General features: G+C 67.5%; 55 protein-coding genes, 1 tRNA gene and 1 pseudogene (2 of these 57 cut by a window edge). 32 read left to right on the top strand and 25 right to left on the bottom strand.

The features are described from left to right. The 7 genes from ACNKFW_RS00815 to rph form a co-directional block, all read right to left on the bottom strand. Positions 1-745, bottom strand: partial view of an S-(hydroxymethyl)glutathione dehydrogenase/class III alcohol dehydrogenase gene (locus tag ACNKFW_RS00815; RefSeq protein WP_024842836.1) — the 5' portion only. The gene continues 383 nt to the left of window position 1, outside the view; the window shows 745 of its 1,128 coding nt (coding positions 1-745); the start codon lies at positions 743-745; the stop codon falls past the left edge of the window. Between the two features lie 98 nt (positions 746-843). Further along, positions 844-1,428, bottom strand: a complete 585-nt coding sequence (gene gfa / locus ACNKFW_RS00810; protein WP_036747088.1) for an S-(hydroxymethyl)glutathione synthase — start codon at positions 1,426-1,428, stop codon at positions 844-846. A gap of 90 nt (positions 1,429-1,518) precedes the next feature. Further along, the gene (locus ACNKFW_RS00805) at positions 1,519-1,872 is read right to left on the bottom strand and encodes a YbaN family protein (RefSeq protein WP_024842834.1); all 354 of its coding nucleotides are present in this window, start codon (positions 1,870-1,872) and stop codon (positions 1,519-1,521) included. 1 nt (position 1,873) lies between these two features. Next, the gene (gene hemW, locus ACNKFW_RS00800; protein ID WP_024842833.1) at positions 1,874-3,067 is read right to left on the bottom strand and encodes a radical SAM family heme chaperone HemW; all 1,194 of its coding nucleotides are present in this window, start codon (positions 3,065-3,067) and stop codon (positions 1,874-1,876) included. Positions 3,068-3,075: 8 nt separating this feature from the next. Further along, complete coding sequence (locus ACNKFW_RS00795; RefSeq protein ID WP_024842832.1) at positions 3,076-3,450, bottom strand: RidA family protein; 375 nt, start codon at positions 3,448-3,450, stop codon at positions 3,076-3,078. Next, positions 3,443-4,048, bottom strand: a complete 606-nt coding sequence (gene rdgB, locus ACNKFW_RS00790) for an RdgB/HAM1 family non-canonical purine NTP pyrophosphatase (RefSeq protein WP_028709794.1) — start codon at positions 4,046-4,048, stop codon at positions 3,443-3,445. Before rdgB ends, ACNKFW_RS00795 begins: the two co-directional genes overlap by 8 nt. Next, on the bottom strand, positions 4,036-4,758 hold the full coding sequence (gene rph / locus ACNKFW_RS00785) for a ribonuclease PH (RefSeq protein WP_024842830.1): 723 nt from the start codon (positions 4,756-4,758) through the stop codon (positions 4,036-4,038). Before rph ends, rdgB begins: the two co-directional genes overlap by 13 nt. Positions 4,759-4,843: 85 nt before the next feature. Between rph and hrcA the strand changes: the two genes are divergently transcribed. Beyond that, positions 4,844-5,899 carry a heat-inducible transcriptional repressor HrcA gene (hrcA, locus tag ACNKFW_RS00780; RefSeq protein WP_024842829.1) on the top strand — a complete coding sequence of 352 codons (1,056 nt, stop codon included), beginning with the start codon at positions 4,844-4,846 and terminating at the stop codon, positions 5,897-5,899. Between the two features lie 7 nt (positions 5,900-5,906). Then, a complete protein-coding gene (locus tag ACNKFW_RS00775) occupies positions 5,907-6,449 on the top strand; it encodes a nucleotide exchange factor GrpE (protein WP_024842828.1) in 543 nt (180 codons plus the stop codon). A gap of 111 nt (positions 6,450-6,560) precedes the next feature. Here the strand turns inward: ACNKFW_RS00775 and ACNKFW_RS00770 are convergent, their stop codons facing one another. From ACNKFW_RS00770 to ACNKFW_RS00740, 7 genes are all read right to left on the bottom strand, one after another. Beyond that, positions 6,561-7,439: a ParB/RepB/Spo0J family partition protein gene (locus tag ACNKFW_RS00770; protein ID WP_147427444.1), complete on the bottom strand. Its 879-nt coding sequence runs from the start codon at positions 7,437-7,439 to the stop codon at positions 6,561-6,563. A gap of 9 nt (positions 7,440-7,448) precedes the next feature. Continuing rightward, positions 7,449-8,225, bottom strand: coding sequence for a ParA family protein (locus ACNKFW_RS00765; protein WP_024842826.1), 777 nt, complete (start codon positions 8,223-8,225; stop codon positions 7,449-7,451). Continuing rightward, positions 8,218-8,799 carry a 16S rRNA (guanine(527)-N(7))-methyltransferase RsmG gene (rsmG, locus tag ACNKFW_RS00760; protein WP_024842825.1) on the bottom strand — a complete coding sequence of 194 codons (582 nt, stop codon included), beginning with the start codon at positions 8,797-8,799 and terminating at the stop codon, positions 8,218-8,220. Before rsmG ends, ACNKFW_RS00765 begins: the two co-directional genes overlap by 8 nt. After that, on the bottom strand, positions 8,799-10,658 hold the full coding sequence (mnmG, locus tag ACNKFW_RS00755; protein ID WP_024842824.1) for a tRNA uridine-5-carboxymethylaminomethyl(34) synthesis enzyme MnmG: 1,860 nt from the start codon (positions 10,656-10,658) through the stop codon (positions 8,799-8,801). The genes rsmG and mnmG overlap by 1 nt, the downstream gene beginning before the upstream one ends. An 8-nt stretch (positions 10,659-10,666) precedes the next feature. Next, positions 10,667-11,926 carry a tRNA uridine-5-carboxymethylaminomethyl(34) synthesis GTPase MnmE gene (gene mnmE, locus ACNKFW_RS00750; protein WP_147427443.1) on the bottom strand — a complete coding sequence of 420 codons (1,260 nt, stop codon included), beginning with the start codon at positions 11,924-11,926 and terminating at the stop codon, positions 10,667-10,669. A gap of 16 nt (positions 11,927-11,942) precedes the next feature. After that, complete coding sequence (gene rho / locus ACNKFW_RS00745; protein ID WP_024842822.1) at positions 11,943-13,214, bottom strand: transcription termination factor Rho; 1,272 nt, start codon at positions 13,212-13,214, stop codon at positions 11,943-11,945. A 125-nt stretch (positions 13,215-13,339) separates the two neighbouring features. Continuing rightward, positions 13,340-13,786 (bottom strand): CopD family protein, encoded by a 447-nt coding sequence (locus ACNKFW_RS00740; protein ID WP_024842821.1) that lies wholly within the window; start codon positions 13,784-13,786, stop codon positions 13,340-13,342. A 587-nt stretch (positions 13,787-14,373) separates the two neighbouring features. Here ACNKFW_RS00740 and ACNKFW_RS00735 point away from each other — a divergent pair. The 10 genes and pseudogenes from ACNKFW_RS00735 to ACNKFW_RS00690 all read left to right on the top strand — a co-directional run bounded on the left by ACNKFW_RS00735 (position 14,374) and on the right by ACNKFW_RS00690 (position 26,718). Next, entirely contained in the window at positions 14,374-15,612 is a 1,239-nt protein-coding gene (locus ACNKFW_RS00735) for an aromatic ring-hydroxylating oxygenase subunit alpha (RefSeq protein ID WP_024842820.1), read from the top strand. Continuing rightward, positions 15,612-16,688: a hybrid-cluster NAD(P)-dependent oxidoreductase gene (locus ACNKFW_RS00730; RefSeq protein ID WP_147427441.1), complete on the top strand. Its 1,077-nt coding sequence runs from the start codon at positions 15,612-15,614 to the stop codon at positions 16,686-16,688. Before ACNKFW_RS00735 ends, ACNKFW_RS00730 begins: the two co-directional genes overlap by 1 nt. Before the next feature lie 159 nt (positions 16,689-16,847). Then, a complete protein-coding gene (gene fdnG, locus ACNKFW_RS00725) occupies positions 16,848-19,931 on the top strand; it encodes a formate dehydrogenase-N subunit alpha (protein WP_081750439.1) in 3,084 nt (1,027 codons plus the stop codon). Continuing rightward, on the top strand, positions 19,928-20,926 hold the full coding sequence (gene fdxH, locus ACNKFW_RS00720) for a formate dehydrogenase subunit beta (protein ID WP_024842816.1): 999 nt from the start codon (positions 19,928-19,930) through the stop codon (positions 20,924-20,926). The genes fdnG and fdxH overlap by 4 nt, the downstream gene beginning before the upstream one ends. Continuing rightward, the gene (locus ACNKFW_RS00715) at positions 20,926-21,612 is read left to right on the top strand and encodes a formate dehydrogenase subunit gamma (protein WP_024842815.1); all 687 of its coding nucleotides are present in this window, start codon (positions 20,926-20,928) and stop codon (positions 21,610-21,612) included. Before fdxH ends, ACNKFW_RS00715 begins: the two co-directional genes overlap by 1 nt. Before the next feature lie 24 nt (positions 21,613-21,636). Continuing rightward, positions 21,637-22,545, top strand: a complete 909-nt coding sequence (gene fdhE / locus ACNKFW_RS00710; RefSeq protein ID WP_024842814.1) for a formate dehydrogenase accessory protein FdhE — start codon at positions 21,637-21,639, stop codon at positions 22,543-22,545. Between the two features lie 19 nt (positions 22,546-22,564). After that, positions 22,565-24,382 (top strand): annotated as a pseudogene (gene selB, locus ACNKFW_RS00705) (selenocysteine-specific translation elongation factor); the annotation flags it as partial. Between the two features lie 114 nt (positions 24,383-24,496). Next, positions 24,497-24,592: transfer RNA gene (locus ACNKFW_RS00700), tRNA-Sec, on the top strand. Positions 24,593-24,612: 20 nt separating this feature from the next. Further along, positions 24,613-25,668 (top strand): aldo/keto reductase, encoded by a 1,056-nt coding sequence (locus ACNKFW_RS00695; protein ID WP_024842811.1) that lies wholly within the window; start codon positions 24,613-24,615, stop codon positions 25,666-25,668. 84 nt (positions 25,669-25,752) lie between these two features. After that, positions 25,753-26,718 (top strand): NAD(P)H-dependent flavin oxidoreductase, encoded by a 966-nt coding sequence (locus ACNKFW_RS00690; RefSeq protein WP_147427439.1) that lies wholly within the window; start codon positions 25,753-25,755, stop codon positions 26,716-26,718. Between the two features lie 121 nt (positions 26,719-26,839). On the opposite strand, the gene ACNKFW_RS00685 is transcribed toward ACNKFW_RS00690, so the two are convergent. Beyond that, positions 26,840-27,643 (bottom strand): response regulator, encoded by an 804-nt coding sequence (locus ACNKFW_RS00685; RefSeq protein WP_024842809.1) that lies wholly within the window; start codon positions 27,641-27,643, stop codon positions 26,840-26,842. A 93-nt stretch (positions 27,644-27,736) separates the two neighbouring features. Here ACNKFW_RS00685 and ACNKFW_RS00680 point away from each other — a divergent pair, with 93 nt between their 5' ends. The 3 genes from ACNKFW_RS00680 to ACNKFW_RS00670 are packed head-to-tail and all read left to right on the top strand — an operon-like array spanning position 27,737 to position 30,273. After that, positions 27,737-27,883: a NepR family anti-sigma factor gene (locus ACNKFW_RS00680; RefSeq protein WP_019352327.1), complete on the top strand. Its 147-nt coding sequence runs from the start codon at positions 27,737-27,739 to the stop codon at positions 27,881-27,883. 5 nt (positions 27,884-27,888) lie between these two features. Next, positions 27,889-28,482: an RNA polymerase sigma factor gene (locus ACNKFW_RS00675; RefSeq protein WP_024842808.1), complete on the top strand. Its 594-nt coding sequence runs from the start codon at positions 27,889-27,891 to the stop codon at positions 28,480-28,482. A gap of 9 nt (positions 28,483-28,491) precedes the next feature. Then, entirely contained in the window at positions 28,492-30,273 is a 1,782-nt protein-coding gene (locus ACNKFW_RS00670) for a sensor histidine kinase (protein ID WP_418024438.1), read from the top strand. A gap of 157 nt (positions 30,274-30,430) precedes the next feature. Here the strand turns inward: ACNKFW_RS00670 and ACNKFW_RS00665 are convergent, their stop codons facing one another. The 6 genes from ACNKFW_RS00665 to ACNKFW_RS00640 all read right to left on the bottom strand — a co-directional run bounded on the left by ACNKFW_RS00665 (position 30,431) and on the right by ACNKFW_RS00640 (position 34,569). Then, entirely contained in the window at positions 30,431-30,823 is a 393-nt protein-coding gene (locus tag ACNKFW_RS00665; protein ID WP_147427437.1) for a GFA family protein, read from the bottom strand. A 35-nt stretch (positions 30,824-30,858) separates the two neighbouring features. Further along, positions 30,859-31,737, bottom strand: a complete 879-nt coding sequence (locus tag ACNKFW_RS00660) for a YihY/virulence factor BrkB family protein (protein ID WP_147427436.1) — start codon at positions 31,735-31,737, stop codon at positions 30,859-30,861. A gap of 79 nt (positions 31,738-31,816) precedes the next feature. After that, entirely contained in the window at positions 31,817-32,536 is a 720-nt protein-coding gene (dnaQ, locus tag ACNKFW_RS00655) for a DNA polymerase III subunit epsilon (protein WP_147427435.1), read from the bottom strand. Next, positions 32,529-33,125 (bottom strand): dephospho-CoA kinase, encoded by a 597-nt coding sequence (gene coaE, locus ACNKFW_RS00650; protein WP_024842803.1) that lies wholly within the window; start codon positions 33,123-33,125, stop codon positions 32,529-32,531. The genes dnaQ and coaE overlap by 8 nt, the downstream gene beginning before the upstream one ends. Then, positions 33,122-33,970: a shikimate dehydrogenase gene (locus ACNKFW_RS00645; RefSeq protein WP_024842802.1), complete on the bottom strand. Its 849-nt coding sequence runs from the start codon at positions 33,968-33,970 to the stop codon at positions 33,122-33,124. Before ACNKFW_RS00645 ends, coaE begins: the two co-directional genes overlap by 4 nt. 152 nt (positions 33,971-34,122) lie before the next feature. Next, on the bottom strand, positions 34,123-34,569 hold the full coding sequence (locus ACNKFW_RS00640) for an RrF2 family transcriptional regulator (RefSeq protein WP_024842801.1): 447 nt from the start codon (positions 34,567-34,569) through the stop codon (positions 34,123-34,125). A 154-nt stretch (positions 34,570-34,723) separates the two neighbouring features. Between ACNKFW_RS00640 and ACNKFW_RS00635 the strand changes: the two genes are divergently transcribed. The 9 genes from ACNKFW_RS00635 to ACNKFW_RS00595 all read left to right on the top strand — a co-directional run bounded on the left by ACNKFW_RS00635 (position 34,724) and on the right by ACNKFW_RS00595 (position 41,928). Continuing rightward, a complete protein-coding gene (locus ACNKFW_RS00635) occupies positions 34,724-35,941 on the top strand; it encodes an NAD-dependent epimerase/dehydratase family protein (RefSeq protein WP_024842800.1) in 1,218 nt (405 codons plus the stop codon). Next, entirely contained in the window at positions 35,938-36,792 is an 855-nt protein-coding gene (locus ACNKFW_RS00630; protein ID WP_147427434.1) for a glycosyltransferase, read from the top strand. Before ACNKFW_RS00635 ends, ACNKFW_RS00630 begins: the two co-directional genes overlap by 4 nt. After that, the gene (locus tag ACNKFW_RS00625) at positions 36,789-37,610 is read left to right on the top strand and encodes an NAD-dependent epimerase/dehydratase family protein (RefSeq protein ID WP_147427433.1); all 822 of its coding nucleotides are present in this window, start codon (positions 36,789-36,791) and stop codon (positions 37,608-37,610) included. The genes ACNKFW_RS00630 and ACNKFW_RS00625 overlap by 4 nt, the downstream gene beginning before the upstream one ends. Positions 37,611-37,852: 242 nt before the next feature. Beyond that, a complete protein-coding gene (locus tag ACNKFW_RS00620; protein WP_024842797.1) occupies positions 37,853-38,305 on the top strand; it encodes a GAF domain-containing protein in 453 nt (150 codons plus the stop codon). After that, positions 38,283-38,678, top strand: a complete 396-nt coding sequence (locus tag ACNKFW_RS00615) for a GFA family protein (RefSeq protein ID WP_024842796.1) — start codon at positions 38,283-38,285, stop codon at positions 38,676-38,678. The genes ACNKFW_RS00620 and ACNKFW_RS00615 overlap by 23 nt, the downstream gene beginning before the upstream one ends. A gap of 49 nt (positions 38,679-38,727) precedes the next feature. Continuing rightward, positions 38,728-39,354: a LysE family translocator gene (locus tag ACNKFW_RS00610; RefSeq protein WP_024842795.1), complete on the top strand. Its 627-nt coding sequence runs from the start codon at positions 38,728-38,730 to the stop codon at positions 39,352-39,354. Further along, positions 39,351-39,998 (top strand): RluA family pseudouridine synthase, encoded by a 648-nt coding sequence (locus ACNKFW_RS00605; RefSeq protein ID WP_147427432.1) that lies wholly within the window; start codon positions 39,351-39,353, stop codon positions 39,996-39,998. The genes ACNKFW_RS00610 and ACNKFW_RS00605 overlap by 4 nt, the downstream gene beginning before the upstream one ends. A gap of 74 nt (positions 39,999-40,072) precedes the next feature. Next, on the top strand, positions 40,073-41,005 hold the full coding sequence (locus tag ACNKFW_RS00600; protein WP_147427431.1) for an MBL fold metallo-hydrolase: 933 nt from the start codon (positions 40,073-40,075) through the stop codon (positions 41,003-41,005). 86 nt (positions 41,006-41,091) lie between these two features. Next, positions 41,092-41,928, top strand: coding sequence for an isocitrate lyase/PEP mutase family protein (locus ACNKFW_RS00595; RefSeq protein WP_024842792.1), 837 nt, complete (start codon positions 41,092-41,094; stop codon positions 41,926-41,928). Here the strand turns inward: ACNKFW_RS00595 and truB are convergent. The 3 genes from truB to rbfA are packed head-to-tail and all read right to left on the bottom strand — an operon-like array spanning position 41,925 to position 43,984. Next, a complete protein-coding gene (gene truB / locus ACNKFW_RS00590) occupies positions 41,925-42,821 on the bottom strand; it encodes a tRNA pseudouridine(55) synthase TruB (RefSeq protein WP_147427430.1) in 897 nt (298 codons plus the stop codon). The two genes, ACNKFW_RS00595 and truB, sit on opposite strands and share 4 nt — an antisense overlap. Position 42,822: 1 nt before the next feature. Beyond that, positions 42,823-43,578 carry a phosphodiester glycosidase family protein gene (locus ACNKFW_RS00585; protein WP_147427429.1) on the bottom strand — a complete coding sequence of 252 codons (756 nt, stop codon included), beginning with the start codon at positions 43,576-43,578 and terminating at the stop codon, positions 42,823-42,825. Then, positions 43,568-43,984 (bottom strand): 30S ribosome-binding factor RbfA, encoded by a 417-nt coding sequence (gene rbfA / locus ACNKFW_RS00580; RefSeq protein WP_024842789.1) that lies wholly within the window; start codon positions 43,982-43,984, stop codon positions 43,568-43,570. The genes ACNKFW_RS00585 and rbfA overlap by 11 nt, the downstream gene beginning before the upstream one ends. A 69-nt stretch (positions 43,985-44,053) precedes the next feature. Between rbfA and dapB the strand changes: the two genes are divergently transcribed. The 6 genes from dapB to trxA are packed head-to-tail and all read left to right on the top strand — an operon-like array spanning position 44,054 to position 53,646. After that, positions 44,054-44,860 carry a 4-hydroxy-tetrahydrodipicolinate reductase gene (gene dapB, locus ACNKFW_RS00575; protein ID WP_147427428.1) on the top strand — a complete coding sequence of 269 codons (807 nt, stop codon included), beginning with the start codon at positions 44,054-44,056 and terminating at the stop codon, positions 44,858-44,860. Between the two features lie 24 nt (positions 44,861-44,884). Continuing rightward, the gene (gene tsaE, locus ACNKFW_RS00570) at positions 44,885-46,303 is read left to right on the top strand and encodes a tRNA (adenosine(37)-N6)-threonylcarbamoyltransferase complex ATPase subunit type 1 TsaE (RefSeq protein WP_418024432.1); all 1,419 of its coding nucleotides are present in this window, start codon (positions 44,885-44,887) and stop codon (positions 46,301-46,303) included. Continuing rightward, positions 46,300-46,971 (top strand): nucleotidyltransferase family protein, encoded by a 672-nt coding sequence (locus ACNKFW_RS00565; protein ID WP_147427426.1) that lies wholly within the window; start codon positions 46,300-46,302, stop codon positions 46,969-46,971. Before tsaE ends, ACNKFW_RS00565 begins: the two co-directional genes overlap by 4 nt. After that, complete coding sequence (addB, locus tag ACNKFW_RS00560; protein WP_147427425.1) at positions 46,964-49,906, top strand: double-strand break repair protein AddB; 2,943 nt, start codon at positions 46,964-46,966, stop codon at positions 49,904-49,906. Before ACNKFW_RS00565 ends, addB begins: the two co-directional genes overlap by 8 nt. Then, complete coding sequence (addA, locus tag ACNKFW_RS00555) at positions 49,896-53,270, top strand: double-strand break repair helicase AddA (RefSeq protein ID WP_147427424.1); 3,375 nt, start codon at positions 49,896-49,898, stop codon at positions 53,268-53,270. The genes addB and addA overlap by 11 nt, the downstream gene beginning before the upstream one ends. 52 nt (positions 53,271-53,322) lie before the next feature. Further along, entirely contained in the window at positions 53,323-53,646 is a 324-nt protein-coding gene (gene trxA, locus ACNKFW_RS00550) for a thioredoxin (RefSeq protein WP_011749068.1), read from the top strand. A gap of 3 nt (positions 53,647-53,649) precedes the next feature. On the opposite strand, the gene ACNKFW_RS00545 is transcribed toward trxA, so the two are convergent. Continuing rightward, entirely contained in the window at positions 53,650-54,570 is a 921-nt protein-coding gene (locus ACNKFW_RS00545) for a hypothetical protein (RefSeq protein ID WP_147427423.1), read from the bottom strand. A 102-nt stretch (positions 54,571-54,672) separates the two neighbouring features. Here ACNKFW_RS00545 and hslV point away from each other — a divergent pair, with 102 nt between their 5' ends. Both hslV and hslU read left to right on the top strand, forming a co-directional pair. After that, positions 54,673-55,227: an ATP-dependent protease subunit HslV gene (gene hslV / locus ACNKFW_RS00540; protein ID WP_024842782.1), complete on the top strand. Its 555-nt coding sequence runs from the start codon at positions 54,673-54,675 to the stop codon at positions 55,225-55,227. A 168-nt stretch (positions 55,228-55,395) separates the two neighbouring features. Next, positions 55,396-55,430: the 5' portion of an ATP-dependent protease ATPase subunit HslU gene (gene hslU, locus ACNKFW_RS00535; RefSeq protein ID WP_147427422.1), read on the top strand. The gene runs 1,270 nt beyond the window's last position; only the first 35 of its 1,305 coding nucleotides appear in the window; its start codon is at positions 55,396-55,398; its stop codon lies beyond the right edge, outside the window.

The raw sequence follows: 55,430 nt of genomic DNA, 5'->3' as shown, positions 1-55,430 counted from the left end.
TCTCCTGGACCACGTTCTCGCAATTCTTCGGGTTGATGAAATGCGTCATGCCGAAATGCTCGGCCATCGGCTTCTTGTCGTCGTTCAGGTCGACGCCGATGATCATGTCCGCGCCGGCCAGGCGCAGGCCCTGGAGCACATTGAGCCCGATGCCGCCCAGGCCGAAGACCACCGCCTTGGCGCCGATTTCCACCTTGGCGGTGTTGATCACCGCGCCGATGCCGGTGGTGACGCCGCAGCCGATATAGCAGATCTTGTCGAAGGGCGCGTCCTCGCGCACCTTGGCCACCGCGATTTCCGGCAGCACGGTGTAGTTCGAGAAGGTCGAGCAGCCCATGTAGTGATGGATCGGCGTGCCGTCGAGCATGCTGAACCGGGTGGTGCCGTCCGGCATCAGGCCCTGGCCCTGGGTGGCGCGGATCGCGGTGCAAAGGTTGGTCTTGCCCGACAGGCAGGACGCGCATTGCCGGCATTCGGGCGTGTAGAGCGGGATGACATGGTCGCCCGGCTTGACCGAGGTGACGCCCGGCCCGACCTCGACCACCACGCCCGCGCCCTCATGGCCCAGGATCGAGGGGAAGATGCCTTCCGGGTCGGCGCCCGAGAGCGTGAATTCGTCGGTGTGGCAGATGCCGGTGGCCTTGATCTCGACCATCACCTCGCCGGCCTTGGGGCCTTCCAGGTTGACCTCCATGACCTCCAGCGGCTTGCCGGCTTCCAGCGCGACGGCGGCACGGGTTCTCATGACTTCTTCTCCTTCGGTGACGGCCCTTGGCCTGCGTTTTCTCATGGTTTCGGGGGCCGGTAAACCGACCCCCGCAATTGTCGCGACCGATCCGGTGCTTAGGCCGCAAGCGCGCCGGACCGCTTGGCGATATGGGTGGCGATCGCATCCATCAGCGGCGGCGACAGCGCGTCATAGGGCTCCAGCCCCAATTCGCGCAGCCGGGCGCGGATCGCCTCCATACGGCCGGGATCGACCCCCGATTCGATGATCGAGCTGACGAAGGCGGCAAATTCCGGCGCCGACCAGCCGTCCTCGTCCGAAAGCTCGGTATGGACGAAATCCAGACCGTAAAAGGGATGGTCCCGATTCTCGATCCGGCCGTACATATGCACGCCGCATTCCCTGCAGCGATGGCGCTGGATCGGCGCGTCGGGATTGACGATCTCCAGCTTCTCGGCGCCCTCCAGCACCTCGAGCGCATCGCGGCCGACCACGGCCACCTGCGAGAAGATCGCGCCCTCGGGTTTCCAGCATTTGGTGCAGCCGCAGACATGGTTATGCGCGGTCTGCGCCCGGACCGCGACGCGGACCGGGTTGGTGCTGCACTTGCAATGCAGCGTGCCACCCGCAAATCCGGGCTGCGCGGGCTTGATGCCGTTATCGACTGCGGGGTGGATCTTCACCCCCGATGTGTCCGCCATGTTGCCGTTCCTCCCCTCAGAGCCATGCGCCGAGGTTCGCGCCATGGCGGGGCCGGGACAAGTGGGCAAAAGGTTGTAATCCCTGCCGGCTCAGGCTTCCGGCCGGGATACCAGCCAGGCGGCGATGGCGGTGCAGGCCAGAACCTGAAGGGCGATGAAGCGCATGTCCAGCCCCAGCCAGATCGCCCAGGCGATGCCGGCCGTCATGCCGGCCACCGCCCAGATCTTGGCGTTGCGCCCGATGACGCCGCGCTTGCGCCAGGCGCGGATCGGCGGGCCGAAGCGGGGATGGCGCATGATCCGGGCACCCAGCCGCGGCGAGGAACGCGCAAAGGCCCAGACCGAAAGCAGCAGGAAGGGCACCGTGGGCAGGACCGGCAGGAAGATCCCGATCGTTCCCAGCGTCAGGGTCAGCCAGCCCATCGAGAGCCACAGGTATCGCATCTTACTCCGCCAGTTCACGCAGGATCGCATTCAGCACCGGCCGACCCGCCGCCGTCGCCGCCAGACGGTCGCCCCGCAGCGAGATAAGTCCCAGTTCGGCCAGATTCATCAACCGGCCCTGCGGCAATTCGGCGCCATGGGCAAGATAGCGGGGAATCTCCAGCCCCTCGACCAGCCGCATGGCCATCAGCAGATATTCCAGCGCCCGGTCGGACAGGCCCAACAGGTCGCGCTGGCTGTCGCCGTTGCCGCGCGCCTCGACCGCCTCCAGCCATGCGCCCGGCGCCCGGTGCGCCTCGGTCGCCCAGCGGCCCGAGGGCAGCGTCAGGCGGCCATGCGCGCCCGGCCCCACCGCGGCCCAGTCGCCCTGCCGCCAATAGATCAGGTTGTGCCGGCTTTCCGCGCCCGGCCGGGCATGGTTCGAGATCTCATAGGCCGGCATCCCGGCCGCCGCGCAGATTTCCTGCGTGTCCAGATACATGTCGGCGGACAGATCGTCGTCGGGCAGGCCCGTGAGCCCGCCTTTGGCATGGCGGGCGCCGAAGGCGGTGCCGGGCTCGATGGTCAGCTGATAGGCCGAAAGGTGATCGACGGCCATGCCGAGCGCCTGGGTCAGCTCGCGCCGCCAATGCGCGCGGTCCTGGTCCTGGCGGGCATAGATCAGGTCGAAGCTGACCCGCGTGAAACAATCGCGGGCGATATCGAAGGCGGCACGGGCCTCGGCCGCCGAATGCATCCGTCCCAGCCGGCGCAGGTCGTCGTCGTTCAGCGCCTGCACCCCCATCGAGACGCGGTTGACGCCGGCATCGGCATAGGCGCGGAAGCGGCCGGTCTCGACGCTGGTCGGGTTGGCTTCCAGCGTGATCTCGATGTCATTGGCAAAAGGCCAGGCGGCGCGCGCGGCCTCGATCACCCCGGCCACGGTTTCGGGCGCCATCAGGCTGGGGGTGCCACCGCCGAAGAAGATGCTGTTCAGCACCCGGCCGGGCATCTCCTGCCCCAGCCGGGCAATCTCGGCACGATAGGCGGCCATCCAGCGGCCCTGGTCGATCGCGGAAGCGACATGGCTGTTGAAATCGCAATAGGGGCATTTCGCGGCGCAAAAAGGCCAGTGGACGTAAAGCCCGAAGCCGCCCGCCCGCCAATCCTCGGCAAGATCCTGGGCGGGCGCGGCGCTGGCGGCGAGGGCTGGCATGGGCTGGGTCACTCCCGAAAGGCGGTCACTTCGATCTCGACCTTCATTTCGGGCCTGATGAGCCCGGCGACAACCATGGTCGCGGCGGGTAACGCATCCTTCATCGCCTCGCCCAGGACCGGCGTGATCTCGTCGAGGACCGCCGGGTCGGCGATGGTGTATTGCACGCGCACGATATCGGCAGGTGCGAAACCGGCCTCGGCCAGGGTTGCGAAGATGGTGGCAAAGGCGTTCTGCGCCTGTTCGGCGGCGCTGTCGGGCATGGCCATGGCCGCGTAATCGTAACCGGTGGTGCCCGAGACGAAGCACCACGGCCCCTTCACGACCGCCCGGCTGTAGCCGAGCGCCGATTCGAAGGGCGATCCGGTCGAGATCCTATGCAAAGAGCGCCTCCAGCTTGCGGAAGGCGCGGGCGCGGTGGCTGATGGCATTCTTCTGCTCGGGCGGCATCTCGGCATAGGTCAGGTCATGGCCGTCGGGCACGAAGATCGGGTCGTAGCCGTGGCCCTGCTGGCCGCGCGGCGGCCAGACCAGCCGGCCGGGCGCGACGCCCTCAAAGATCTCCTCGTGCCCGTCGGGCCAGAGCAGGATCAGCGTGGCGCGGAACTGCGCGCTGCGCGGCTCGGCCACGCCACGCTCGTCCAGCTCGCGCCAGGTGCGGGTCATGGCCTGCATGAAATCGCGGCCCTGCGGGGTCTCGGCCCAGTCGGCGGTATAGACGCCGGGCGCGCCGTCCAGCCCGTCGACGGTGATGCCGCTGTCATCGGCCAGCACCGGCAGGCCGGTCGCCTGCATGGCGGCGCGGGCCTTGATACGGGCATTGCCGATGAAGCTCGACTCGGTCTCGGCCGGTTCGGGCAGGCCCATCTCGCCGGCCGAGGTCACCTCGATGCCATGCGGGGCCATCATGGCGCGGATCTCGTCCAGCTTGCCCCTGTTGTGGGTCGCGACCAGCAGCTTCTTCTCGGTCAGCTTGCGCATGCGACAGCCTCGTTCTGGGCACGGACCAGCTCGGCGATGCCGGATTCGGCCAGGTCGAGCAACTGGTTCATCTCGGGGCGCGAGAAGGTGGCGCCCTCGGCCGACATCTGCACCTCGATCAGCCGCCCGGCCCCGGTCATGATGAAATTGCCGTCGGTGCCGGCCTCGCTGTCCTCGGCATAGTCCAGGTCCAGGATCGCCTGCCCGGCATAGATGCCGCATGACACCGCGGCGACATGGTCCATGATCGGGTCGGCGGTGACGATGCCGGCCTTCAGGAGCCTGTTCACCGCCATCCGCAACGCCACCCAGCCGCCGGTGATCGCAGCGCAGCGGGTGCCGCCATCGGCCTGGATCACGTCGCAATCGATGACGATCTGCCGTTCCCCCAGCGCGCGGCGGTCCACCCCGGCGCGCAGGGCGCGGCCGATCAGGCGCTGGATCTCCTGCGTGCGGCCGGATTGCTTGCCGGCTGCCGCCTCGCGCCGGTTGCGGCTGTTCGTGGCCCGCGGCAGCATGCCGTATTCCGCCGTCACCCAGCCCTGGCCCGAACCCTTGAGAAAGGGCGGCGCCTTCTCCTCGATCGTGGCCGAGCAGAGCACGCGGGTGTCGCCGCAAGAGATCAGGCAGGAACCCTCGGCATGGCGCATGATGCCCGTTTCGATTGAAATCGGACGCATATCACTTAAATTCCGGCCAGAGGGGCGCATCTTTCATTCCTTTCGGGGGTTTTGCCGTTCAGATACAGGTCGGAGGCCCCCGACCGCAACCCGAGAACGTCCTGACAGAATGCCGATGCCAGAAACCGCGCTGCTTTCCGATCTCAACGACCGCTCGCGCGAAGTCTTTCGCCGCGTGGTCGAAGCCTATCTTGCCACCGGCGAGCCGGTCGGCTCGCGCACCTTGACCCGCGAAATGTCCGAAAAGGTCAGCGCCGCGACGATCCGCAACGTGATGCAGGATCTGGAACTGCTGGGGCTGCTGGACCACCCGCATATCTCGGCCGGACGCATGCCCACGCAGCTGGGGCTGCGGCTGTTCGTGGACGGGCTGATGGAGGCCGGCCCGGTCGCCGACAGCGACCGGGAGATGATCGACGAGACGCTGGGCGACGACAGCGGCAATACCGGCGTCATGCTGGACCGGATCAGCACCGCGCTGTCGGCGCTGACCCAGGGCGCCTCGCTGGTGCTGATGCCCAAGCAGGAGGCACCGGTCCGGCACATCGAATTCGTCAGCCTGGCCCCCGACCGGGCGCTGGTGGTGCTGGTCTTTGCCGACGGCCGGGTCGAGAACCGGGTCTTTACCCCCCCGCCCGGCCATACCGCCAGTTCGATGCGCGAGGCAGCGAATTTCCTGAATGCCGTGGCGGAAGGTCGCACCCTGGCGGAATTGCGGCGCAGCGTCGCGCAGGAAATCGAGGCGAGCCGGCAAAAGCTGGACAGCATCGCCGCGGCGCTGGTGTCCTCGGGCCTGGCGCTGTGGGAGGGGGAAAGCAGCGATCCGCGGCTGATCGTGCGCGGCCGCGCCAATCTTCTGGCGCATGAACTGGCCGATCTGGACCGAATCCGCAGCCTGTTCGACGACCTGGAGCGCAAGCGCGACATCGCCGAATTCCTGGAACTGGCCGAGCAGGGCGAGGGCGTGCGCATTTTCATCGGCTCCGAGAACAAGCTTTTTTCACTTTCCGGTTCCTCTCTCGTCGTTTCGCCCTATATGAATGCCGACCGAAAGATTGTTGGCGCGGTCGGCGTCATCGGTCCGACGCGGCTGAACTATGGCCGCATCGTGCCGATCGTGGACTATACTGCGCAGCTTGTCGGCCGGTTGATTTCGGGCCGGAAAGGATGATGAGGACATGACGAAGGAAAACCCGAACGGCAGCCCGCTGGATGAGGAGATCATCGACCCGCCGGCCGATGAGACCCCCTCGCCCGATGTCGAGGCGCTGATCGCCGAGCGGGATGAATACCGCGACCGCTTCATGCGGGCACTGGCCGATGCCGAGAATGCCCGCAAGCGGGCCGAGAAGGATCGCCGAGATGCCGAGCAATACGGCGGCTCGCGCCTGGCGCGCGACCTGCTGCCGGTGCATGACGCCCTGACCCGCGCGCTGGATGCCGCGGGCGACGAGCAGCGCACCGCGGCGGCGGCCCTGATCGAGGGTGTCGAGCTGACCCTGCGCGAACTGAACAACGTCTTTGCCAAGCACGGCATCAAGGTCATCACCCCGACCCTGGGCGAGAAATTCGATCCCCAGCAGCACGAGGCCATGTTCGAAGCGCCGGTTCCCGGCACCATGGCGGGAAACATCATCCAGGTCATGGATAACGGCTTCATGCTGCATGACCGGCTGTTGCGCCCAGCCAAGGTGGGCGTCAGCTCCACCCCCGCAAGCTGAGCCGATTACGTCGTCGGAAAGCGCCGAACCCCGGAGGAGACTCCGGGGTTTTTTCTGGCCAAGTATAGCAAGTCTAGGCGTGCTGACGCTGTGATATACCAGATATTGTGGTCAGTTGCCGGCAAGAATCTGGCACAGCCGATCAAGCTGATCCAGGTCGCGATAGGTGATGACGACCTGGCCGCCATCGACCCCGGCATGGTTGATCGCCACCTTCATTTTCAGGTGTGCGGTCAAATCGCCTTCGAGCGCACGGGTGTCGGCATCCTTTTCGTGCCTGGGATTGCGGGGCTTTTGCGTCCGGGCGCCTTCGGCCTGGCGGCGCACCAGATCCTCGGTCTCGCGCACCGAGAGGTTCTTTTCGATCACCTTCCGCGCCAGTTCGACCGGATTGGCCGCGGTGATCAGGGCGCGGGCATGTCCGGCGGTCAGCTTGCCTTCCTTGAGCCAAGCCTGGACCTGTTCCGGCAGGTTCAGCAAGCGCAACAGGTTGGCGATATGGCTGCGGCTCTTGTTCAGCGCCTCCGCCAGCTTTTCCTGGGTATGGCCGAAACGGTCCATAAGCTGGCGATAGGATGCCGCCTCCTCGATGGCATTCAGGTCGGCGCGCTGGATATTCTCGACGATGGCGACCTCCAGCACCTCGGTATCGTCGAGGTCGCGGACGATGACCGGCACCTCGTGAAGCTGGGCAATCTGCGCAGCGCGCCAGCGCCGTTCACCGGCAACGATCTGGTAAAGGCCGCGATCCGACGGGTGCGGGCGGACGATCAGCGGCTGCAACATGCCGCGCGTCCTCAGCGAATCGGCCAGTTCCTGCAAGGCCTCGGGGGCGAAGCTGCGGCGCGGCTGGTCGGGGTTGGGGGTCAGCTGCTCGACCGGAAGGATCTGCCGCGGGGCCGGACGTTCGGATGGAATCAGGTCGACATCGGCCATCAGGGCCGAAAGGCCACGACCCAGACCGCGCTTTTCAAGCTTGTTCTCTGCCATAATTCCTCCTCAGGCGGTCGCGAATTGACGGGACAGGAACTCGGCAGCCAATTCGCGATAGGCGTGGCTTCCCTTGGAGTTCGGATCGTATTGCAGCACCGGCATGGCATGGGACGGCGCCTCGGACAGCCGGACATTGCGCGGAATCACCGTGCGATAGACCAGCCCGGAAAGGGTGTTGCGCGCATCTGCCTCGACCTGCTGCGACAGGTTGTTGCGATTATCCGCCATGGTCAGCAACACGCCCTCGATCCGCAGGTCGGGATTGGCGGTCTGGCGAACCTCGCGCACGGTCATCAGCAGTTGCGAAAGCCCCTCCAGCGCATAGAATTCGGCTTGCAGCGGCACCAGGACGCTGTCCGAAGCTACCATGGCATTGACGGTCAGAAGGCCAAGCGCCGGCGGGCAATCGATCAGGATATAGTCCAGCTCCGCAGGAACCGTCAGCTTTCGCCGCAGGAGCTGGGTCCGGCCGGAACGATTGGACAGTTCGAAATCTGCCGAGGCCAGATCCCGATTGGATGGGACAAGACGAAGGTTGGCGATCGCCGTGTCGCGCAGGGTCTCGGATAACGCCTGCTCGCCGGTCAGCAGATCGTAAGAGGTCAGAACCCGATCCTCCAGCGCCACCCCAAGTCCTGTCGAAGCGTTGCCTTGCGGATCAAGATCTATGATCGCGACCCGCTGGCCTTGCTCGGCCAGGGCAGCGCCAAGATTGATCGCCGTGGTGGTCTTTCCCACGCCGCCCTTCTGGTTTGCAACGGCAATGATGCGTGTCTCATGCATGGCGAACTTCCGTAATTTCCAGAATGGCCGCGTCAGGGTCAGTCGTGCTTTGATGGGGCTTTAGTTCGAATTTCCAATCGGTTCGCGCCTGAGCGACCTCGTCCTGCCAGTTTCGGCCCTTCATGAGCCATGCCGTTCCAGATGCGCTCAGGTGCCGGTCCACATATGCCATGAGCTGAGGAAGCGGGGCAAGGGCCCTTGCGCTGATATTGGCAGCATCAAGCCTATCCACGGCCTCGATGCGCTTGCACAGCACTCGCGCATGCGGCAGCGCCAGCTCACGCAGCACATTGCGCAAGAAGGCAGCCTTGCGTTGGTCGCTTTCCACCATGGTCAATTGCAGCTCAGGCCGCATGATCGCCATCACGACACCGGGAAATCCGCCACCGCTGCCCAGATCGACCCAATTTCCCGGAGAATTTTCAGCAATCTCGGCCAATTGCAAGCTGTCCGCGATATGCCGGGTCTCGATCTGCTCTACCGTGGACGGTGCGATCAGGTTGATCGCCGGGTTCCATTTCCGCAGCAACCCCACATAGGCAGCAAGACGCTCTGTTTCACGTGAAACACCCATCACGCGGTTTTCCGGGCACCAATGCGGATCACGGCGAGAATCAGCGTCAAGGCCGCGGGAGTCATGCCCTCGATCCCCGCGGCCGCGGCGAGGGTTCCGGGCCGATATCTGTTCAGCTTGGATTTGAGTTCATTTGACAGGCCCGAAAGCGCATCATAGTCGAACTCGGCCGGAATGACCACGGACTCTTCCTTGCGCAACAGTTCGGCATCTTTGCCCTGGCGGTCCATGTATTGATGATAGAGCGCATCCGCTGCCAGTTGCGCAATAGTGGCCGGGTCGTACGAAGAAAGCTCGTCGTCCAGTGCAAGAACTTGATCTTGCGGTATTTCCTGCTGAGCAAGCAGCGCGAACAGGCTGCGCCTAACACCATCTTGCCGCACCTCGATCCCGGCTCGGGAAAGTTCCGTAGGGGTAAGGCTTACGGATTCGGCCCGAATCCGCGCCGCGGAATAGCGCCGCATCTTTTCGGAGAACGCCTGCTGGCGCGCTTGCCCCACGCAGCCGATCTCAATCCCCAGCGGGGTCAGGCGCTGGTCTGCATTATCCGCCCGCAGAGAAAGGCGAAATTCTGCGCGGGAAGTAAACATCCGGTAAGGTTCACTGACGCCTCGGGTGGTAAGATCGTCGATCATCACTCCGATGTAGCTTTGAGAACGGGAGAAATGCAGCATCTCTCGGCCTTGCGCTTTCAGCGCGGCATTGAGGCCCGCCACCAAGCCTTGCGCTGCGGCCTCCTCATAGCCGGTCGTGCCGTTGATTTGTCCGGCAAGGAACAGCCCCGACAGGGCCTTGGTTTCCAGCGTCGGCGTCAGCGCCCGCGGATCGACATAGTCATATTCCACCGCATAGCCGGGCTGCACGATTTCAGCCGCTTCCAGGCCGCGGATCGACCGGACATAGGCCAGCTGGACATCTTCGGGCAAGGATGTCGAAATGCCATTGGGATAGACCAGATCACTGTCCAAACCTTCCGGCTCCAGGAAAATCTGGTGCGAATCCTTCTGGGCAAAGCGGACGATCTTGTCTTCGATCGATGGGCAGTAGCGAGGCCCCACCCCATCAATGCGGCCGCCATACATCGCCGAACGGGCCAGGTTGTCGCGGATGATCCCGTGGGTTTCTGGATTCGTATGGGTAATCGCGCAGCTGATCTGCCGTATCTTCGGGCCCGAGGACAGATAGGAGAACATTGTCGGCTCATCGTCGCCCGGTTGCTGATCCAGGCTTTCCCAGTCGATGCTGCTGCGAAGAATGCGCGGGGGAGTGCCCGTTTTCAGTCGACCCAGCGGTAGGTTGAGCGGGCGAAGCGATGCAGCAAGCTGCACCGATGCCGGCCCGCCCCAACGGCCGGCGGGACGGGTCACATCGCCTATGTGAATCAACCCGTTAAGAAAGGTTCCCGTGGTCAGGATGATCTGCCGGGCCTGCAATTCTGTGCCATCGGCCAGCCGCAAACCGCGCAACTCGGCCTGTTCATGCAGCAATTCGGCTGCTTCGCCAAGCACCAGGGACAAGCCGGCCTGCCCGGCCATGACCCGCGCCGCAGCGGCTCGATAGATCTTGCGGTCAGCTTGTGCGCGCGGTCCCTGCACAGCAGGCCCCTTGCGGCGATTCAGCAGCCGGAACTGGATGCCGGCGGCATCGGCCAGTCTTCCCATGACACCGTCAAGCGCATCGATTTCACGCACCAGGTGGCCTTTTCCCAACCCGCCAATCGCGGGATTGCAGGACATCGTACCCAGATCATCGCGATTCAGCGTTATCAGCGCGGTTTCCGCGCCCATGCGCGCAGCAGCCATGGCGGCTTCCAAACCGGCATGGCCTCCACCAATCACGATTACGTCGAATTGTTTCACGTGAAACCCTATTTTCCGATACAGAAGGAACTGAAGATCTCGTCCAGATAATCCTCGGCCCCCACCCGCCCAACCATCATCGCCAAAGCTTGTGCCGCTTGCCGCAAGGCTTCGGCAAGAAACTCCGGTGCGGTGCTATACTCGACTTCAAGGGCTGCCAGGGCGCGCTGCAAGGCTTCCGCCTGCCTCTTGTGTCCCACCAGCCCGGACGCTGCCGCCCTGACTCGCAGGCGATCATAGACCAGATCCAGCAATTCCGCGACCCCTTCCCCGGTCAGGCCCGAGATCGATATTCCTGCGCCTCGCCCAAGATCTGCCTTGGCACGAACGATGATATCGTCCTCCTTCGCGGCTTCGCCGGCAAGCCCATCAACCGAAAGGTGGATGCGCAAGTCGGCCTCGGCCGCTTTCTGCACCCCCCGCGCAACCCCCATGGCCTCCACGGGATCACTGCTTTCGCGCAACCCGGCCGTATCCAGGAAGGTCACCGGCAAGCCGCGCAGATCGGTATGAAGTTCCAGAATATCCCGCGTCGTCCCCGCGATCTCGGAAACCAGGGCGATGTCGCGCTGGCCGATGCGATTCAGAAGCGTCGATTTCCCGGCGTTCGGCGGCCCGATTATCGCCACGACATAACCTTGCCGCAACCGTTCGGTCGCCGGATAGCCTGCCAGCATCAGCCGGATATCGCTACGAACCGCCTCGATCAAATCCAGCGCCTCTGCCGGAACCTCCTCGGGCACCTCCTCATCGGCGAAATCGATGCTGGCTTCGATCAGGGCCCCGGCACGAACCAACTTGGCGCGCAGTTCATCGGCCTTTCGACCCAGTTCCCCTTCTGTTGCCCGCATTGCCAGCTTTCGCTGTGCTTCCGTCTCAGCGGAAAGCAGATCGGCCAACCCTTCGGCTTCAGCCAGGTCCATGCGGCCATTGAGAAAGGCCCGCTTGCTGAACTCTCCTGCCTCGGCCCTTCGCAATCCCCGGGCCAGAAGCGCCTGCGCCAGCCTGTTGGCAATGACCGGCGCACCGTGCAGATGCATTTCGGCCACTTCCTCACCCGTAAAGCTGTGGCCTTCCTCGAACCAGATGACCAACGCGCGGTCAATCAGATCCTCTCCGTCCCGCAGCGCCCGCAGCGCCGCCATGCGCGGCGTCGCCACTGGTCCGGCCAAGGATTCCAAGACCGCACGCGCCTTCGGTCCGCTCAGGCGGACGACGGAAACCCCCCCTCGGCCGGGCGGGGTGGCCTCGGCAAAGATCGTATCCACCGCATCCTCCGCGCCGTCAGGCGTTCATCGAATCGAAGAATTCGCTGTTGGTCTTGGTCTGCTTCAGCTTCGAGATCAGGAATTCGATCGCATCCGTGGTTCCCATCGGGTTCAGGATGCGCCGCAGCAGATAGGTCTTTTGCAGATCCTTGGCATCCACCAGCAGTTCTTCCTTGCGGGTGCCGGACTTGAGGATGTCCATCGCCGGGAACACGCGCTTGTCGGCCACCTTGCGGTCCAGAACGATCTCGCTGTTGCCGGTGCCCTTGAATTCCTCGAAGATCACCTCGTCCATGCGCGAGCCGGTATCGATCAGCGCCGTGGCGATGATGGTCAGCGAACCGCCTTCCTCGATGTTGCGCGCCGCGCCAAAGAACCGCTTCGGACGCTGCAAGGCATTCGCATCGACGCCGCCGGTCAGCACCTTGCCCGAACTGGGCACCACGGTGTTGAAGGCCCTACCAAGTCTTGTGATAGAATCCAGAAGGATAACAACATCTCGTTTATGCTCGACCAGGCGCTTGGCCTTTTCGATCACCATTTCCGAAACGGCGACATGGCGGCTGGCGGGTTCGTCGAAGGTCGAGGAAATGACCTCGCCCTTCACCGAACGCTGCATGTCCGTCACCTCTTCCGGCCGCTCGTCGATCAGCAGCACGATCAGATAGCACTCTGGATGGTTCTTCTCGATCGAATGGGCGATGTTTTGCAGCAGCACGGTCTTGCCGGTGCGTGGCGGCGCCACGATCAGCGAACGCTGGCCCTTGCCGATCGGCGCCACCAGGTCGATGATCCGGGCGGAACGGTCCTTGATGGTCGGATCCTCGATCTCCATCTTCAGCCGCTCATTGGGGTAAAGCGGCGTCAGGTTGTCGAAGGCGACCTTGTGGCGGGCCTTTTCGGGATTCTCGAAATTGATCTTCTCGACCTTGGTCAGGGCGAAATAACGCTCATTCTCGCCCGGCGCGCGGATCACGCCCTCGACCGTGTCGCCGGTGCGCAGGCTGTGCTGGCGGATCATGTCGGGGCTGACATAGATGTCGTCAGGACCCGGCAGGTAGTTCGCCTCGGGCGAGCGCAGGAAACCGAAACCGTCCTGGACCACCTCCAGCACGCCGTCGCCGCCGATCTCGAAGCCCTCCTCGGCATGTTCCTTGAGGATCGAGAACATCATCTCGCCCTTGCGCATGGTCGAGGCGTTCTCGATCTCCCATTCCTCGGCCATGGCCAGCAGATCGGCCGGGCTCTTGGCCTTGAGATCGGACAGGTTGAGACGTTCTTCGGTCATATCTAGCCTATGGGCGCGCGCTGCCCGACGCATGATCGGCCCGCGCAGGAAACTGTGTCAGGAAAAATCCGCCGGACGGCGGATGCCGCGTCACATAGGCATAATCCGCGCGCGAGTCAATTCTTCTAGAATTTCACGATCACCGACAGCACGATCAGGACCATCAGCAACGTCGGCACCTCGTTCATCATCCGATAGCGCCGCCCGCTCAGGCCCCGGCCCTGCAGCAGCGCCTTGCGCTGGCCGGCCAGCCACATGTGAAACCAGGTCATGCCCAGCACGCCGGCTGCCTTGGTCCAGGGCCAGATCATCGTCCAGTCCACGATTCCCGGCGTCAGCACCAGCGCAAGGCCGGCGATCCAGGTCACGATCATCGCCGGATTCATGATCAGCCGCAGCAGCTTGTCCTCCATGATCTGGAAGGATTGCGCTGGCTCTTGCCCGATATGGCCGCGTTCCGCGTGATAGACGAACAGCCGCGGCAGGTAAAACAGCCCCGCCATCCAGGAAAGCACCGCCATGACATGCAACGCTTTGATCCAGGGGTAAGCAAGGGGCAGGAAATCGTTCATGGCACACCTCCGCCGTCCTCTCTCTATCAAAAAGAAATGAAGATAAAGATAAGGATGATGATGTTGTTGGGCCTGTGGATGACTGGAAATCCCGGCTCCGCCTTGACCTTCCCCAGACCGCGGCGCTTGGGGAAAAAAACACCGTTAACGATTTGTTAACGAAAAATTCCATCACAAACAGCATGATAAGCAAAAACCACCTGTGGATAAGTTTGTGAAAATTTTTCTTTTCCACAGCTTGTGGGTGGTTTGCAGCCGGTTATGGACATGTGGAGAAGCCGGCTCCGTTCCTGCTCTGTCCCAAGCGGCGATCCGTAGACATGGAAAAGGCCGCGCGATCTCCACAGATTCGACCTCCCGAGTCGCGGCCGTTTATCCCCAGGCTTATACCCGCGCTTGCTGGCGGCGTGGCAGCCGCTTCCGAATGACCCCTTTCGGGGCCTGCCTGTCTCTGGAGGCGGGGCTCGGGGCTACGCAAAAGCGCCCGAGGTGCGTTTGCGTCATCCGGGCGTCGCATTTGGCGAATTGCGACCCGCCAAAGCGGTGCAATGCTTTGCCAAGGACGCCCCTTGTGACGGAATCAAGCCATGCTGAACACAGCCGAAATCCTGGACCAGCTCGCCAACCGGCGAAAGAACTTCTCGCTCAGCCGCGACCTCTATTGCGACCAGGGCGTCTACCAGGCCGATCTGGAGAATCTCTGGTATCGCGAATGGGTGTTCGCCATCCCTTCCTGCGACATTCCCAAGACCGGCAACCACGCCACCTTGCAGATCGGGCAGTATCCGGTGGTGATCGTGCGCGGCGCCGACGGCCAGATCCGTGCCTTCCACAACGTCTGCCGCCATCGCGGCCAGCGGCTGTGCCCCAAGCAGAACGGCAGCTCGCCCAAGCTGGTCTGTCCCTATCACCAATGGACCTACGACCTCGACGGCAAACTGCTGTTCGCCCGCGACATGGGGCCGGATTTCGATGCCTCGAAATACAGCCTCAAGCCGGTCCATTGCCGGACCGAGGGCGGCATGGTGTTCATCTGCCTGGCCGACAACCCGCCGGATTTCGAGCCGCTGGGCGGTTATCTGCGTGATTACGTCGGCGCCAGCGACCTCGCAAACGCCAAGGTCGCCTTCACCTCGACCATCGTCGAGAAGGGCAACTGGAAGCTGGTGATCGAGAACAACCGCGAATGCTACCATTGCGGCGGCAGCCATCCCTCGCTGTGCCGGACCTATTCCGACAACCCGCTGATGACGGTGATGGAGGGGCCCAACGCCGCCTCGCCCGAGATCCTGGCGCATTGGAACCGCTGCGACCAGGCCGGCCTGCCCGCGCGCTTCGTGAACGAGCCGGGGATGCAATGGCGCTTCGCCCGCGTGCCGCTGCTGAACAATGCCGAAAGCTTCACCATGTCCACCAAGGCGGCGGTGAACCGGCGCATGGGCACGATCCCGTGGAACGACGCCGGCAGCCTGATGTTCTATCACTTCCCGTCCAGCTGGAACCACTTCCTGCCCGACCATGCCATCGTCTTCCGCCTGCTGCCGATCTCGCCCACCGAGACCGAGGTGACCTCGAAATGGCTGGTCCACAAGGATGCGGTCGAGGGTGTCGACTACGACCTGCAGAAGCTGACCGAGGTCTGGCTGGCCACCAATGACGAGGACCGCCGCGTGGTCGAGGAGAACCAGAAGGGCATCCTGTCCCCGGCCTATGAGCCCGGCCCCTATTCGCCCCACCAGGAAGAGGGCGTGATCCATTTCGTCGACTGGTATGTGCGGCAGATGCTGGATCGCCTGTCGCCGCGTCCGGCCATGGCGGCGGAATAATGGCGGTCTTGGTCAAGGCATTCGGCGACAAGCCGTGGAAGGACGACGAGCCGCTGGAATGCGTGATGGTGGTGCCCGAGACCTCGGACACCGCCACCTTTACCTTCCGCGCGCCTTCGGGGGCCTGGTTCGATTATCAGCCCGGCCAGTTCGTCACCCTGGACCTGCCGGTTCCGGGCGGCAACGTGCAGCGCACCTATACGATCAGCTCCAGCCCGTCGCGGCCGCTGTCCATCTCGGTCACGGTCAAGGCGCAGCCGGGCAGCGTCGGCGGGCGCTGGATGATCGACCACCTGCGGCCGGGCATGCGGCTCAAGGCCTTCGGGCCGGCGGGGATTTTTTCCTTCGTCCGGCACGAGGCGCCGAAATACCTGTTCATCTCGGCCGGTTCGGGCATCACCCCGGTAATGTCGATGACCACCTGGGCCTGGGATTCGGGAGAGATGCCGGACATCGTCTTCGTCCATGCCGCGTGCAGCCCTAGCGAGATCATCTTCCGCCAGCGGCTGGAAGGCATGGCCGACCGGGTGCCGGGGCTGCAATTGCGCTTCACGGTCGAGGACTCCGACCCGTTCCGCACCTGGCACGGCTATCGCGGCCGGCTGAACCAGATCATGCTGGGCCTGATGGCCCCGGACTACCTTGAGCGCGAGGTGTTCTGCTGCGGGCCCGAGCCCTTCATGCAGGCGGTGCGCGACATGCTGATCGCGCTGGGCTTCGACATGGACCATTATCACCAGGAAAGCTTCGGCGCCCCGATCCGCACCGAGGCCGAGGCCCCGGTGCTGGACGACGTGGTCCCGGACGAGGACAGCGCCGCCCAGATCACCTTCGAAAGTTCGGGCGTGGTGGCGAAATGCAACGAGACCGACACGGTGCTGGCGGTGGCCAAGGCCAATGGGCTGAACATCCCTTCGGGCTGCACCTTCGGCCTGTGCGGCACCTGCAAGATTCGCAAGACCGCCGGCGAAGTGCATATGGTCCATAACGGCGGCATCACCGACGAGGATATCGAGGAGGGCTATATCCTGGCCTGCTGCTCGCATCCGATCGGGGCGGTCTCGGTCGAGGTCTGACCGGCACCACGGTCACAGCATGGCAAAAACCCCCGGTTTTTCTGGGAAAAGGGGCGGGCCGAAAGGTTCCGCCCCTTGTCCTGCCGCGCTTGACAGAACTACCATACCGGGTGATCCTGACCCGGTACCTATCTCTACGACAGGCAAAAGGAGGGCACGATGAATATCGACCTCTCGCGGCGCGGTTTCCTGAAACTGGCGGGTGCGGGTGTCGCGGCGACATCGCTGGGGGCCATGGGCTTCGGCGGGGCGGAGGCGGCGGAACAGGCGCATGTGCGTGCCTTCAAGCTGGCCTCGACGACCGAGACGCGCAATACCTGCCCCTATTGCTCGGTCGCCTGCGGCGTCATCATCTATTCCGACGGCGACCTGAAGGCCGGCGAAGAGGCCAGGGTCGTCCATATCGAGGGCGATGCCGACCATCCGACCAATCGCGGCACGCTTTGCCCGAAAGGCGCGGCGCTCAAGGACTTCGTCAATGCCGAGACGCGCCTGACCACGCCGCGCATCCGCCGGCCCGGCGCGGCCAGCTTCGAGGAGATCTCCTGGGAAGAGGCGCTGGACAAGATCGCCCGCGCGCTCAAGGATGACCGCGATGCCAACATGGTGCTGACCAACGACGACGGCGTGCCCGTCAACCGATGGACCACCACCGGCTACCTGGCGGCCTCGGCCACCACCAATGAAACCGCATGGCTGACCTACAAGGTGGTCAGATCCATGGGGATCGTCGGATTCGACAACCAGGCGCGCGTCTGACACGGCCCCACGGTGTCCAGTTTGGGCCCGACATTTGGCCGTGGAGCGATGACCAACTCCTGGACCGACATCAAGAATACCGACCTCGTGGTCGTCATGGGCGGCAATGCCGCCGAAGCCCATCCCTGCGGATTCAAATGGGTGACCGAAGCCAAGGCCACGCGCGGCGCCCGGCTGATCGTGGTGGACCCGCGCTTTACCCGCACCGCCTCGGTGGCCGATTACTATGCGCCGATCCGGCCCGGCTCGGACATTGCCTTCCTGATGGGCCTGATCAACTGGTTGATCCAGAACGACAAGGTGCAATGGGATTACGTCCGCAACTTCACCAATGCCGCCTGGCTGGTGAAGGACGAGTTCGGCTGGAGCGACGGGCTGTTCACCGGCTACGACCCGGAAAAGCGCGACTATGACAAGTCGGGCTGGGACTATGTCATCGGCGAGGACGGCTTTGCCACCGTGGACATGACGCTGGAGCATCCGCGCTGCGTCTGGAACCTGCTCAAGGAACATGTCTCGCGCTATACGCCGGAACTGGTCGAACAGGTCTGCGGCACGCCCAGGGACCGCTTCCTCAAGATCGCCGAGATGATCGGCGAGTGCTCGGCGCCCGACAAGACCATGACCTCGATGTATGCGCTGGGCTGGACCCAGCACGCCAAGGGTTCGCAGAACATCCGCGGCATGGCGATGCTGCAGCTGATCCTGGGCAATATCGGCGTCCGGGGCGGCGGGATGAACGCGCTGCGCGGCCATTCCAACATCCAGGGCCTGACCGATATCGGGCTGATGTCGAACCTGATTCCCGGCTACCTGAACATCCCGACCGAGAAAGAGCCGGACTGGCAGACCTACATGTCCAGCCGCAGCTTCACGCCGCTGCGGCCGGGCCAGACCAGCTATTGGCAGAACTATCCCAAGTTCATGGTCAGCTTCATGAAGGCGATGTGGGGCGACGCCGCCACGGCCGAGAACGACTGGGCCTATCACTACCTGCCCAAGCTGGACGTGCCGACCTATGACATCCTGCGCATGTTCGAGCTGATGGATGCCGGCCGGGTCAACATCTATTTCTGCCAGGGCTTCAACCCGCTGCTGTCCTTCCCGAACCGGGGCAAGGTCACGGCGGCGCTCAGCAAGCTGAAGCTCCTGGTGGTCATGGACCCGCTGGCGACCGAGACGGCGCATTTCTGGGAAAACCACGGCGAACATAACGACGTGGACACCGCCTCGATCCAGACCGAGGTGCTGGAACTGCCCTCGTCCTGCTTTGCCGAGGATGATGGCGCGCTGGTCAATTCCGGCCGCTGGCTGCAATGGCACTGGTCGGCGGCGACGCCGCCCGGCCAGGCCAGGCATGACACCTGGATCATGGCGCAGATCTTCCTGCGCGTGAAAAAGCTCTACCAGGAGGAAGGCGGCGTCTTCCCCGACCCGATCCTGAACCTGACCTGGGACTATGCCGACCCCGACGAGCCCTCGCCCGAGGAACTGGCCAAGGAGCTGAACGGCCGGGCGCTGGAGGATGTCTACGACACCGCCGACCCGACGAAACTGCTGACCGCCAAGGGCAAGCAATTGCTGAATTTCAGCCAGTATCGTGACGACGGCACGACCATGGGCGCCTGCTGGATCTATTCCGGCTGCTGGAACGAGGACGGCAACAACATGGCGCGACGGGACAATATCGACCCCGATGAGACCGGCGCCTATCCGAACTGGGCCTTTTCCTGGCCGCTGAACCGGCGGATCCTTTACAATCGCGCCTCTGCCGACATGCAGGGCCGGCCCTGGGATCCCTCGCGCAAGCTGCTGGAATGGGACGGCGAGAAATGGACCGGCTACGACGTGCCCGACATCGCGCCCACGGCCAGGCCCGGCGATGTCGGTCCCTTCATCATGAACCCCGAAGGCGTTTCGCGCCTGTTCACGCGGGGCTTGATGCGCGACGGTCCCTTCCCGACGCATATGGAGCCGTTCGAGTCGCCCCTGGCCAACGTGTTCAACCCGCAGATGCGCGGCAACCCGGTGGCACGGGTCTTTGCCAGCGATGCCGAGCAATTCGCCACCAGCGAGGAGTTCCCGATCGCGGCGACCTCGTATCGCCTGACCGAGCATTTCCACTACTGGACCAAGCACAACCGCATCAACGCTGCCCTGCAGCCCGAGTTCTTCGTCGAGATCAGCGAAGAGCTGGCCGCCGAAAAGGGCATCCGGCGCGGCGGCTGGGTGCGGGTCTGGTCCAAGCGGGGCGAGGTCAGGGCCAAGGCCCTGGTGACGGGACGGCTGAAGCCGATGCAATGCGGCGACAAGCTGGTGCATGTCATCGGCATCCCGCTGCACTGGGGCTTCATGGGCGCGGCGCGCAAGGGGTTCGGGCCGAACAGCCTGACGCCCTTTGTCGGCGATGCCAATGTGGAAACGCCTGAATTCAAGGCGTTCCTGGTCAATATCGAACCCGCGACAGGGGAGGCGGTGTCATGACGACCGATCCGAACCTCGACAGCCCGCGCACCGCGGTCTCGAACCCGCCGGTGCAGCCGATGCAGGCCAACCTGGGGCCGGGCGATGTCGTCCGCGCCTCGGCCATGCCCGACCTGCCGCCGCCGACGCGCGAACTGACGCCGGTGGCCAAGCTGATCGACGTATCGAAATGCATCGGCTGCAAGGCCTGCCAGTCGGCCTGCGCCGAATGGAACGACACCTATCCCGAGATCGAGGAAAATGTCGGCCTTTACGAAAATCCGCACGACCTGACGCCCGACATGTTCACCCTGATGCGGTTCTCGGAATACGAGAACCCGCAGACCGGCGATTTCGAATGGCTGATCCGCAAGGACGGCTGCATGCATTGCGCCGATCCGGGCTGCCTCAAGGCCTGCCCGGCCCCCGGCGCCATCGTGCAATATTCGAACGGCATCGTGGATTTCATCCACGAGAATTGCATCGGCTGCGGCTATTGCGTGACCGGCTGTCCCTTCGACATCCCGCGCATCAGCCAGAAAACCCATGTCAGCTACAAATGCACGCTGTGTTCGGACCGGGTGGCGGTGGGCCAGGGGCCGGCCTGCGCCAAGGCCTGCCCGACCCAGGCCATCGTCTTCGGCACCAAGGAGGACATGCTGGCCCATGCCGAGGCCCGCGTCGACGACTTGAAGTCGCGCGGCTACGACAATGCCGGCATCTACGACCCGCAAGGGGTGGGCGGCACGCATGTCTTCTATGTGTTGCACCATGCCGACCAGCCCTCGCTTTATTCCGACCTGCCAGAGCAGCCACGCATCTCGCCCGTGGTCGAGGGCTGGAAGGGCGTGACCAAGACGCTGGGCCTGGCCGCCATCGGCGCGGCGGCCGTCGGCTCGGTCCTGCACGGGCTGATGACGCGCGCCAACAAGGTCTCGGCCGAGGATGAGGTCCATGCCGAGGAACTGGTCTCGGGGCGCGAGCCCCCGATCCCGCCGGAAAGAGAGGTGCTGTGATGGCCAAGCGCATGTTCTCGGCCCCGGGCGACCATATCGAAAGCCGCCGTCCGGTTACGGTCAGCCGCTATCGCGGCATCACGCGGCTGAACCACTGGGTGACGGCGGCCAGCCTGATCGTGCTGCTGCTTTCGGGGCTGGCGCTGTTTCACCCCTCGCTCTACTTCCTGACCGGGCTGTTCGGCGGCGGGCAGATGACGCGCTGGCTGCATCCTTTCGTGGGCATCCTGCTGTTCTTCAGCTTCCTTTTGCTGTTTTTGCAGATGTGGCGGCTGAACCTGCCCCGGCCCGAGGACCGCACCTGGGTCAGCCATATCGGCGAGGTCGTCCGCGGCGAAGAGGAAAAGCTGCCCGAGCTGGGCAAATACAATGCCGGGCAGAAATTCGTCTTCTGGGCCATGTCGGTGCTGATCGTGGTGCTGATCGTATCGGGGGTGATGATCTGGCAGGAATATTTCCCGCATCTGGTCTCGATCCCGGTGCGGCGCTGGGCAGTGCTGATCCATGCGGTGGCGGCGGTGGCGATCATCCTGACCTTCATCCTGCATGTCTATGCGGCGATCTGGACCCGCGGCACCATCCGCGCCATGACCCGCGGCACCGTGACCGGCGGCTGGGCCTGGCGGCACCATCGCAAATGGTTGCGCGAACTGGCTGGACGCGAGGGCGGCGGCCCGGCAGAGTAGGCGCAAGCGACCCGAAAGGAAGCCATGTCCACCGCCCTGAAGCCTGATCCCTCGATGATCGGCGGCGTCGCCAAGGTTCCCCTGGCGCGCCTGCCCGAACCCGCGGCGCTGTTCTCGACCCGCGCCGAGCGGTTCGATTTCCTGGCCGGGCACAGCCCGAACCTTGCGCCCTACCTGCGCTTCCTGGCCGGGATCTGCCGGGCGCAGGCCGATCTGGCCCGCGAACTGCCCCAGCCCGAGCCGCTGTCGCCCGAGCGGATCGACCTGGCCCGCGCCAGCCGCATGCCGCCGCTTGATCGCAACGCCATGCGCGACGGGCTGGCACAGGCGCTGCCGCTGCTGCTCGGGCGGCTGGCGGCGCTGGACATGCCCGAGCCGGCGCGGCTGGCGCTGGCGGCCTTGCAGGCGGCCGAGCCTGCGGATCTGGACTGGGTCATGGGCAATGTGCTGGCCGACACCATCCCCGAGGCCAGCGTGGCCCCGCATCTGTTCGCCGCCGCCGCCTTGCAGGTCCATGCCGCGATGCGGGCGGCGATACTGGACGCGGCGCAACTGGTGCCGATCCGCACCGGCATCTGCCCGGCCTGCGGCGGCCGCCCGGCGACCAGCATCGTGACCGAAAGCATCGGCGCCGAGGGCGCGCGCTATTGTTCCTGCGCCACCTGCCAGACGCTGTGGAACGAGGTGCGGGTGAAATGCCTCTGCTGCGGCTCGACCAAGGGCATTTCCTATCGCTCGGTCGAGACTGGCGAGGCCACGGTCAAGGCCGAGGTCTGCCGCGAATGCGACCGCTGGGTCAAGATCCTGTATCAGAACCGCAATCCCTCGCTTGAGCCCATCGCCGACGATGTGGCGAGCCTCGGCCTGGACCTGATGATGCGGGACACCGAATGGAAGCGGGGCGGCTTCAACCCCTTCCTGGCCGGCTATTGACGGCGGCTCGGCGCGGGCGATGATTGTCGGCACGGCGGGGCATATCGACCATGGCAAGACCGCGCTGGTCCGGGCGCTGACCGGCATCGAGACTGACCGGCTGGCCGAGGAACAGGCCCGCGGCATCACCATCGAGTTGGGCTTCGCCTATGCCGACCTGGGCGGCGGTGCCGTCACCGGCTTTGTCGATGTACCGGGGCACGAGAAATTCGTCCACACCATGCTGGCCGGGGCCGGCGGCATCGACCTGGCGCTGCTGGTCGTCGCCGCCGATGACGGCATCATGCCGCAGACGCGCGAGCATCTGGCGATCCTCGACCTGCTGGGCATCGCCGACGGCATGGTCGCGCTGACCAAATCCGACCTTGCGCCCCCCGACCGCATCGCCGCCCTGACTGCCCAGATCGCGGACCTGCTGGCCCCGACCGGGCTGGCCGGGGCGCCGGTCTTTCCTGTCTCGTCCCTGACCGGGGCGGGCATCGACGCCCTGCGCGCCGCGCTGGTGCAGGCCGAGGCGCAGACCGCCGCCCGCGCCGCCGAGGCGCGCTTTCGCATGGCCATCGACCGCAGCTTCACCCTGGCCGGAACGGGCACCGTCGTCACCGGCACGGTGCTGTCGGGCCGGGTCGCGCCGGGCGACCAGATCCTTCTCAGCCCCTCGGGGCTGCCGGCCCGCGTGCGGGGCATTCACGCCCAGAACCGCAAGGCCGAAACCGGCCTTGCCGGCCAGCGTTGCGCCCTGAACCTAGCCGGCGAGGGGGTGACGCGCGAGGCGATCCATCGCGGCGACGTGGCGCTGGACCCCGTGCTGCACGCACCGACCCGGCGCATCGACGTGATGCTGCGCGTGCTGGGGACCGAGCCCAAGCCGCTGGCCACCTGGTTTCCCGCCCGCCTGCATCTGGGCGCGGCGGAAACCGGCGCCCGCATCGTGCCGCTGCAAGGGCCGCTGGCTCCGGGCGAGGAAGGGCTGGCGCAGCTCGTCCTCGACCGCCCCCTGGCCGCGACCCTGGGCGAGCACTTCATCCTGCGCGACGTCTCGGCCCGGCGCACCATCGGCGGAGGCCGGCTGATCGACCTGCGCGCCCCCGCCCGCCACCGCAGCCGGCCCGAGCGGCTGGCCGTGCTGCGCGCCATGGCCCTGCCCGACCCGACCGAGGCGCTGTCGGCGCTGGCCGGGCTGGCGCTGGTCGATCTCGGTGCCTTTGCCCGCGACCGCGCGCTGGCCCCGGCCCAGCTTGACCGCGCCATCGCGGCTTCGGACATCGCCATCGTCCCCGGCACGCGGCAGGCGCTCAGCCCCGCCCGGCTTCAGGCGCTGCGCCAGCAGATGCAGGCGGAACTCGCCGCCTTTCACGCCGAGAATGCCGATCTTCAGGGGCTGGGCCGGGAAAAGCTGCGGCTGATGCTGGACCCGCGCCTGCCCAAGCCCGATTTCGCCACCTTCCTGCGCACCGAGGCGGCGGCAGGGCGCATCGCGCTGGACGGCGCCTTCATCCGCCTGCCCGGCCACCTGCCCCGGCTTGCGCCCGAGGACGAGGCGCTGCTGGAGCGCATCCTGCCCCGGCTTTCGGGCGAGGAACGCTTTCGTCCGCCCCGCGTGCGCGACTTCGCCCATGCCTTCGACGCCGAGGAACCCGAGGTCCGCCGCATCCTGCGTATGGCTGCCCGCCAGGGCCGCATCGACCAGATCGCGCATGACCATTTCTTTGCCCGCGCCACCACCATCGAGATGGTCGGCATCATCCGCGACCTTGGCGCCGCCAGCCCAGACGGCTGGTTCACCGCCCCGGATTTCCGCGACCGGGTGCAGAACGGCCGCAAGGTGGCGATCCAGATCCTTGACTTCTTCGACCGGCTCGGTCTGACCTTGCGTCGGAGCGATCTTCGTCGCATCAACCCGCACCGGATCGACCTGTTCACGCCGGACAGGCCGGACGAGCGGGAACAGGGAAGAGAAGCGTCCCCGGTGGGGCGGCCGGACTTCAAATCCGGTTGGGGCAGTGAGCCTGTCTCGGGTGGGTTCGACTCCCACTCTCTTCCGCCAGATGCGACGAAAGGACGGTAATGGACAGCACGACGCTTGGCAGCAGCGGGGTTCGGGTCAGCGCGGTCTGCCTGGGCACCATGACCTTCGGCAACCAGACCGGCGCGGCCGATGCCCATGCGCAGATGGACCGCGCCTTGGCCGCCGGCATCACCTTCATCGACACGGCCGAGCTTTACCCGGTGAACCCGGTGCGGCGCGAGACCGTGGGCCGGACCGAGGAAATCGTCGGCGACTGGCTGTCCGCGCGCGGCACCCGCGACCGGGTGCAGATCGCCACCAAGGCCGCCGGCCCCGGCGACAAGGTGCGGGCCGAGGGCTTCGACGGCGCCATCCTGCGCCGCACCATCGACGCTTCGCTCCGGCGGCTGAAAACCGACTATATCGACCTCTACCAGCTGCATTGGCCGGTGCGCGGCAGCTATGCCTTCCGCCAGAACTGGCGCTACGACCCTTCGAAACAGGACCGTGCGGCGACGCTCGCGCATATGCAGGACGTGCTGGGCGCCCTGGATGAGGCGGTGCGCGCCGGCAAGGTCCGCGCCATCGGCCTGTCGAACGAATCGGCCTGGGGCACGGCGCGCTGGATCGACACGGCCGAACGCATGGGCGCGCCGCGCATGGCCAGCATCCAGAACGAATATTCCCTGCTCTACCGCGCCTTCGACACCGACCTGGCGGAACTGGCGGTGAACGAAGGGGTGACGCTCTTGGCCTATTCGCCGCTGGCGGCGGGGCTGCTGACCGGGAAATACCGCAACGGGGCCGAGCCCGCCGGCAGCCGCGCGGCAGCCGACCGGGCCAGCGGCGGGCCGGGCAACCTGGGCGGGCGGCGCACCGCCCGCGCCGATGCCGCGGTCGCCGCCTGGCATGGGCTCGCGGCCGAGCTGGGGCTGGACCCGATCCACATGGCCATCGCCTTCACCCGCCAGCGGCCGTTCCATGCGATCCCGATCATCGGCGCCACCGATCTTGCGCAGCTCGACCACCTGCTGCCCGGGCTGGACCTGCGGCTGTCCGACGAGGCGCTCAAGCGCATCGACCAGCTGCACTGCAGCCACCCGCTGCCCTACTGAGACGCCCTCGCGACGCCACGGCAGGGTTGGCAGCATGGTGCGGCGCGGGCAATCTGCCCGCGTCACCCGAGCCCGAGGAACCCCATGCTGCCCCCGATCCTGTCGCATCTGCGCATCCCCGTCGTCGCCTCGCCCATGTTCATCGTCTCGGGGCCCGAACTGGTGATCGCGCAATGCAAGGCCGGGATCGTCGGCAGCTTCCCGGCGCTCAACGCCCGCGAAAAGGACGGCGAGGCCCCGCTGCTCGACGCCTGGCTGACCCGGATCCAAGAGGAACTGGACCGCCACAACCAGGCCAATCCCGACCATCCCGCGGCGCCCTTCGCGGTGAACCAGATCGTGCATCGCTCGAATGCACGCCTCCAGCGCGATATCGAGATCTGCCACAAGCATCGCGTGCCGATCTGGATCACCAGCCTGGGCGCCCGCCCCGAGGTGAACGCGGCCGCGCATGATTGCGGCGGCATCGCGCTGCATGACGTCATCAACAACCGCTTCGCCCGCAAGGCCATCGAAAAGGGCGCCGACGGGCTCATCGCCGTGGCGGCGGGTGCCGGCGGCCATGCCGGGCCGCAATCGCCCTTTGCGCTGGTGCAGGAGATCCGCGAATGGTTCGACGGCCCGCTGCTGCTGTCGGGCGCCATCGCCACCGGCCGCGCGGTGCTGGCGGCGCAGGCCATGGGTGCGGACCTGGCCTATGTCGGCAGCCCCTTCATCGCCACCGAGGAAGCCAATGCCCAGCCCGAATACAAGCGCATGATCGTGGATTGCGGGGCCGAGGACGTCGTCACCTCCTCGCTCTTTACCGGGGTGTCGGGGAATTACCTCGCGCCCTCGATCCGCGCCGCCGGGCTCGACCCGGCCAGGCTGGAGCGTGGCGATGTGTCGGACATGAACTTCGCCGAGGCCTCGTCGCGGCCCAAGGCCTGGAGCCAGGTCTGGGGCTCGGGCCAGGGCATCGGCGCGGTGCGTGAAATCCTCCCCGCCGCCCGGCTGATCGACCGCCTGGCCCGCGAACATGCCGAGGCCCGCGCCGCCCTCTGCGCCTGACCCCCGGCTTCTTCGTTCCCCAAATACCCATGCAACGGCGCGGCGGGGCGCCAGGGTCCGCGCCTTTCACCGTTTCCCAAACACTCCTTTCCAGCGCGCCACCCGGCGCGGCGGCGGTGCGTCAGGACACCGCCAGCCCCTCGGTCGAGGCAAAGAACATCGCCTGGCTGACCGCCGAGCGCACCTGCTCCTCGGAATAGGGCTTGGAAATCAGGAAGGCCGGTTCCGGCCGGTCGCCGGTCAGCAGCCGCTCGGGGAAGGCGGTGATGAAGATCACCGGGATGTCGCCCATGCTGGCAAGAAGCTCGTTCACCGCCTCGATCCCGGACGAGCCGTCGGCCAGCTGGATGTCGGCCAGGATCAGGTCCGGACGGCTTTGATGCGCCAGGTCGACGGCGGCGGCATGGGTGCGGGCGATGCCGGTGACCTCGTGGCCCATGGCCTGCACGATGCCCTTCAGGTCCATGGCGATGATGGTCTCGTCCTCGATCACCATGACCTTGCCGGTCAGCGCCTGCCCCATCTCGTTCAGCGCGATCTGCACCAGCTCCTCGGCCTCGGCCTGCGGGCATTGCATGACCTGCGCGATCTGGTCGTAGCGCAATTCCTCGATGGTGCGCAAAAGCAGCGCCTCGCGCGAATTGGGCGTCAGGCCGCGCATATGCGCCTGGGCACGGGCCTCGCGCGGGCTCTGCGCCCCCAGCTCGACCGGCTGGCCCGAGCTTTGCCAGATGGCGTGGAAGGTGCGGAACAGCCCGAGGCGGGTGTCCTCGCCATCCATCAGGCTGCGATCGGTCAGGATCGCCTCCAGCGTGGCGGCGGCGTAATTGTCGCCGGCGGTCTGGCTGCCGGTCAGCGCGCGCGCATAGCGACGCAGATAGGGCAGTTCCCGGCTGATGGACTGGGCAAGATCCGCTGCGGTCATGGCTACCTCGAAAAATGCGTCGTGTGTCGGAACCTGATCGGATAGGTAACGGTTGGGCAAGGTGCGCACAAGATTACCGGGAATAACTAAAAAATGAATACCAGGCGTGAGGAACGCAGGCGAGCAGCCATAGAAAAGCAGATCGACGAGAATCTGCGCCGCGTCTATGAGCAGGATGCGACCCAGCAGATCCCCGACAGGTTCCTGCAGTTGCTCGACAAATTGCGCGAGCAGGAGTGAACCGGATGACCGATCGGAAACCGGCGCGGACGGCCCGCCCCCAGGACCACGGCGATCCGCGGGACGAACTGGTCGATCACCTGCCGGCGCTGCGCGCCTTCGCTTTGTCGCTCACGCGCGAGGGGGCCTCGGCCGACGATCTGGTGCAGGACACCATCGTCAAGGCCTGGACCCATATCGACAAGTTCCAGCCCGGCACCAACCTGCGCGCCTGGCTGTTCACCATCCTGCGCAACACCTTCTATTCCGCCCGCCGCAAGACCCGGCGCGAGATCAGCGATACCGACGGTCTCCACGCCGCCCGCCAGGCCGCGCGGCCGGAACATGACGGCCGGCTGGCGCTGAACGATTTCCGCACCGCCTTCGAGCAATTGCCCGACGAGCAGCGCGAGGCGCTGATCCTTGTCGGCGCTTCGGGCTTTTCCTATGAGGAAGCGGCGGCGATGACCGGTGTTGCCGTGGGCACCGTCAAGTCGCGTGCCAATCGCGGCCGGCGCAAGCTGGCCGAGCTTCTGCACCTGGAAGAGGGCGAGGAACTGGAGATGACCGACCGTGCCACGCTGGCGGTGATGGCGCAGAACACCCCGATCCTGCGCTGAGATGGCGTCGTGCTGCGGCGCATCCTGGACAGGCTGGAATTCACCAAGGGCCTCGGCTTTCGGCTGGGTGGCCTGTTGTCGGTGGCGATCCTGCCCATCGGGCTGATCTCGGTCATCCAGACGCTGCACCTGTCGCGCGAATACCAGCGATCCTCGGAAATCGCGCTGCTGGGCCGCACCGCCACCGCCGCTGCCGGGGAAAGGGCGCTGTTGCAAAGTGCGCTCGGCACCGCCGATGCGCTGGGCCCGGCGGTGCTGGAGACCATGGACCGGCCGCAGGCCTGTTCCGACATCATGCGCGGGCTGGTGCAGCGCACGGTGAACTTCGTCTATGCCGGCTTCACCCGGCTGGACGGGGTGACGGAATGCTCCTCGGTGCGCGGCGTGCACGACCTTTCCGGCGAATCCGCCTTTCGCCAGTTCAGCGAAAGCCCCGGCACGCTGGTCACGACCAGCGAGGACGGGCCGGTCACCGGCAAGTCGGTGCTGGTGGTGATCCAGCCGCTTTACCGCGGGGTCGAGTTGCTGGGCTTCATCGCCGTCTCGATGTCGCATGACCTGCTGCGCTCGACCCATGTCTCGGGCCTGGGGACCGAGGGCGCGCGCATCCTGACCTTCAACAACCAGGGCGAGGTGATCTCCTCGGACCGCGAGGGCGCCGGCGACATCACCGAGGTGCTGCCGCGCGGCAAGTCGCTGCCCTCGCTCCTGTCGCGCAGCGAGACCACCTTCCGCGACATTTCCAACTCGGGCGAGCGGCGGGTGTTCAGCGTCGTGCCGGTGGTGCCGGGCCTGGTCTATGCGCTGGGGTCGTGGAACCGCGCCGAATCCGGCATCACCGGCATCGACATCACCCGGCGCACGGCGCTGATCCTGCCGCTGATCCTGTGGGCCGCCTCGCTGGCCGTGGCCTATTTCGCCGTCTATCGCCTGGTGCTGCGCCATATCCGCGAATTGCGCAGCCAGATGCGTCGCTTTGCCATCGGCGACCGTTCCGCGCCCCCGCCGGTGCTGGCCGACGCGCCGGCCGAGATTGAGGACATGAGCCAGACCTTCCACAACATGGCCCGCATCCTGATCCGCGACGAAGAGGCGATGGAGGCCGCGGTCAACGAAAAGACCGTGCTGTTGAAAGAGGTGCATCACCGGGTCAAGAACAACCTGCAATTGATCGCCTCGATCATCAACATGCAGATCCGGGTGATCGAGCATGACGATGCGCGCCGCGTGCTGCGCTCGGTCCAGGACCGGGTGGCGTCGCTGGCGACGATCTATCGCAACCTCTACCAGGCCGAGCATCTGGATTCGGTCCAGGCCGATCGGCTGATCCGCGACATCATCAACCAGATGACCAATGCCTCGGTCGGCCCCGGCACCGGGCTGCGCATCGACACCCGGCTGGAGCCGCTGGTGCTGATGCCCGACCAGGCGGTACCGCTGAGCCTGCTGGCGACCGAGGCCTTCACCAATGCGCTGAAATATTCCGGCGTTTCCAACCCCGAGGCCGAGCCCTGGGTGCGGGTCTCGCTGCGGGCGGACGGGCCGGGCCATGCGGTGCTGGAGGTCGAGAACTCGATCGGCGCCAGCAGCCTGGCCGAGGGCACCGGCCTTGGCAGCCAGCTGATCGAGGCCTTCGCCACCCAGCTGGAAGGCGAGGCCGAGCAGGAGACGGGCGACGGCCGGTTCCTGCTGCGGCTGCGCTTCCGGGTCGAGAACCTGCACAAGCGCGATGGCGCCGAGATGCCGCAGGTGGTGCTGACCTCGGCCGCCCGGCCGGGGTCGCGGCACTAGCTAGGCAAGGGGTCTGTGGCGATTCCTGCCCGGCCAGGGCAGCATCGCGGTCTTCCTGACCGGGCGCCGCTTTGGATGGTCGTCCGGCGCTGGCTGATGGGAACGGTTCTGGCGGGGCTTGCGCTGCGGATGATGGGCGAAACCTGCCGCTGCCCCCTTATTCCTCGAAGCGGCCCGTGGCGACCCGGTCCCGCTCGTATCGCCTTGCAAGCGGAAACGGCGGCAACCAGGATTCGCGGCGGATGGTCCATAGCTCATAGGTCGGCGCCAGCTGATTCGGGGCATCGAGCGAGCCCAGATTCACCTCGATCTCATCCGCGCTGCGCGCAAGGACGGACGAGCCGCAGCGGGGGCAGAAGAGCCGCCCGGCGTAATCGCGGGTTTCGCCCTCGATCGTCACCGCGTCGCGGGGAAACACTGCCGAGGCGTGAAACAGCGCCCCGTGATGCTTGCGGCAGTCGAGACAATGGCACAGGCCGACCCGCCAGGGGCGCCCGGATGCAACGATTCGAACCTTGCCGCACAGGCAACCACCGGTGAATCGCTCCATGCTGCGTCTCCTTCAAGTTCGAGCGGGCAAGCCGTTCACGATGCCTTGCCCGCGTCCTTCCGCGCCGCCTGCCGCAGCTTCTTGGCGGCGATGAAGCGGCGACGGCGGGACAGTTCCACGTTGATCAGCGCCCCCAGCATCACCGTAAACCCGCCCAGGTAGAACCACATCAGCAGCGCGATCACCGCGCCGATCGAGCCATAGATGCGGTTGTAGCTGTTGAAGCTGGCCAGATAGGCCGAGAACCCATAGGAGGCCGCCGCCCAGGCCAGTGCCGCGAAGACCGAGCCCCAGGTGAAGATCGCCGTGCGCGGCGTCTTCACGTTCGGCCCATAGCGATACAGGATGCCGATCACCACCAGCACGATGAAAAAGATCGCCATCCAGGGCAGCGCGCCGATCAGCCAGTTGCGCAAGGGCACGTCGGGCAGGAAGTTGAAGGCGATGGGTACCACGATGATCGTGGCCAGCCCCAGGGCGATCACCAGCACGATGACCAGCGTCAGCACATAGGCCAGCAGGAAGCCCATCACCGTGGAATGCGAGCGCACGCCATAGGCCGCGTTCAGGCCGCGGATCAGCCCGTCCACCCCGGCCCGCGCCGAGACGGTGGCGATGATGAAGGAAATCGCCGTGGTCCAGCCCAGCTGCGTGCGCCCGGCCGCCACCAGCGCGCTGATCTGGCCATAGATGATGTCGGCGGCGCTTTGCGGGATGAAGCCGTCGGTGGTGTGGATGTATTGCTCGATCACCTCGGGGTCGTTCCACAGCCCCCACAGCGCAAACAGCGCCGCCATTCCGGGAAACACCGCGAACATGGCATAGAAGGCCACGCCGGCGGCGATCAGGCTCATGTGGATCTTGTCCATCCGCTCAAAGATCGCCAGGACGAACTGCCACCAATCCCTGATCAAGGTTCCCGTCCTTTTTTCCGTTTCGGTTGCCGGCCCTGCGGAGGAAACCCGCTTCCCCGCGGGCAAGGTTCCGGCCCTTCTAGTGCTTCCCGTCCCCATAGCGCAGCCAGACCGCCTTTTCGCCCAGTTTCGCGACGAAGGCGGCATGGGCCTCGGCCTCGGCCTCGGTGATGCGGGGGGCAAGCGGGCGCGGCCTTTGCCCCCGTGGGGCGGCGCCACCCTCCATCCGCGCCCCGGCGCCCGAGCCGCCGTGCAGAGGCCCGGTCTCCAGCACCAGCCCCGGCTGACGGCCGCCGCGCAGCGCCAGATAGACCTCGGCCAAAAGCTCGCTGTCCAGCAGTGCGCCATGCAGCGTGCGGTCCGAATTGTCGATGCGGAAGCGCCGGCACAGCGCATCAAGCGAGTTCTGCGCGCCGGGAAACTGGCTGCGCGCCAGTTCCAGCGTATCGACCGCCCGGCTGAAGGGCATGACCGGATAGCCGCAAAGCCGCAGCTCGGCGTTCAGGAATTTCATGTCGAAGCCGGCATTGTGGATCACCAGCCGGGTGTCCTCGCCGATGAAGGCAACGAAATCCGCCGCGATCTCGGCGAATTTCGGCTTGTCGCGCAGGAAATCGTCGCCCAGTCCGTGCACCTCGAAGGCCTCCTGCGGCATCGGGCGCTCGGGGTTGATATAGACGTGGAAGGTGCGTCCGGTGGGCAGGTGGTTCATCAGCTCGACCGCGCCGATCTCGACGATGCGGTCGCCGGTATCGGGGTCGAAGCCCGTGGTTTCGGTATCGAGAACGATCTCACGCATGGGGCCGTTCTGCCATGATCCGGGCGCAGATGTCCACGATGGCCGCGCGCGCGCCGTCCAGCGTGTCCGAGGGGATCAGGAAATCCGCCCGCCTGCGCTTTTCCGCATCCGGCATCTGCCGCGACAGGATCATCTGGAAATCCGCCTCGGTCATGCCGGGGCGGGCCAGCACCCGCGCCCGCTGCACCTCGGGCGGGGCCGAGACCACCGCCACCCCGTCCATCTGGCGCTCGGACCCGCCCTCGAACAGCAGCGGGATGTCCAGCACCACGATGGGCGCGTCCTGGTGCGCGGCGATGAAGCCGGCGCGGTCCTCGGCCACCAGCGGATGCACGATGGCCTCCAGCCGGGCAAAGCCCGAGGGGTCGGTGGCCAGCGCCTCGCGCAGCGCGGCGCGGTCGATGCCGCCATCCCGCAGCACGCCGGGAAAGGCGGCGGCCACCGGCGCGACGGCCGCGCCGCCGGGCGCGTAAAGCCGATGCACGGCCGCATCCGCGTCCCAGACCGGATGGCCCAGGTCGCGGAACATCTGCGCGGCGGTGGATTTCCCCATGCCGATGCCGCCGGTCAGGCCCAGCCGGTAGGTCATGCCAGCACGATCCGGCGCAATTCGTCATCGACCTCGGGGCGCTGGCCGAACCAGCGCTCGAAGCCGGGCGTGGCCTGGTGCAAGAGCATGCCCAGCCCGTCCACGATTTCGCAGCCGCGCGCCTGGGCCTCGGTCAGGAAGGGGGTCATCAGCGGCGTATAGACCAGGTCCGTGACCAGCGTGCCCGGCGCCAGCGCGTCCAGCGGCACCCGCAGCGGCGGCTTGCCCTGCATGCCCATCGAGGTGGCGTTGACCACGGTCATCGCGCCTTCCAGCATGTTGCCGGCCTGCGCCCAGTCATAGACCACGACCTTGGCGCCGAACTCGGACCGGATCTGTTCGGCCCGGATGCGGGTGCGGTTGGCGATACGCAGCTCGGGCACCCCGCTTTCCAAGAGCGAGGCGACCACGGCCCGCGCCGCGCCGCCCGCGCCGATCACTGCGGCGGGGCCCAGGCCGGGGATCCAGTCCGGCGCGTGCTGGCGGATATTGGCGATGAAGCCGTAGCCGTCGGTATTGTCGGCATGGATCTTGCCGTCGGCGCGGAAGATCAGCGTGTTCGCCGCCCCGATCAGCGCGGCGCGGTCGGTGACGACATCGGCCAAGGCCAGCACGCTTTCCTTGTGCGGGATGGTGACATTGGCGCCGACGAAACCCATGTGTGGCATGGCGCGCAGCACCTCGGCCAGATGTTCGGGCATCACCGGCAGCGGCACGTAATGCCCGGCGATGCCATAGCGTTTCAGCCAGTGCCCGTGCAGCCGGGGCGAGCGGGAATGGGCAATGGGCCAGCCGATGACCGCGGCAAGGGGCGCGTGCTTGGGGGCGGGCGTACTGTCAACCATGGCAGACCTGCGGTGCTTTCTCAGGGGCATCGCCCCGGCATCGGGATGGATCGAATGTCGCGTCACAACTGCTATCGGGCTGCCCTGGGGTCAAGCCGTATCGCCCTTCGCGACCTGGGCCATGGCAAGAATGCAACCCCCGTGGGCCGGGTTCAGACCACGCTCATCTCGGGCAGGCCGCCCTCGGCCACCAGATCCTCCAGCGTCAGCGACTCGATCAGCAGCAGATAGGACCAGAACACCTGGCCGAACATGCGGCGCAGCCGGCAGGTGGCCTCGTCCGTGCAATCCTCGCAGCGTTGATAGGAGCGGCGCGACAGGCAGGGCAGCGGCGCGATGGGCCCGTCCACCTGGCGCAGCAATTCGCCGATGGAAATCTCGTTGGGCCGCTTGATCAGCACATAGCCGCCCGCCCGGCCGCGGCGCGAGCCGACATAGCCGGCGTTGCGCAGCTCCAGCATGATATGCTCCAGAAAACGCTTGGGCGCGCCGGACCGCTGCGCGATCTCCTCGATCGTCAGGGCATTGCCGCCGGCGGCGACCTCGTCTGCCAGGGCCATCAGCGCCTTGATGGCATATTTCGTCTTCTGCGAGATCATAAAGGGAATCCTTAGTGTTCGCCGTGCCGTCATGCAACGATTTCGGCAAGAAATCGCAGGGCACCGCGCCTTCTGTTCAGGAACCATCGCCAAAACGCCATCGTTTTGTCACATTGACCGCGCATTTCTGCGGGGCAACATCAAGGAGTAGCTCATGCGCATCGCAGTTCTTGGCGGCGACGGGTTCGTCGGCTGGCCGACCGCCCTGCACCTGTCCAACCTGGGCCATGACATTCATATCCTGGACAACCTGTCGCGGCGCTGGATCGACACCGAACTGGGCGTGCAGTCGCTGACGCCGATGGATTCGATCCAGGAACGCTGCCGGATCTGGCACCAGCAGACCGGGCGGCGGATCCATTTCCACCTGCTGAACCTGGCCACGGAATACGAGCGGCTGAAGGCCTGGCTGGCCGAGCATCGCCCCGACGCAGTGATCCATTTCGCCGAGCAGCGTGCCGCGCCCTATTCGATGAAGACCGACCGCCACAAGGTCTATACGGTCAACAACAACATCAACGCGACGCATAACCTGCTGGCGGCGCTGGTGGAAACCGGCATCGACGCGCATCTGGTGCATCTGGGCACCATGGGGGTCTATGGCTATTCCACCATCGGTGCCCCGATCCCCGAGGGCTATCTGGACGTGTCCATCGACACGCCCGCCGGCCCGCGCGCGCAGCAGATCCTGTATCCGACCCGACCCGGCTCGGTCTATCACATGACCAAGAGCCTCGATCAGATCCTGTTCCAGTTCTATGCCCAGAACGACGGGCTGCGCATCACCGACCTGCACCAGGGCATCGTCTGGGGCACCCATACCGACCAGACCCGGCGGCACGAGCAGCTCATCAACCGCTTCGACTACGACGGCGACTATGGCACGGTGCTGAACCGTTTCCTGATCCAGGCCGCCATCGGCTATCCGCTGACCGTGCATGGCACCGGCGGCCAGACCCGCGCCTTCATCCACATCCAGGATTCGGTGCGCTGCATCGCGCTGGCGCTGCAAGACGCGCCGCAATCGGGCGAGCGGGTGCGCATCTTCAACCAGATGACCGAGACGCATCGCGTCCGCGACCTGGCCGAGCTGGTCGCGCGCATGACCGGGGCCGAGGTCGCCTATCTGCCCAATCCGCGGAAAGAGGCCGACGAGAACGAGCTGGTGGTCAGGAACGACCAGTTCCTCGCCCTGGGCCTCAAGCCGATCACCCTGGCCGAGGGGCTTCTGTCCGAGGTGGTGGACGTGGCGCGCAGATATGCCCATCGCATCGACCGCTCGCGCGTGCCCGCCGTTTCGGCCTGGACCCGCGACATCGCCCAGCGGATCGAGCATGATCCCGAAGGCAAGAGGCTGCGTTCGGTATCGTGACCGCGGAAGGCATCCACCCGACAGGCAAGGCGCGGTCCGACCGCGCCTTTGTCACCTTGGCGACCAATCGCGACTATGCGACCGGGGCGGCGGCGCTGTTCCGGTCGCTGCGCCGGACCGGCACGACTGCCGACCTGGTCCTGCTTTACACCGACCTGCCCCCCGACGCGGTCGAGGGGCTGCGGGCGCTGGGCGTGCGCCCGGTGCGGGTGGACCTGCTGCCCACATCGGACGGGTTCAACGCCCTGCACGCCCGCGACCGGCTGCACGGCGCCGCGCCCTTCACCAAGGGCGAAAAGCCGCCCTTCCACACGCCCTTGGACAATTTCGCCAAGCTGCGGCTGTGGCAGCTGGATTACGACCGCGTGGTGTTCATCGACGCCGATGCCATCGTGCTGCAGAATATCGACCGGCTGTTCGACTACCCGGAATTTTCCGCCGCACCGAACGTCTATGAAAGCCTGGCCGATTTCCACCGGCTGAACTCGGGCGTCTTTACCGCCCGGCCCTCGGCGGCGACATTCGAGGTCATGCTGGCCCGGCTGGACCAGCCCGGCCGGTTCTGGCGCCGCACCGACCAGACCTTTCTGGAAAGCCATTTCCCGAACTGGCACGGGCTGCCGGTCTTTGACAACATGCTGCAATATGTCTGGCTGAACCTGCCCCAGCTGTGGCGCTGGCAGGACATCCGCGTGCTGCATTACCAATATGAAAAGCCCTGGCAGGATCACGCCAAGGCCGAGGCCCTGCGCCCGCTGGTCGAACTGTGGCGCGCCCATGCCGGCGACGGGCCGGTGCCCGATCCGCGCGACCTGCCGCCCCCGCCCGGCAGCGCATCCGGTGCGGCATGAGGATCGCGCTGACCGGCGCCTCGGGGCTCGTCGGGCGCTGGATCCACCGCGTCGCGGTGCAGGCGGGACATGAGGTCGCCACCCTGCCCGGCTGGCGCCTGGGCGATATCCCGGACCTGGGCGGCTGCGACGCGCTGGTCCACGCCGCCTTCCAGCACGTCCCCGGCCGCTATCGCGGCGGCGAGGGCGAGGATGCGCAGGGCTTCATCCGCGCCAACCTGGACGGCTCGCTGCTGCTGTTCCGGGCGGCGCGGGACCGGGGCGTCGGGCGGGTGGTCTTCCTGTCCTCGCGCGCTGTCCATGACGGCCATCCCCAGGGCATGGCGCTGCCCGACGGGCTTTCCCCGGCCCCGACCAGCCTTTACGGCCAGGTCAAGGCCGAGGCCGAGGCGGCGCTGGCCGCCATGGCCGCGCCGGATTTCCGGGCCGCCAGCCTGCGCCCGACCGGGGTCTATGGGCCGGGCCTGCCGCAGAAATGGGCCGGGCTGATCGGGGATTTCCTGCGCGGCACCACGCCGCCGCCGCGCGTCGCGACCGAGCTGCATGGCGCCGACCTGGCCCGCGCCGTGTTGCTGGTGCTGGAGGATGCGGCCATGGCCGGCAGCTACAATGCCAGCGACCTGGTGCTGGACCGTCGCGTGTTGCTGGCCGAGGTTTCCCGCCTGACCGGCTGCACGACGCCCCTGCCCGCCCGCGCCGATGCCGCCGCGCTGCGCCGCCCGATCTGCGCGCGGTTGCAGGCGCTGGGCTGGCAGCCGGGCGGCATGGCGCTGCTGCGCCGGGATCTGCCGGCGATCCTGGATGACTTGCAGCCATAGGCAGACCTTCCCCGATCCGGTTCCGCCGGTTGCGGCAGGACGCGCCCTTGCGCAAAAGCGCGGCCTGTCATGGGCGTCCTGTGGTTCCGGTCGGTCTTTGCGGTGATGGCCGGCATCATCCTGGCCTGCCAGGGCGCCATGCCGGCGGGGCTGGGCGGCCCGGCGATACCGGGGCGGCTGGTGCATATGCCCAACCACTATGGGCCCGTGACAGGCCCGTCGCGCCCGGCTAGTCTGGCGCCATGCCCGATTACGACGACCTTGCCGCCCGCATCCGCGCCCTGACCCATGGCGAGACCGACGAGGTCGCGCTGATGGCGACGCTGGCCTGCGAAATCCACCACTCGGACGCGCGTTTCGACTGGACCGGATTCTATCGCGTCACCGCGCCCGAACTGCTGAAGATCGGCCCCTACCAGGGTGGCCACGGCTGCCTGGTGATTCCCTTCTCGCGCGGGGTCTGCGGCGCGGCGGCGCGGACGCGGCAGACCCAGCTGGTGCCGGATGTCGAGGCTTTCCCGGGCCATATCGCCTGTGCCAGCTCGACCCGCTCGGAACTGGTGATCCCGGTGATCGGCAAGGGCGGGCGGCTGATCGGCGTGCTCGACATCGACAGCGACCGGCCCGACGCCTTCACGCAAGAGGATGCAGACCGCTTGCAGGAGATCCTGGATGACACATTCGGACGCGACTGAATTCACCGGCCATTGCCTGTGCGGCGCCATCCGCTTCCGCGGCACCTATGACGCCGGCAACGACCTGAAGGCCTGCCATTGCAGCCAGTGCCGGCGCTGGTCGGGGCATTACTGGGCGGCGATCCTGCCGAAATCGCTGGAAATCCAGGGGCAGCCGAGATGGTATCGCGCCTCGGAGATCGCCCGGCGTGGCTTCTGCCCGGACTGCGGCAGCTCGCTGTTCTGGCAGCGCGACGGGTCCGAGATCATCGACGTGGCGGCCGGCGCCATCGACAGCCCGACCGGGTTGCGCCTGCTGGGCCATATCTTCGTCGCCGACAAGGGCGACTATTACGATATTGCCGACGGGCTGCCGCAGGATCCGCGCGAATAGTTGACGCCGCGTGCCGCCCGGCCTAGGCGGCAGGAAAAGGGGGCGCGCGATGATCTGGGACACGCTGGCGAATTTTCCGTTGCAACAGCTTCTGGCCTTCATGGCCGGAGCCCTGGTGCTGAACCTGGCGCCGGGGCAGGACGTGTTCTTCGCCAGCGCCTGCGGCATCCAGAACGGGCCGCGTGCGGGTGCGCTGGCCGGCTTCGGCGTCGGGCTGGGCGTGATCTGCCATGTGACGATGGCGACGGTCGGCCTGGGCGCGCTGGTCGCCGCCCATCCCGGCGCGCTGGTCGCGATCAAATATGCCGGCGCCGCCTATCTGCTGTTCCTGGCCTGGAAAAGCTGGAACGCGGGCGAGGTCGATCCCCGCGCCCGCGCCGCCAGCCGGCCCTGGAACATCATCCGGCGCGGCGCGCTGTCCAACCTGCTCAATCCCAAGCCGGTGCTGTTTCTGCTGGCCTTCCTGCCGCAATTCACCAAGCCGGAATACGGCCCGGTCTGGCAGCAGATCCTGGGGCTGGGGCTGATGTTCACCCTGTCGGGCACGCTGGTCACCATGGGCTATGGCGTGGTCGGCGGCCTGGCCGGCCAGGTGATCGGCAAGCGGCTGGGCATCGTGAACCGCATCGCGGCGGTGATGTTCGCGGGCCTAGCGCTGCGGCTGGTCTGGAAATGAGCTTTCTCTACCAGCCCACCGACGAACAGCCGCGGGTGATCCATGCCGATCACGAGATCCTGGTGGTCGAGAAGCCGGCCGGCCTGCTTTCGGTCCCCGGCCGGGGCGAGGACCGCGCCGATTGCCTGATCGAGCGGCTGCGGGGCGCCTTTCCGACGATCCTGCTGGTGCATCGGCTGGACATGGATACCTCGGGCGTCATGGTCTTTGCCCTGACGCCGCATGCGCAGCGCCACCTGTCCCGGCAATTCGAGGACCGGCGCACGAAAAAGACCTATGTCGCGCGGCTCTGGGGTCGGCTTGAGCCCAAGACCGGCACGGTGGACCTGCCGCTGATCGTCGACTGGCCGAACCGGCCGCGGCAAAAGGTCGATCACGAACAGGGCCGGCCGGCGCAGACCGATTGGCGGGTGGTCAAGGCCAACGATGCCGAGACGCGGGTGCGGCTGATGCCCGTCACCGGCCGCAGCCATCAGCTGCGCGTGCATATGGCCGAGCTGGGCCACCCGATCCTGGGCGATCCGCTTTATGCGACCGGGGCGGCGGCGGATTTTCCCCGGCTGATGCTGCATGCCGAAAGCCTGCGCTTCAAGCATCCCGAAACCGGGGTCATGCAGGGCTTTACCGCCCCGGCGCCGTTCTGAGCGGTCACGCAGGTTTCATGCCGGAACCCGCCCTCCTCGCGTAAGGTTGCAAAAGAACCAAGCAGGAGGGAGAGATGTTCAGGACCGATATCAGCCGCCGCCAAGCCATGCTCATCGGCGGCGCATTGCCCATGACGCTGGTGCTGCCGGCGCATGCGCAGACCGCCGCCCAGCCCGCGGGCGAGGCGCCCGCCTTTCCGGGCCGTGCCCATACCATCCAGCTGGGCGGTTTCGAGGTGACGACGCTGCTGGGCGGCGGCGGCATGAGCGACAATCCGATCGAGACCTTCGGCCTCAATGCCGACCCGGCCGAGTTCGAAAGCCTCAGCGCCGAGAATTTCATCCCCGCCGACCGCAGCGCCGGTTCGTTCACCCTGACCTTGGTGCGCACGCCCGATGCGCTGGTGCTGTTCGATACCGGCATGGTTCCGGCCAACAACGCCGCCTCGATGGTGCAGGCCGGGCTGACGCCCGAGGATGTGACCCATGTCGTGCTGACCCATATGCACGGCGACCATATCGGCGGGCTGATGGACGGCGAGACCCCGGCCTTTCCCAACGCCCAGCTGATCCTGCCCCGGCCCGAGAACGATTACTGGGCCGCCAATCCCAGCGAGGCCTATACTGCCAAGGTGGTGCCGCTGCTGGAGCAGGCGCAGCAGATCGAGGGGACCGAGGAAATCCTGCCCGGCATCCAGGCCGAGCAGGCGCATGGCCACACGCCCGGCCACACCACCTATCTGCTGGAAAGCGAGGGGCAGCGGCTGCTGATCACCGGCGACAGCTTCAACCACTATGTCTATTCGGTGCAGCGCCCGGCCTGGCATGTGCGCTTCGACGTGGACAAGGAGCAGGGCGCGGCGACCCGGCAGGCGGTGCTGGCCCGGCTGGCCGAAGAGAAGATCCCCTTCATCGGCTATCACATGCCCTTCCCGGCGCTCGGCTTCATCGCCCCGAACGGCGAAGGGTCGTATCGCTTCGTGCCGGCGACCTATCAGTTCGGCTGAGGGCCGAAGCCTGGGGCCGAGAAAATCGTTCACAATTTGTTCCGGCCTGCTAGAGTCGCGCGGGAGTTCCTTGCAGGAGAGGCGCGATGCCGGACCAACAGGCGAAGTTCGAGGCGCTGAAGGCGCTGCACGAGGCGGAGGGCGCCTTCGTCATGCCCAATCCCTGGGATGCGGGCTCGGCCCGGCTGCTGGCCAGCCTGGGGTTCCAGGCGCTGGCGACCACCAGCGCCGGCTATGCCTTTTCCAAGGGCAAGCCGGATTCCATCGCCGGGCTCGGGCGCGAGGAGATCCTGGACAATGCCGCCGAGATCGTCGGCGCGACCGAGCTGCCGGTCTCGGCCGATCTGCAGGATGGTTTCGGCGCAGCGCCGGAAAGCTGCGCCGAAACCATCCGGCTGGCCTGTCGGGTGGGGCTGGTCGGCGGCTCGATTGAGGATGCGACGGGGGATGCCGCCGATCCGATCCACGACCTGTCCCTGGCGGTCGAGCGCATCCGGGCCGCGGCAGGGGCGGCGCAGGGCCTGCCCTTCCTGCTGACCGCGCGGGCCGAGAACTTCCTTTGGGGCCGGCCGGATCTGGATGACACGATCCGGCGGCTGCAAGCCTTTTCCGAAGCCGGGGCGGATGTGCTTTATGCGCCGGGCCTGCCGGACCTGCAGGCGATCCGCACGGTCTGCGCCGCGCTGGACAAGCCCGTCAACGTGGTCATGGGGCTGTCGGGTCCGACCTGGTCGGTGGCCGAGCTGGTGCAGGCCGGGGTGCGGCGGATCAGCGTCGGCGGCTCTTTCGCGCGGGCGGCGCTCGGCGCGCTGATGCGCGCCGCCGAGGAGGTCCGATCCGCCGGCACCTTCACCTATGCCGCCGAGGCCCTGCCCGGCGCAACCGTCGCCCGGATCATGGCGCCCGGCGGCGAGGAGGTTTAGCCCAGGTTGAACACCCGCGAGGGCTGCACCTCTCCGCCCATGTAGCGGCCGATGCACAGCGCCCGGCCGTTGCGGCTGACCCAGACCTCCTCGCCGAATTCGGCATGGCCCAGCACCTGGCCGGGATTGCCGTTCAGGATGCGGGTGGCGCCCATCTCGGTCGCCTGCATCTCGGGCAGGTCGGCCAGCGCCGCCTGCAGGGGCAGCAGCGCCGCCTCGATCTCGGCCTGGTTGGCGCGGTCGATGCGGTCGAAGGCAAAGCCGTCCCCGGCCTCGAACGGCCCCGACCAGATGCGGCGCAGCTGCGCGACATGGCCAAGGCAGCCCAGCTTGCGGCCCAGGTCGCGGGCGATGGCGCGGACATAGCCGCCCTTGCCGCAGACCATGCGCAGCTCGGCGCTGTCCTGCGTCCTGCCCAGCAGTTCCAGCGAGTCCACCCAGAGCGGCCGGGCGGCAAGCTCGACCACCTCGCCCTCGCGCGCGAGGTCATAGGCCCGCGCGCCATCGACGCGCACGGCCGAGACGGCGGGGGGAACCTGCATGATCTCGCCGGTGAACTCCGGCAGCGCGGCGCGGATCGCCGCCTTGTCCGGGCGCGCGTCGCTGGTCTTCACCACCGCGCCCGAAGCGTCGTCGGTGGTGGTTTCGGCGCCCCAGTTCACCGTGAAGTCATAGGCTTTCAGCGCCTCGGCCAGGATCGGCACGGTCTTGGTCGCCTCTCCCAGCGCCACGGCCAGCACGCCGGTCGCGTCCGGGTCCAGCGTCCCGGCATGGCCGGCCTTCTTCGCGTCCAGCGCCCAGCGGACCTTGCTGACCACATCGGTCGAGCCGATGCCCGCCGGCTTGTCCACGATCAGCCAACCGTGGATCTCGCGTCCCTTTTTTCGCGCCATTCTAGTTCTGTCCTACATATCCGATGATCGGCCCCAGCCGCCGCCCGAAATCGGCGCGGCCCAGGCTTGGGGCGTATAGCCGCGAAATCGAGCCGTCGAAATACAGCGCATCCCGCGCCCCCAGCCCGTCGCGGAACAGCCGGCCGAATTCGTGGAACGTCACCGCCCGGTCCGAGATGGCGAACCATGCCGTCTGCCCGTCCGGAGAGACGCCGACGCCGTTCCTGATATAGCGGCTGTCGCTGTCCACCAGGAAACGCGGATGCAGCGCGCCGTCGATCACCAGCATCGGCCCCGATTGCGTGGCGATCCGGCATTCCGGCGCGGCCCTGGCAAAGGCCCGGCTTTCGATCACCTGATAGGGCCGGGCGCCGCCGGTGCAGAACACGCCGTTCGGCAGCATGCCGAAATTGCCGCCGCCGCCGGCCGTCACCAGCTCGTGCTGGCTGACGCCGTCGCTGACGTAAAGCCCGACCGGGGTGAAATCCGGGTGATACATGCCGGCATTCATGGCAAAGCCCAGGACCTCGCCCTCGGCCAGCATGCGGCGCACGGCGGTGAAATCGCCCAAGACCCGGCCGTCCGGGCCGTTCAGCCACAGCCGCAGCCCCGGCTCCTGCCCGGCATCCAGCGTGCAGATCACATAGCCCTGCCCGTCGAAGTCGCGCTTTTCGCAGATCCCGGCCATGGCGGGCAGGGTCATGGCGACCAATGCGCCGATGGCCAGCCCCAGCCGGCGCCTAAGGTCAATCTTCATCGTCTTCCGGATGCGATTCGACGTCGCGGCGCACCCGGTCCTCGGACAAGAGGCGGCGGGTGTCGTCCATGCGGTCGAAGGTCTCGTCGAGGACAAAGCGCAGTTGCGGCGCGTATTTCAGCGTCATCGCCTTGGCGACCAGGTGGCGCAGCTCGCCCGCGTTGCGGCGCAACGCGGCCAGCGCCTCTTCTGCACCCTGCCCGCCCAAGGGCAGCACATAGGCGGTCGCGACCTTGAGGTCGGGCGAGGTCCGCACCTCTCCGACCGTGATCGAATGCCGGTTCAGGTCGGGATCGTGGACATCCCCCCGCAGGAGGACGTCGGAAAGCGTGCGGCGGATCAACTCGCCCACGCGAAGCTGGCGCTGCGAGGGGCCGGTGCCGGAATGAAAGCGGTTCTGTGCCATGCGCGCAGATGTAGGGGGTCGCGGCCCGCGCCGCAACGGGATAGACATGCCGGAAACGGGGGATCGAGCATGGAAAAACCGGGAATCGTCATCACGGGCGCGTCGGGCCGCATGGGGCAGATGCTGGTGCGCACCGTTCTGGGGTCGGATCAGGCCCGCCTTGTCGGCGCCATCGAGCGCGAGGGCAACCCCTGGGTCGGCCGCGACCTGGGCGAGGCGATGGGCGGCGCGGCGCTGGGAATCACCGTCACCGACGATCCGGTCGAGGCCATCGCCAAGGCGCAGGCAGTGATCGACTTTACCGCCCCGGCGGCGACGGTGGCCTTCGCGGAACTGACCGCGCAGGCCCGCGCCGTGCATGTGATCGGCACCACCGGCTTCGAGCCCGCCCATCTGGACAAGCTGAAGGCCGCCGCCCGCCACGCGCCGATCATCCGCGCCGGCAACATGAGCCTGGGCGTCAACCTGCTGGTCGGGCTGACCCGCAAGGTCGCCGCCGCCCTGGGCGAGGACTGGGACATCGAGGTGGTCGAGGCGCATCACAACCGCAAGGTCGATGCGCCCTCGGGCACCGCCCTGATGCTGGGCGAGGCCGCCGCCGCGGGGCGCGGCCACAGCCTGGACGAGTTGCGCACCCCGGCGCGCGAGGGCATCACCGGCGCCCGCGCCCCCGGCTCGATCGGGTTCAGCGCCATCCGCGGCGGCGATATCGTGGGCGAGCATGACGTGATCTTTGCCACGGCGGGCGAGCGGGTGGTGCTGCGCCATGTCGCCACCGACCGGGCGATCTTCGCCCGCGGCGCTCTGCGGGCGGCGCTGTGGGGCCAGGACAAGGGGCCGGGCGAATATGACATGGCGGATGTGCTTGGTCTTTGAGCCTCCAGCGTCTAGATTCACGCCATGACCCTGCTTGCGACGCTTGACGATGCCGATGCCGACCTGACCGCCTGCCTGGCGCGGGTGATGGCGGCCGTGCTGAAGCCTGGCGACGTGGTGGCGCTTCAGGGGCCGGTCGGCGCCGGCAAGACCCATTTCGCCCGCGCCTTCATCCGCGCCCGCCAGGGCGAGGCGGCCGAAGAGGTGCCCAGCCCCACCTATACCCTGGTCCAGACCTATGCCGACCCCCTGGGGACCGAGATCTGGCACGCCGACCTATACCGTCTGACCCATCCCGAGGAACTGGCCGAGCTTGGCCTCGACGAGGCCATGCGCGAGGCGATCGTGCTGGTCGAATGGCCCGAGCATGGCAATCCGCTGGAGGGGGCGCTGACCGTGGGGCTGGAGCCGCTGGCCGATGCGCCCGAGCTGCGCCGCATCACCCTGGCAGGGTCCGAGCCGCATTGGGGCCTGATGACCCGCCTGCCCGCCATCGCCCGGCTGATCCACCGCGCCGGCTGGGCCGGGGCGCGGCTGGTCCCGCTGGCCGGCGACGCCTCGTCGCGGCGCTATTTCCGGCTGGTCGAGGATGACGGGCGCAGCGCGGTGCTGATGGATGCCTCGCCCGGCGTGACCGCGCCCTATGTCGCCATGACGCAATGGCTGCGGGCGCTGGACCTGCACGCGCCCGAGATCCTGGCCACCGACCAGGCCCAGGGCCTGCTGCTGATCGAGGATCTGGGCGACGACCTGGTGGCCCGCGTGCTGGAACAGCAGCCCGAACTGGCGCCGCGCATCTATGACCGCATGACCGACCTCTTGGTGCGGCTGCACGGCCACGAGCCGCCGGATTTTGTCTTGCGCCTCGACGGGCCGGAACTGGCGCATCAGGTCGGGCTTTTCGCCGAATACTATCCCGCTGCCGCCGGTGCGCCCGGCAAGGGCGCCGAGGTCGCCGCGGTGATCGAGCGGCTGCATGCCGAACTGGCCGCCGACATGCCCCCGGTTCTGGGCCTGCGCGATTTCCATGCCGAGAATGTCGTCTGGCGGGACGAGGCGCCGCTGGGCCTTCTGGATTTCCAGGACGCGGTGGCGGTGCATCCGGCCTATGACCTGGTCGCGGCGTTGCAGGACGCGCGCCGCGACGTCGCGCCCGAGATCGAAGAGGCGCAGATCGCCCGCTACATCGCCGCGACCGGGGTGGACGAGGCGCGGTTTCGCGCCGCCTACGCGCTCTTGGGCGCGCAGCGCAACCTGCGCATCATGGGCATCTTTACCCGGCTGGCGCAGCGCGAGGGCAAGCGGCGCTATCTGGCGATGATGCCGCGCGTCTGGGCGGCGATCCGGCGCGACCTGGCGCATCCGGCGCTGGCGCCGCTGGCCAAGGCGCTGGAAGGCGTCCCCGCTCCCACGCCCGAGGTGATCGAGGGCATCGCCGGATGAGCCTGCCGCTGATGATCTTTGCCGCGGGCAAGGGCACCCGCATGGCGCCGCTGACCGATACGCTGCCGAAACCGCTGATCGCGGTCGGAGGCCGGACGCTGCTGGACCGGGCGCTGGCCCTGGGCCGGCAGGCGGGCGCCGGGCCGGTGGTGCTGAACATCCACCATCTGGGCGGCCAGATCCGCGATCACCTCGCCGGGCAGGGCATTGCCATTTCCGATGAAACCGACCTGCTGCTGGAAACCGGCGGCGGCCTGCGCAAGGCGCTGCCGCTGCTTGGCCCCGGCCCTGTGATCACGATGAACCCGGATGTGGTCTGGACCGGCCCGAACCCGGTCCGCGCCCTGCTGGAAGGCTGGCGCGACGATATGGACGCGCTGCTGATGCTGGTGCCGCTGGAGCGGACCCATGGCCGGCAGGGCGGCGGCGATTTCAGCCTCGGCCCGGCGGGCCGGCTGATCCGCAAGGGCGACCTGGTCTATGGCGGCGTGCAGATCATCCGCCCCGAGCGTCTGGCCGAGATCCCCGAACAGGTGTTCTCGCTCAACCGGCTCTGGGATCTGATGATCGCCGGGGGCCGTGCCTATGGTCTGATCCATCCCGGCGCATGGTGCGATGTCGGCCGCCCCGACTGCATCCCGCTGGCCGAGGCGCTGCTCGATGCCTGACTGGCAGAGCGGTGTCTTCGCCCTGCCCTGCGGCGCCGACTTTCCCGGCGCCTTCGCCGACGGGCTGATCCGGCGCATGGCCCACCGCCCGCCGCAGGACATGGCGCGGGTCACGGTCTATGCCAATTCCGGCCAGTCGCTGATGGCGCTGCGCCAGGCCTTTGTCCGGCGCGGGCCGCTGCTTTTGCCGCAATTGCGGCTGATCGCCGACCTGGGCGGCGGCGCGGCCACGGCGCCGCTGGCGCGCCGGCTGGAGCTGGGCCGGCTGATCGACGCCGCGCTGCGCGCCGATCCCGACCTGGCGCAGGGGCAATCGGTGCCGGAACTCGCAGCCTCGCTGGCGGCGCTGATGGCCGAGATGCAGCTGGAGGGGCTGGACGCGCAGGCGCTGGACCGCATCGACGCCAGCGAACATGCCCAGCATTGGGGCCGTGCGCTGGCCTTCCTGAAGATCGCCGCCGGCTATTACCTGTCCGACCCGCCGCAGGACCGCGAATCGCGCCAGCGCGCCGCGGCCGAGGCGTTGGCCGCGGCCTGGGCACGGGGCGAGGATCTGCCGCAAGGCCCGGTGGTCGTCGCCGGCTCGACCGGCTCGCATGGCGCGACGCGGGACTTCATGCGCGCCGTCGCCCGGCTGCCGATGGGCGCGGTGGTGCTGCCCGGCTTCGATGCCGACCTGCCGCAAGCCGTCTGGGACGGGCTCGACGCGCTGTCCGAAGATCACCCGCAGGCGCGCTATGCGCCGCTGCTGGCCGAGTTCGGCGCGCCGGCGGAATGGCTGCCCGGAACGGCGCCCGACCCGGCGCGCAACCGGCTGATCTCGCTGGCGCTGCGTCCGGCACCCGTCACCGACCAATGGATCGAGGAAGGCCCGCGCCTTGGCCCGCTGGTCCCCGCGACCGAACGCCTGACCCTGATCGAGGCCGAGCAGCCGGGGCAGGAGGCCGAGGCCGTGGCGCTGGTCATCCGCGAGGCGCTGGAGCGCGGCCAGCCGGTGACGCTGATCGCCGCCGACCGGATGCTGACCCGCCGCGTGCAATCGGCGCTGGACCGCTGGGGCATCATCCCCGACGATTCCGCCGGCCAGCCCTTGCCGCTGACCGCGCCCGGCCTGTTTTTGCGCCATGTCGCCGACCTTTTCGGGGCCGAGATGATGCTGGACGCGCTCTTGGTGCTGCTCAAGCATCCGGTCACCGCCACCGGCCTTGGCCCCGATTACCGGCGCGAACACAACCGCCATAGCCGCGACCTGGAGCTGCACCTGCGCCGCAACGGACCGGCCTTTCCCGACGGCGCGGCGCTGCGGGAATGGGCGGATCGTGGCGACGCCTCCAGCAAGCCCTGGGCGCTGTGGCTGGCCGGGCTGCTCGACCGCATCGTGCCGCTGGCGCAGGACCGCGCGCCGCGGCCCTTGGCGGATCGGCTGCGCGAGTTGCGCGCCCTGGCCGAGGATCTGGCCGCCGGTCCGGGCGGCGATGCCGATGCCTCGGAGCTTTGGGCCAAGAGCTCGGGCGGGCTGGCGCGGTTGGTGCTGGACCACTTGGCCACCCATGCGCATCTGGGCCACGACCTGCGGCCGGGCGAGTTCTGCGACCTGCTTTACGACGAATTGCAGGGCCAGGCCGTGCGTCAGGACGTGGCTGCGCATCCGCTGGTCCGCTTCCGCGGCCCGCGCGAGGCGCGCACCGAGGCGGTGGGCGAGGATGCCGGGCTGGTGATCCTGTCGGGCCTGAACGAGGGCGGCTGGCCGCAGGCGCTGCCGCCCGATCCGTGGCTGTCGCGGCCGATGCGGCTGGCCGCCGGGCTGACCCTGCCCGAGCGCCGGGTGGGCCTGGCCGCGCATGACTTCCAGCAGGCCGTGGCGGCGGCGCAGGTGGTGCTGACCCGCGCCCGCCGCGATGCCGAGGCCGAGACCATCCCCTCGCGCTGGCTGAACCGGCTGGTGAACCTGCTGGGCGGATTGCCCGATCAGCAGGGGCCGCAGGCGCTGGCGGCGATGCGGGATCGCGGCCGGCGCTGGCTGGACCTGGCCGAATTGCAGGCCCGGCCGCGCATGCGGCTGGCGCCGGCGCCGCGGCCCTCGCCCCTCCCGCCGCCGCCCGCCCTGCGCGAGTTGTCGGTGACCGAGGTCAGGACGCTGATCCGCGACCCCTATGCCGTCTATGCCCGCCGGGTGCTGGGCCTGCGGGCGCTGGACCCCTTGCGCCCCGAACCCGACGCGGCCGAGCGCGGCAATGTCCTGCATCACATCATGGACCGCTTCCTGCGCGGCCTGCCCGATCTGGCCGAGACGCCGCCGGTCATGAAGGCGCGGCTGCTGGCGATTACCGACGCGGTGCTGGAAGCCGAGGTGCCCTGGCCTTCGGCCCGGCTGTTCTGGCGGGCGCGGATCGCCGGCATCGCCGACCGGCTGATGGCGGACGAGGCCGAAAGGCTGGCGCACGGCCGGCCCGTCCTGGTCGAGGAATATGGCGAGCAGGCCGTCCCCGGCCTGGATTTCCGCCTGATCGCCCGGCCCGACCGGCTGGACCTGCTGCATGATGGCCGGGTGCATGTCTATGACTACAAGTCCGGCAAGCCGCCGACCGACAAGCAGATCGCGCATTTCGACAAGCAATTGCCGCTGGAGGCCGCGATGGTCCGGCACGGCGCCTTCAAGGCGCTGGGACCGGCCGAGGTCGAGGGCATCAGCTATATCCAGCTGGGCGGCGAGGGGAAAACCGAAAGCCGCGAGTTCAGCCCCGGCTTCGCCGAGGAAAGCTGGGCCGGCTTCGTCACCCTGATCCGCCGCTATCTGGACGGCGAGCGCGGCTTTACCGCCCGGCTGGCCATGGAACGCAGCGACCATGCCAGCGATTACGACCACCTGTCGCGGCATGGCGAATGGGACACGACCGAGGTCGCGGCCCCGCAGAGGTTCGGCGATGATGGATGAGGCGACGCTGGCGCAGGTGCGGGCGGCGGACCCGCATCGCTCGACCTGGCTGACGGCCAATGCCGGTTCGGGCAAGACGCGGGTGCTGACCGACCGGGTGGCGCGGCTGCTCTTGGCCGGGACCGCGCCCGAGCGCATCCTGTGCCTGACCTATACCAAGGCCGCGGCGACCGAGATGCAGAACCGCCTGCTGGCGCGGCTGGGCCAATGGGCCATGCTGCCCGAGGCGGAACTGCGCGCCGAACTGGCGCGGCTGGGCGAGGCGGGCGCCCCCGACCTGCCCGCCGCGCGCCGGCTGTTTGCCCGCGCCATCGAGACGCCGGGCGGCCTCAAGGTCCAGACCATCCACAGCTTCTGCGCCGGCGTCCTGCGCCGCTTCCCGATCGAGGCCGGGGTGCCGCATGGCTTCACCGAGCTCGACGACCGCAGCGCGGCGCTGATCCGGGCCGAGATCATCGAGGACATGGCCCGCGAGCGCGCGCCCGAGCTGGAGGATCTGCTGGCGCTGCATTCCGGCGAAAGACTCGACGCTTTCCTCGCCGGTCTGCGCGGGTTCGAGGCCCCCGCCGACCGGGATGCGCTCTGGACCGCCTGCGGGCTGGCGCCGGGCGAGGACATGCAGGCGCTGCTGGCGGAATGCTTTGCCGACGGGGCCACGGTCATTGCCGCGCTGATCCCGCATCTGCTGAAAAGCGGCGCGAACGACCAGAAGGCGGCGGCGAAGCTGGCGCCCGGCAACTGGGCGCAGCCGGGCATGGCGGAACTGGCGATCCTGGAATCCGTGCTGCTGACCGGGGCAGGCGCCAAGGCGCCGTTCACCGCGAAATACGACAGCTTCCCGACCAGGGCGCTGCGCAGCGGCCCCTGCGCGGAACTGATCGATGACCTGGCGATCCTGATGGAGCGGGTCGAATCCGCCCGCCCGCGCCGCATCGCGCTGGCCCATGCCGAGCGCACGCTGGCGCTGCATCGTTTCGGCCATGCCTTCCTGACCCGCTACCGGGCGCAGAAGGCCGCGCATGGCCATCTGGATTTCGACGACCTGATCGACCGCACCGCGCGGCTCTTGTCGGAAAGCAGCATGGCGCAATGGGTGCTGTTCCGGCTGGACGGCGGCATCGACCATATCCTGGTCGATGAGGCGCAGGACACCAGCCCGGCGCAATGGCAGGTGATCGAGCGGCTGACCGACGAGTTCACCTCGGGGCAAGGGGCGCGCGACCAGACGCGCAGCCTGTTCGTGGTGGGCGACCCGAAACAGTCGATCTATTCCTTCCAGGGTGCCGATATCGCGGTGTTCGAGGCCCGCCGCACCGGCTTTGCCCAGGCCTTCGAGGCGGTGCAGAATCCCATGCAGGTGCTGGAGCTGCGGCATTCCTTCCGCAGCTCGACCGCGATCCTGTCGCTGGTCGATCAGGTCTTTGCCGGCGATGCGGCGCGCGGCCTGGGCGATCCGCCGCAGCACCGCGCCTTTCGCACCGCGATGCCGGGCCGGGTGGACCTGTGGCCGGCGATCCCGAAGCCCGAAAAGCCCGAGCCGGGCGACTGGACCGATCCGGTGGACCAGCCGGCCGAAAATTCGGAAACCGTGCAACTGGCCCGCGCCGTCGCCGACGCCATCGGCAAGATGCTGGGCCAGCCGATCCATGACCCCAAGACCGGCGCGGTGCGCCGCATCCGCGCCGGCGACGTGCTGATCCTGGTGCAGCGCCGCTCGGACCTGTTCGCCGAGATCATCGCGGCGCTGAAATCGGCGAACCTGCCCGTCGCCGGCGCCGACCGGCTGAAGCTGGCCGGAGAGATGGCGGTGCAGGATATCCGCGCCCTCTTGTCGGTGCTGGCCACGCCCGAGGACGACCTGTCGCTGGCCGCCTGCCTGCGCTCGCCGCTGTTCGGCCTGACCGAGGAGGAGCTTTACCGCCTCGCCGCCGGGCGCAAACGCGGCGAATACCTGTGGCGGCGGCTGCGTGAATCGCCGCATCGCCAGGCGGTCGAGCTGCTGGCCGACCTGATGGGCCAGACCGGCTTCATGCGCCCCTATGACCTGATCCAGCGCCTGCTGATCCGCCACGGCGGGCGCGAGCGGCTGATCGCCCGGCTGGGCCCCGAGGCGCAGGACGGCATCGACGAACTCTTGTCGCAGGCGCTGGCCTATGAAAGCTCGGAGACGCCCTCGCTGACCGGCTTCCTGGTCTGGCTGACCGGCGACGATGTCGAGGTGCGCCGCCAGCCCGGCTCGGCCGGCGATGGCGAGGGGCTGATCCGGGTGATGACCGTGCACGGCTCGAAGGGCCTGGAAAGTCCCATCGTGATCATGCCCGACGCGGCCAAGCGCAAACCCCCGCGCGAGGCGCCCGTGCTGCCCGGCCCGGACGGGCTGTCCCTGTGGCGCGGCCGCAAGGGCGAACGGCCTGATCCGGTCGAGGAACTGGCCGCGCTCCAGACCGAGCGGCAGCTGCAGGAACGCAAGCGGCTGCTCTATGTCGGGCTGACCCGCGCCGAAAGCTGGCTGATCGTCGCCGCGGCGGGCGAGACCGGCGCGGCCGAGGACAGCTGGCACGCCATGGTCGAGGCCGGCATGGGCCGTGCCGACCTGGCCGAGACACGCCTGCCCGCGCCCTGGGGCGGCGAGATCCGGCGGCTGTCCTTTGGCGACTGGCCCGAGGACGCGCCGCGGCCGGTGCTGTCGCAAAGGCCCGCGCTGGCCGAGCCGGACTGGCTGCGCGCCCCGCCGCCGCCCGCCCCCGCAAAGGTCCGGCCCGTTGCCGCGACGGCGCTGGGCGGGGCCAAGGTGATCGGTGCGCCCGGCGAGGGCGATGCGGCGGCGGCGATGCTGTTCGGCACCCGCCTGCATCTGCTGCTGGAGCATCTGCCGGGCCGCGATCCGGCCGGTTGGCCCGCCCTGGCCCGCGACGTTCTGGCCGATGCCGAGGGCGGCCTGCCCGGCCCCGAGGATCTGGCGGCGCTGCTGGCCGAGGCGCGCGCGGTGATCGAGGCGCCGGACCTGGCGCAGGTCTTCGCGCTGTCCGACGCGGCCGAGCTGCTGTCCGAGGTGGCGCTGGCCGCGCCGCTGCCGGGCATCGGCACCCTGACCGGCGCGGTGGACCGGCTGGTGGTGGAACCGGGCCGCATCCTGGCGGTGGACTACAAGTCGAACCGCGAAGTGCCGGATGCGCCCGAGGCGGTGCCGCTGGGCATCCTGCGCCAGATGGCCGCCTATCGCACGGCGCTGCGGCTGATCTGGCCGGGGCGGCGGGTCGAGGTCGCGGTGCTCTGGACCGCCTCGCGCAGCCTGATGGCGCTGCCCGACGCCTTGCTGGATCGGGTGATGGCGGGCCTTGACCACAACCGCCCCGGTGCCTAGCTGTTGACGGATACGCCCTGCCGGCCCGGCCGGCACATTGCAGGAGAGCCCGATGGCCAATACCCAAGCCGTTTCCGACGCCGAGTTCGACAGCGAAGTCCGCCAGTCCCCGACCCCGGTCGTGGTCGACTTCTGGGCCGAATGGTGCGGTCCCTGCCGCCAGATCGGCCCCTCGCTGGAGGAACTCGCCGCCGAATACGAGGGCCGCGTCAAGATCGTGAAGGTCAATGTGGACGAGAACCCGGAAAGCCCCGCCGCGCTTGGCGTCCGCGGCATCCCGGCGCTGTTCCTGTTCAAGGACGGCCAGGTCGTGTCGAACAAGATCGGCGCCGCCCCCAAGGCCGCGCTGAAGGCCTGGATCGACGAATCCATCTGATCCCTAAGTGCCGGGGGCGGCGCCGATCGGCCAGCCGCCCCGGCGCATCGCCGCCAGGATCCGCGCCTCGGCATCGGGCAGCGTGGCGTTGATGGCGTTCTGCTGAAGAAACCAGAACAGGTAGCGGTCGAAATCCGGCGCATGGCTTTCGGCGCGCGCCAGGGCTTGTGCTGCGCCCAGCTCGGCGACGTTCAGGCCGATATGGTGAAAGTCGATCTGCCCGAACAGCACCGCCGGCTTGCCCAGCAGGTAGCCGTCGAAGGCCACCGCGCTGTTCTGCGTGGCGACGAAGGCGCAGTCGCGCAGCAGCTGCGCGGTGTCGCCGCCGATCCGCAGGTTCGGGTGGCGCGCCGCCAGTTCGGCCAGCGCCGCGCGGTCGGCCTCGTCATAGCTTTCCCTGGGATGCAGCGTGGCGACAGTGGGCCGGCCGGTGGCGGCGATGGCCTTCAGCATCTCGACCGGGCTCATGGTCTGGAACGAGCGGCAGCGGCGGATATGGCCTTGCAGCGGCACCAGGATCGTGTCGCCGCGCCGGGGCGGCGGACCGGGCAGGACGCGGGCGCGCAGCCGCTCGGCAAAGGCGCGGGCCGGTTCGGGATCGACCGCCGCGGGGTCGTAGCGTCTCTGTGCCACGGCAAAGCGCCAGCGCTGCGGCACCGGCTCGATCTGCCAGAACGGATAGTGATAGGCGCGGCGAAAGGTCAGGGCGCGCGCATGCGTCGGCGCCTCCATGTGAAACAGCGCATAGCCGTCCCGCAGGGGCGCGGCCATGCGGGCCAAGGTGCCGGTCTGGTGCCATTCGACGCGCCAGCCCCTGGCCTCGACCGCCCGGCGCAGCACGGTCAGGAAATTGAAGCTGCCCGCGCGCGCGGTTTCCAGCATCGAGCCTTCCAGGTAGACGCGCAGGACGGGGGCATGGGTCATGGCCGGCACGCTAGCGGCTGGGACGGCGCGGCGGAAGGGGCGGGTTGCGAAAGCCGCACCCGGCCCATATCTGACGCGACAGGCGAGAGATCGGAGAGAGGCATGTCCGAAGACAAATTTCCCGGCTGGCACGGCACCACCATCCTGGCGGTTCGGCGCGGCGGCCGCGTGGTCGTCGCCGGGGACGGCCAGGTCAGCGTCGGCCAGACGGTGATGAAGGGCACGGCGCGCAAGGTGCGCCGGCTGAGCCCCGGCGGGCATGACGTGGTGGTGGGCTTTGCCGGCTCGACCGCCGATGCCTTCACCCTGCTGGAACGACTGGAGAAGAAGCTGGAGGCGGCGCCCGGCCAGTTGGCGCGGGCCTGCGTCGATCTGGCCAAGGACTGGCGCATGGACAAGTATCTGCGCAACCTGGAGGCCATGCTGATCGTGACCGACGGGCGCGAGATCTTCGTCGTCACCGGCGCCGGCGACGTGCTGGAGCCCGAGCATGACGTGGCCGCCATCGGCTCGGGCGGCAATTTCGCCCTGGCCGCCGCGCGCGGGCTGATGGAGAGCGACCTGGACGCCGAGGCGGTGGCGCGCAAGGCCATGGCGATCGCGGCGGATATCTGCGTCTACACCAACGGCAATCTGACCGTCGAGATTCTGGGGTAAAGGGGGCTCTGCCCCCCGCCCTTGCAGGGCGTCCCCCGGGAGTATTTGGAAAACGGAGAAAGCCGGGATGGCGTGCGTTCCGTCGCGGTTTGCGGTCCTTGCCGGCGGCTTGGTTGAAACACCGGCGAGCCGGCTTTAAGTGATGCCGGAATGAGACAGGAGCCCCGAATGTCCGACCTGACCCCGCGCGAAATCGTGTCCGA

Source organism: Paracoccus sp. TD-10 (assembly GCF_048270675.1).
GTDB classification, from domain to species: domain Bacteria; phylum Pseudomonadota; class Alphaproteobacteria; order Rhodobacterales; family Rhodobacteraceae; genus Paracoccus; species Paracoccus pantotrophus.
The sequence above is the reverse complement of the archived record's forward strand: the minus strand, read 5'-3'. Positions and strand labels throughout refer to the sequence as shown.

Bases quoted from the DNA above. Each gene is read 5' to 3' on its own strand.
- ACNKFW_RS00600 (WP_147427431.1), top strand. From the start codon at position 40,073: ATGTTCAGGACCGATATCAGCCGCCGCCAAGCCATGCTCATCGGCGGC.
- fdhE (WP_024842814.1), top strand. From the start codon at position 21,637: ATGTCCACCGCCCTGAAGCCTGATCCCTCGATGATCGGCGGCGTCGCC.
- ACNKFW_RS00645 (WP_024842802.1), bottom strand. From the start codon at position 33,970: ATGGTTGACAGTACGCCCGCCCCCAAGCACGCGCCCCTTGCCGCGGTC.
- ACNKFW_RS00730 (WP_147427441.1), top strand. From the start codon at position 15,612: ATGGCGGTCTTGGTCAAGGCATTCGGCGACAAGCCGTGGAAGGACGAC.
- ACNKFW_RS00620 (WP_024842797.1), top strand. From the start codon at position 37,853: ATGCCCGATTACGACGACCTTGCCGCCCGCATCCGCGCCCTGACCCAT.
- ACNKFW_RS00605 (WP_147427432.1), top strand. From the start codon at position 39,351: ATGAGCTTTCTCTACCAGCCCACCGACGAACAGCCGCGGGTGATCCAT.
- hslV (WP_024842782.1), top strand. From the start codon at position 54,673: ATGTCCGAAGACAAATTTCCCGGCTGGCACGGCACCACCATCCTGGCG.
- ACNKFW_RS00690 (WP_147427439.1), top strand. From the start codon at position 25,753: ATGCTGCCCCCGATCCTGTCGCATCTGCGCATCCCCGTCGTCGCCTCG.
- fdxH (WP_024842816.1), top strand. From the start codon at position 19,928: ATGACGACCGATCCGAACCTCGACAGCCCGCGCACCGCGGTCTCGAAC.
- coaE (WP_024842803.1), bottom strand. From the start codon at position 33,125: ATGACCTACCGGCTGGGCCTGACCGGCGGCATCGGCATGGGGAAATCC.
- ACNKFW_RS00740 (WP_024842821.1), bottom strand. From the start codon at position 13,786: ATGAACGATTTCCTGCCCCTTGCTTACCCCTGGATCAAAGCGTTGCAT.
- hemW (WP_024842833.1), bottom strand. From the start codon at position 3,067: ATGCCAGCCCTCGCCGCCAGCGCCGCGCCCGCCCAGGATCTTGCCGAG.
- addA (WP_147427424.1), top strand. From the start codon at position 49,896: ATGATGGATGAGGCGACGCTGGCGCAGGTGCGGGCGGCGGACCCGCAT.
- ACNKFW_RS00675 (WP_024842808.1), top strand. From the start codon at position 27,889: ATGACCGATCGGAAACCGGCGCGGACGGCCCGCCCCCAGGACCACGGC.
- gfa (WP_036747088.1), bottom strand. From the start codon at position 1,428: ATGGCGGACACATCGGGGGTGAAGATCCACCCCGCAGTCGATAACGGC.
- ACNKFW_RS00595 (WP_024842792.1), top strand. From the start codon at position 41,092: ATGCCGGACCAACAGGCGAAGTTCGAGGCGCTGAAGGCGCTGCACGAG.
- ACNKFW_RS00635 (WP_024842800.1), top strand. From the start codon at position 34,724: ATGCGCATCGCAGTTCTTGGCGGCGACGGGTTCGTCGGCTGGCCGACC.
- ACNKFW_RS00685 (WP_024842809.1), bottom strand. From the start codon at position 27,643: ATGACCGCAGCGGATCTTGCCCAGTCCATCAGCCGGGAACTGCCCTAT.
- ACNKFW_RS00735 (WP_024842820.1), top strand. From the start codon at position 14,374: ATGCTGAACACAGCCGAAATCCTGGACCAGCTCGCCAACCGGCGAAAG.
- ACNKFW_RS00715 (WP_024842815.1), top strand. From the start codon at position 20,926: ATGGCCAAGCGCATGTTCTCGGCCCCGGGCGACCATATCGAAAGCCGC.
- truB (WP_147427430.1), bottom strand. From the start codon at position 42,821: ATGGCGCGAAAAAAGGGACGCGAGATCCACGGTTGGCTGATCGTGGAC.
- rph (WP_024842830.1), bottom strand. From the start codon at position 4,758: ATGCGCCCCTCTGGCCGGAATTTAAGTGATATGCGTCCGATTTCAATC.
- ACNKFW_RS00610 (WP_024842795.1), top strand. From the start codon at position 38,728: ATGATCTGGGACACGCTGGCGAATTTTCCGTTGCAACAGCTTCTGGCC.
- ACNKFW_RS00625 (WP_147427433.1), top strand. From the start codon at position 36,789: ATGAGGATCGCGCTGACCGGCGCCTCGGGGCTCGTCGGGCGCTGGATC.
- ACNKFW_RS00585 (WP_147427429.1), bottom strand. From the start codon at position 43,578: ATGAAGATTGACCTTAGGCGCCGGCTGGGGCTGGCCATCGGCGCATTG.
- rbfA (WP_024842789.1), bottom strand. From the start codon at position 43,984: ATGGCACAGAACCGCTTTCATTCCGGCACCGGCCCCTCGCAGCGCCAG.
- ACNKFW_RS00775 (WP_024842828.1), top strand. From the start codon at position 5,907: ATGACGAAGGAAAACCCGAACGGCAGCCCGCTGGATGAGGAGATCATC.
- rsmG (WP_024842825.1), bottom strand. From the start codon at position 8,799: ATGGGTGTTTCACGTGAAACAGAGCGTCTTGCTGCCTATGTGGGGTTG.
- ACNKFW_RS00680 (WP_019352327.1), top strand. From the start codon at position 27,737: ATGAATACCAGGCGTGAGGAACGCAGGCGAGCAGCCATAGAAAAGCAG.
- dnaQ (WP_147427435.1), bottom strand. From the start codon at position 32,536: ATGCGTGAGATCGTTCTCGATACCGAAACCACGGGCTTCGACCCCGAT.
- ACNKFW_RS00770 (WP_147427444.1), bottom strand. From the start codon at position 7,439: ATGGCAGAGAACAAGCTTGAAAAGCGCGGTCTGGGTCGTGGCCTTTCG.
- dapB (WP_147427428.1), top strand. From the start codon at position 44,054: ATGGAAAAACCGGGAATCGTCATCACGGGCGCGTCGGGCCGCATGGGG.
- ACNKFW_RS00565 (WP_147427426.1), top strand. From the start codon at position 46,300: ATGAGCCTGCCGCTGATGATCTTTGCCGCGGGCAAGGGCACCCGCATG.
- ACNKFW_RS00695 (WP_024842811.1), top strand. From the start codon at position 24,613: ATGGACAGCACGACGCTTGGCAGCAGCGGGGTTCGGGTCAGCGCGGTC.
- hrcA (WP_024842829.1), top strand. From the start codon at position 4,844: ATGCCAGAAACCGCGCTGCTTTCCGATCTCAACGACCGCTCGCGCGAA.
- ACNKFW_RS00545 (WP_147427423.1), bottom strand. From the start codon at position 54,570: ATGACCCATGCCCCCGTCCTGCGCGTCTACCTGGAAGGCTCGATGCTG.
- rdgB (WP_028709794.1), bottom strand. From the start codon at position 4,048: ATGCGCAAGCTGACCGAGAAGAAGCTGCTGGTCGCGACCCACAACAGG.
- ACNKFW_RS00615 (WP_024842796.1), top strand. From the start codon at position 38,283: ATGACACATTCGGACGCGACTGAATTCACCGGCCATTGCCTGTGCGGC.
- ACNKFW_RS00640 (WP_024842801.1), bottom strand. From the start codon at position 34,569: ATGATCTCGCAGAAGACGAAATATGCCATCAAGGCGCTGATGGCCCTG.
- rho (WP_024842822.1), bottom strand. From the start codon at position 13,214: ATGACCGAAGAACGTCTCAACCTGTCCGATCTCAAGGCCAAGAGCCCG.
- tsaE (WP_418024432.1), top strand. From the start codon at position 44,885: ATGACCCTGCTTGCGACGCTTGACGATGCCGATGCCGACCTGACCGCC.
- trxA (WP_011749068.1), top strand. From the start codon at position 53,323: ATGGCCAATACCCAAGCCGTTTCCGACGCCGAGTTCGACAGCGAAGTC.
- addB (WP_147427425.1), top strand. From the start codon at position 46,964: ATGCCTGACTGGCAGAGCGGTGTCTTCGCCCTGCCCTGCGGCGCCGAC.
- ACNKFW_RS00665 (WP_147427437.1), bottom strand. From the start codon at position 30,823: ATGGAGCGATTCACCGGTGGTTGCCTGTGCGGCAAGGTTCGAATCGTT.
- ACNKFW_RS00765 (WP_024842826.1), bottom strand. From the start codon at position 8,225: ATGCATGAGACACGCATCATTGCCGTTGCAAACCAGAAGGGCGGCGTG.
- ACNKFW_RS00805 (WP_024842834.1), bottom strand. From the start codon at position 1,872: ATGCGATACCTGTGGCTCTCGATGGGCTGGCTGACCCTGACGCTGGGA.